This window comes from Luteococcus sediminum (assembly GCF_054783495.1).
Genome location: NZ_BAAGQL010000018.1, coordinates 55,459 through 111,377, shown reverse-complemented (window position 1 = coordinate 111,377; position 55,919 = coordinate 55,459). Strand labels below are relative to the sequence as shown.

At 68.4% G+C, this 55,919-nt stretch carries 52 protein-coding genes, 1 tRNA gene, 1 pseudogene and 1 riboswitch (2 of these 55 only partly in view); of the genes and pseudogenes, 19 read left to right on the top strand and 35 right to left on the bottom strand.

Annotated features, from left to right (window positions below; translation table 11 throughout):
* Positions 1-374, top strand: the 3' portion of a protein-coding gene (msrB, locus tag ACYVKA_RS10200; protein WP_460705142.1) for a peptide-methionine (R)-S-oxide reductase MsrB. It extends 73 nt beyond the left edge of the window; the window shows 374 of its 447 coding nt (coding positions 74-447); the start codon falls outside the window, past its left edge; it ends in the stop codon at positions 372-374.
* Positions 375-402: 28 nt separating this feature from the next.
* Here the strand turns inward: msrB and ACYVKA_RS10195 are convergent, their stop codons facing one another.
* From ACYVKA_RS10195 to hemE, 4 genes are all read right to left on the bottom strand, one after another.
* Positions 403-1,458, bottom strand: coding sequence for an ABC transporter substrate-binding protein (locus tag ACYVKA_RS10195; RefSeq protein ID WP_460705140.1), 1,056 nt, complete (start codon positions 1,456-1,458; stop codon positions 403-405).
* Positions 1,455-2,243 carry an ABC transporter permease gene (locus ACYVKA_RS10190; protein ID WP_460705138.1) on the bottom strand — a complete coding sequence of 263 codons (789 nt, stop codon included), beginning with the start codon at positions 2,241-2,243 and terminating at the stop codon, positions 1,455-1,457. Before ACYVKA_RS10190 ends, ACYVKA_RS10195 begins: the two co-directional genes overlap by 4 nt.
* 89 nt (positions 2,244-2,332) lie before the next feature.
* Positions 2,333-2,455, bottom strand: a riboswitch (FMN riboswitch).
* Positions 2,456-2,495: 40 nt separating this feature from the next.
* Entirely contained in the window at positions 2,496-3,203 is a 708-nt protein-coding gene (gene hemQ / locus ACYVKA_RS10185) for a hydrogen peroxide-dependent heme synthase (protein WP_394277436.1), read from the bottom strand.
* Complete coding sequence (hemE, locus tag ACYVKA_RS10180; RefSeq protein ID WP_460705136.1) at positions 3,200-4,246, bottom strand: uroporphyrinogen decarboxylase; 1,047 nt, start codon at positions 4,244-4,246, stop codon at positions 3,200-3,202. The genes hemQ and hemE overlap by 4 nt, the downstream gene beginning before the upstream one ends.
* 123 nt (positions 4,247-4,369) lie before the next feature.
* On the opposite strand from hemE, the gene ACYVKA_RS10175 reads away from it, so the two are divergent.
* Positions 4,370-4,960 (top strand): DUF3000 family protein, encoded by a 591-nt coding sequence (locus ACYVKA_RS10175; protein ID WP_394277438.1) that lies wholly within the window; start codon positions 4,370-4,372, stop codon positions 4,958-4,960.
* Positions 4,957-6,267, top strand: coding sequence for an HRDC domain-containing protein (locus tag ACYVKA_RS10170; protein WP_460705134.1), 1,311 nt, complete (start codon positions 4,957-4,959; stop codon positions 6,265-6,267). The genes ACYVKA_RS10175 and ACYVKA_RS10170 overlap by 4 nt, the downstream gene beginning before the upstream one ends.
* Positions 6,268-6,284: 17 nt before the next feature.
* Here the strand turns inward: ACYVKA_RS10170 and dxs are convergent, their stop codons facing one another.
* The 6 genes from dxs to ACYVKA_RS10140 form a co-directional block, all read right to left on the bottom strand.
* On the bottom strand, positions 6,285-8,198 hold the full coding sequence (gene dxs, locus ACYVKA_RS10165; protein ID WP_460705132.1) for a 1-deoxy-D-xylulose-5-phosphate synthase: 1,914 nt from the start codon (positions 8,196-8,198) through the stop codon (positions 6,285-6,287).
* A gap of 51 nt (positions 8,199-8,249) precedes the next feature.
* Positions 8,250-8,744 (bottom strand): hypothetical protein, encoded by a 495-nt coding sequence (locus ACYVKA_RS10160; protein WP_460705130.1) that lies wholly within the window; start codon positions 8,742-8,744, stop codon positions 8,250-8,252.
* Between the two features lie 196 nt (positions 8,745-8,940).
* Complete coding sequence (acnA, locus tag ACYVKA_RS10155) at positions 8,941-11,754, bottom strand: aconitate hydratase AcnA (RefSeq protein ID WP_460705128.1); 2,814 nt, start codon at positions 11,752-11,754, stop codon at positions 8,941-8,943.
* A gap of 207 nt (positions 11,755-11,961) precedes the next feature.
* Positions 11,962-12,150 (bottom strand): DUF6767 domain-containing protein, encoded by a 189-nt coding sequence (locus ACYVKA_RS10150; protein WP_460705126.1) that lies wholly within the window; start codon positions 12,148-12,150, stop codon positions 11,962-11,964.
* A 63-nt stretch (positions 12,151-12,213) separates the two neighbouring features.
* A complete protein-coding gene (locus ACYVKA_RS10145) occupies positions 12,214-12,513 on the bottom strand; it encodes a hypothetical protein (protein WP_460705124.1) in 300 nt (99 codons plus the stop codon).
* Between the two features lie 39 nt (positions 12,514-12,552).
* Positions 12,553-13,725 carry a class I SAM-dependent RNA methyltransferase gene (locus tag ACYVKA_RS10140; RefSeq protein WP_460705122.1) on the bottom strand — a complete coding sequence of 391 codons (1,173 nt, stop codon included), beginning with the start codon at positions 13,723-13,725 and terminating at the stop codon, positions 12,553-12,555.
* A gap of 163 nt (positions 13,726-13,888) precedes the next feature.
* Between ACYVKA_RS10140 and ACYVKA_RS10135 the strand changes: the two genes are divergently transcribed.
* Positions 13,889-14,551, top strand: a complete 663-nt coding sequence (locus ACYVKA_RS10135) for a potassium channel family protein (RefSeq protein ID WP_394276543.1) — start codon at positions 13,889-13,891, stop codon at positions 14,549-14,551.
* Positions 14,552-14,577: 26 nt separating this feature from the next.
* Positions 14,578-15,240 carry a potassium channel family protein gene (locus ACYVKA_RS10130; protein WP_460705120.1) on the top strand — a complete coding sequence of 221 codons (663 nt, stop codon included), beginning with the start codon at positions 14,578-14,580 and terminating at the stop codon, positions 15,238-15,240.
* A gap of 32 nt (positions 15,241-15,272) precedes the next feature.
* Here the strand turns inward: ACYVKA_RS10130 and ACYVKA_RS10125 are convergent, their stop codons facing one another.
* The 4 genes from ACYVKA_RS10125 to ACYVKA_RS10110 all read right to left on the bottom strand — a co-directional run bounded on the left by ACYVKA_RS10125 (position 15,273) and on the right by ACYVKA_RS10110 (position 17,494).
* Entirely contained in the window at positions 15,273-15,629 is a 357-nt protein-coding gene (locus ACYVKA_RS10125) for an OB-fold nucleic acid binding domain-containing protein (protein WP_460705118.1), read from the bottom strand.
* Positions 15,626-16,378, bottom strand: coding sequence for a DUF3710 domain-containing protein (locus tag ACYVKA_RS10120; RefSeq protein WP_460705234.1), 753 nt, complete (start codon positions 16,376-16,378; stop codon positions 15,626-15,628). The genes ACYVKA_RS10125 and ACYVKA_RS10120 overlap by 4 nt, the downstream gene beginning before the upstream one ends.
* 185 nt (positions 16,379-16,563) lie before the next feature.
* Entirely contained in the window at positions 16,564-17,031 is a 468-nt protein-coding gene (gene dut / locus ACYVKA_RS10115; protein ID WP_394276539.1) for a dUTP diphosphatase, read from the bottom strand.
* Entirely contained in the window at positions 17,024-17,494 is a 471-nt protein-coding gene (locus ACYVKA_RS10110) for a DUF3093 domain-containing protein (RefSeq protein ID WP_460705116.1), read from the bottom strand. The genes dut and ACYVKA_RS10110 overlap by 8 nt, the downstream gene beginning before the upstream one ends.
* A 135-nt stretch (positions 17,495-17,629) precedes the next feature.
* On the opposite strand from ACYVKA_RS10110, the gene ACYVKA_RS10105 reads away from it, so the two are divergent.
* A complete protein-coding gene (locus ACYVKA_RS10105) occupies positions 17,630-17,926 on the top strand; it encodes a DUF4235 domain-containing protein (protein ID WP_394276537.1) in 297 nt (98 codons plus the stop codon).
* Positions 17,927-18,019: 93 nt separating this feature from the next.
* On the opposite strand, the gene ACYVKA_RS10100 is transcribed toward ACYVKA_RS10105, so the two are convergent.
* From ACYVKA_RS10100 to hemH, 3 genes are all read right to left on the bottom strand, one after another.
* Entirely contained in the window at positions 18,020-18,316 is a 297-nt protein-coding gene (locus tag ACYVKA_RS10100; protein ID WP_394277195.1) for a DUF4193 domain-containing protein, read from the bottom strand.
* 220 nt (positions 18,317-18,536) lie between these two features.
* Entirely contained in the window at positions 18,537-20,576 is a 2,040-nt protein-coding gene (locus tag ACYVKA_RS10095) for a S9 family peptidase (RefSeq protein ID WP_460705114.1), read from the bottom strand.
* Between the two features lie 52 nt (positions 20,577-20,628).
* Positions 20,629-21,678, bottom strand: coding sequence for a ferrochelatase (gene hemH / locus ACYVKA_RS10090; RefSeq protein WP_460705112.1), 1,050 nt, complete (start codon positions 21,676-21,678; stop codon positions 20,629-20,631).
* A 128-nt stretch (positions 21,679-21,806) separates the two neighbouring features.
* Between hemH and sepH the strand changes: the two genes are divergently transcribed.
* The 8 genes from sepH to ACYVKA_RS10050 all read left to right on the top strand — a co-directional run bounded on the left by sepH (position 21,807) and on the right by ACYVKA_RS10050 (position 32,457).
* Positions 21,807-23,414: a septation protein SepH gene (sepH, locus tag ACYVKA_RS10085; protein ID WP_460705110.1), complete on the top strand. Its 1,608-nt coding sequence runs from the start codon at positions 21,807-21,809 to the stop codon at positions 23,412-23,414.
* Between the two features lie 130 nt (positions 23,415-23,544).
* Complete coding sequence (locus ACYVKA_RS10080) at positions 23,545-24,660, top strand: PucR family transcriptional regulator (protein WP_460705232.1); 1,116 nt, start codon at positions 23,545-23,547, stop codon at positions 24,658-24,660.
* Positions 24,661-24,838: 178 nt separating this feature from the next.
* The gene (locus tag ACYVKA_RS10075) at positions 24,839-26,059 is read left to right on the top strand and encodes an acyltransferase domain-containing protein (protein WP_460705108.1); all 1,221 of its coding nucleotides are present in this window, start codon (positions 24,839-24,841) and stop codon (positions 26,057-26,059) included.
* Position 26,060: 1 nt separating this feature from the next.
* On the top strand, positions 26,061-27,053 hold the full coding sequence (locus ACYVKA_RS10070) for a beta-ketoacyl-ACP synthase III (protein ID WP_460705106.1): 993 nt from the start codon (positions 26,061-26,063) through the stop codon (positions 27,051-27,053).
* 87 nt (positions 27,054-27,140) lie between these two features.
* Positions 27,141-27,386, top strand: a complete 246-nt coding sequence (locus ACYVKA_RS10065; RefSeq protein ID WP_394277188.1) for an acyl carrier protein — start codon at positions 27,141-27,143, stop codon at positions 27,384-27,386.
* A 110-nt stretch (positions 27,387-27,496) separates the two neighbouring features.
* Positions 27,497-28,753 carry a beta-ketoacyl-[acyl-carrier-protein] synthase family protein gene (locus tag ACYVKA_RS10060; RefSeq protein ID WP_460705104.1) on the top strand — a complete coding sequence of 419 codons (1,257 nt, stop codon included), beginning with the start codon at positions 27,497-27,499 and terminating at the stop codon, positions 28,751-28,753.
* A gap of 169 nt (positions 28,754-28,922) precedes the next feature.
* Positions 28,923-30,341, top strand: a complete 1,419-nt coding sequence (locus ACYVKA_RS10055) for an acyl-CoA carboxylase subunit beta (RefSeq protein ID WP_460705102.1) — start codon at positions 28,923-28,925, stop codon at positions 30,339-30,341.
* A gap of 190 nt (positions 30,342-30,531) precedes the next feature.
* Complete coding sequence (locus ACYVKA_RS10050) at positions 30,532-32,457, top strand: S9 family peptidase (protein WP_460705100.1); 1,926 nt, start codon at positions 30,532-30,534, stop codon at positions 32,455-32,457.
* Positions 32,458-32,533: 76 nt separating this feature from the next.
* Here ACYVKA_RS10050 and ACYVKA_RS10045 read toward each other — a convergent pair whose 3' ends face one another.
* From ACYVKA_RS10045 to ACYVKA_RS10025, 5 genes and pseudogenes are all read right to left on the bottom strand, one after another.
* Positions 32,534-33,238, bottom strand: coding sequence for a YggS family pyridoxal phosphate-dependent enzyme (locus ACYVKA_RS10045; protein WP_460705098.1), 705 nt, complete (start codon positions 33,236-33,238; stop codon positions 32,534-32,536).
* Positions 33,239-33,302: 64 nt separating this feature from the next.
* Positions 33,303-34,271, bottom strand: a complete 969-nt coding sequence (locus ACYVKA_RS10040; RefSeq protein WP_394277002.1) for a VWA domain-containing protein — start codon at positions 34,269-34,271, stop codon at positions 33,303-33,305.
* Positions 34,272-34,285: 14 nt separating this feature from the next.
* Positions 34,286-35,263, bottom strand: coding sequence for a VWA domain-containing protein (locus ACYVKA_RS10035; RefSeq protein WP_460705096.1), 978 nt, complete (start codon positions 35,261-35,263; stop codon positions 34,286-34,288).
* On the bottom strand, positions 35,260-36,333 hold the full coding sequence (locus ACYVKA_RS10030; protein ID WP_460705094.1) for a DUF58 domain-containing protein: 1,074 nt from the start codon (positions 36,331-36,333) through the stop codon (positions 35,260-35,262). Before ACYVKA_RS10030 ends, ACYVKA_RS10035 begins: the two co-directional genes overlap by 4 nt.
* A gap of 3 nt (positions 36,334-36,336) precedes the next feature.
* Positions 36,337-37,419: pseudogene (locus tag ACYVKA_RS10025) on the bottom strand (AAA family ATPase); the annotation flags it as partial.
* A gap of 315 nt (positions 37,420-37,734) precedes the next feature.
* Between ACYVKA_RS10025 and ACYVKA_RS10020 the strand changes: the two are divergent.
* Entirely contained in the window at positions 37,735-38,712 is a 978-nt protein-coding gene (locus ACYVKA_RS10020; protein WP_460705092.1) for a hypothetical protein, read from the top strand.
* On the top strand, positions 38,712-39,509 hold the full coding sequence (locus tag ACYVKA_RS10015; RefSeq protein ID WP_460705090.1) for an HAD family hydrolase: 798 nt from the start codon (positions 38,712-38,714) through the stop codon (positions 39,507-39,509). Before ACYVKA_RS10020 ends, ACYVKA_RS10015 begins: the two co-directional genes overlap by 1 nt.
* A gap of 37 nt (positions 39,510-39,546) precedes the next feature.
* Here ACYVKA_RS10015 and ACYVKA_RS10010 read toward each other — a convergent pair whose 3' ends face one another.
* The 10 genes from ACYVKA_RS10010 to ACYVKA_RS09965 all read right to left on the bottom strand — a co-directional run bounded on the left by ACYVKA_RS10010 (position 39,547) and on the right by ACYVKA_RS09965 (position 50,889).
* Positions 39,547-40,239, bottom strand: coding sequence for a hypothetical protein (locus tag ACYVKA_RS10010; protein WP_460705088.1), 693 nt, complete (start codon positions 40,237-40,239; stop codon positions 39,547-39,549).
* The gene (locus ACYVKA_RS10005) at positions 40,236-40,463 is read right to left on the bottom strand and encodes an amphi-Trp domain-containing protein (protein ID WP_394276996.1); all 228 of its coding nucleotides are present in this window, start codon (positions 40,461-40,463) and stop codon (positions 40,236-40,238) included. Before ACYVKA_RS10005 ends, ACYVKA_RS10010 begins: the two co-directional genes overlap by 4 nt.
* A 339-nt stretch (positions 40,464-40,802) precedes the next feature.
* Positions 40,803-41,663 carry a S1 family peptidase gene (locus ACYVKA_RS10000; protein ID WP_460705230.1) on the bottom strand — a complete coding sequence of 287 codons (861 nt, stop codon included), beginning with the start codon at positions 41,661-41,663 and terminating at the stop codon, positions 40,803-40,805.
* Positions 41,650-45,006 carry a type I restriction endonuclease subunit R gene (locus ACYVKA_RS09995; protein WP_460705086.1) on the bottom strand — a complete coding sequence of 1,119 codons (3,357 nt, stop codon included), beginning with the start codon at positions 45,004-45,006 and terminating at the stop codon, positions 41,650-41,652. Before ACYVKA_RS09995 ends, ACYVKA_RS10000 begins: the two co-directional genes overlap by 14 nt.
* The gene (locus ACYVKA_RS09990) at positions 45,003-46,274 is read right to left on the bottom strand and encodes a restriction endonuclease subunit S (protein WP_460705084.1); all 1,272 of its coding nucleotides are present in this window, start codon (positions 46,272-46,274) and stop codon (positions 45,003-45,005) included. The genes ACYVKA_RS09995 and ACYVKA_RS09990 overlap by 4 nt, the downstream gene beginning before the upstream one ends.
* Positions 46,271-47,797 (bottom strand): type I restriction-modification system subunit M, encoded by a 1,527-nt coding sequence (locus ACYVKA_RS09985; protein ID WP_460705082.1) that lies wholly within the window; start codon positions 47,795-47,797, stop codon positions 46,271-46,273. Before ACYVKA_RS09985 ends, ACYVKA_RS09990 begins: the two co-directional genes overlap by 4 nt.
* A gap of 20 nt (positions 47,798-47,817) precedes the next feature.
* Complete coding sequence (locus tag ACYVKA_RS09980; RefSeq protein ID WP_460705080.1) at positions 47,818-48,531, bottom strand: hypothetical protein; 714 nt, start codon at positions 48,529-48,531, stop codon at positions 47,818-47,820.
* Between the two features lie 2 nt (positions 48,532-48,533).
* Positions 48,534-49,193, bottom strand: a complete 660-nt coding sequence (locus tag ACYVKA_RS09975; protein WP_460705078.1) for a hypothetical protein — start codon at positions 49,191-49,193, stop codon at positions 48,534-48,536.
* Complete coding sequence (locus ACYVKA_RS09970; RefSeq protein WP_460705076.1) at positions 49,186-49,998, bottom strand: TIGR04255 family protein; 813 nt, start codon at positions 49,996-49,998, stop codon at positions 49,186-49,188. The genes ACYVKA_RS09975 and ACYVKA_RS09970 overlap by 8 nt, the downstream gene beginning before the upstream one ends.
* 66 nt (positions 49,999-50,064) lie before the next feature.
* On the bottom strand, positions 50,065-50,889 hold the full coding sequence (locus tag ACYVKA_RS09965) for a hypothetical protein (protein ID WP_460705075.1): 825 nt from the start codon (positions 50,887-50,889) through the stop codon (positions 50,065-50,067).
* A 134-nt stretch (positions 50,890-51,023) separates the two neighbouring features.
* On the opposite strand from ACYVKA_RS09965, the gene ACYVKA_RS09960 reads away from it, so the two are divergent.
* Together ACYVKA_RS09960 and ACYVKA_RS09955 are read left to right on the top strand one after the other, a co-directional pair.
* Positions 51,024-51,305 (top strand): hypothetical protein, encoded by a 282-nt coding sequence (locus tag ACYVKA_RS09960; RefSeq protein ID WP_460705073.1) that lies wholly within the window; start codon positions 51,024-51,026, stop codon positions 51,303-51,305.
* Positions 51,268-52,950 carry a recombinase family protein gene (locus ACYVKA_RS09955; RefSeq protein WP_460705228.1) on the top strand — a complete coding sequence of 561 codons (1,683 nt, stop codon included), beginning with the start codon at positions 51,268-51,270 and terminating at the stop codon, positions 52,948-52,950. Before ACYVKA_RS09960 ends, ACYVKA_RS09955 begins: the two co-directional genes overlap by 38 nt.
* On the opposite strand, the gene ACYVKA_RS09950 is transcribed toward ACYVKA_RS09955, so the two are convergent.
* Together ACYVKA_RS09950 and otsB are read right to left on the bottom strand one after the other, a co-directional pair.
* Positions 52,910-52,983, bottom strand: a tRNA-Ile gene (locus tag ACYVKA_RS09950). The genes ACYVKA_RS09955 and ACYVKA_RS09950 overlap by 41 nt on opposite strands.
* 38 nt (positions 52,984-53,021) lie before the next feature.
* Positions 53,022-53,903, bottom strand: a complete 882-nt coding sequence (gene otsB, locus ACYVKA_RS09945) for a trehalose-phosphatase (RefSeq protein ID WP_460705071.1) — start codon at positions 53,901-53,903, stop codon at positions 53,022-53,024.
* A gap of 130 nt (positions 53,904-54,033) precedes the next feature.
* Here otsB and ACYVKA_RS09940 point away from each other — a divergent pair, with 130 nt between their 5' ends.
* Positions 54,034-55,437 (top strand): alpha,alpha-trehalose-phosphate synthase (UDP-forming), encoded by a 1,404-nt coding sequence (locus tag ACYVKA_RS09940; protein WP_460705068.1) that lies wholly within the window; start codon positions 54,034-54,036, stop codon positions 55,435-55,437.
* A gap of 20 nt (positions 55,438-55,457) precedes the next feature.
* Here the strand turns inward: ACYVKA_RS09940 and ACYVKA_RS09935 are convergent, their stop codons facing one another.
* On the bottom strand, positions 55,458-55,919 hold the 3' portion of the coding sequence (locus ACYVKA_RS09935; protein ID WP_394276993.1) for an AEC family transporter. Its footprint extends 447 nt past the window's final position; 462 of the gene's 909 nt are visible here — the last part of the coding sequence; its start codon lies beyond the right edge, outside the window; its stop codon occupies positions 55,458-55,460.

Below are 55,919 nucleotides of genomic sequence, written 5' to 3'. Positions count from 1 at the left end.
GATCCCAGCTCAACGACCTGGAATACCAGGTGCTGCGCCAGTCGGGCACCGAGCGCCCCTTCACGGGTGAGTACACCGACACCACCACCGAAGGCGTCTACAGCTGCCGTGGCTGCGGCACTGAACTGTTCCGCAGCACCGAGAAGTTCGGGTCGCACTGCGGCTGGCCGAGCTTCTTCGCTCCCTTGGCCGAGGAGCGGGTCCGTTATCTGCGAGACGGGTCCATCCCCGGACGCCCGCGCGTCGAGGTGCGTTGCGCCGCGTGCGACTCCCATCTTGGCCACGTCTTCGAGGGTGAGGGCTATGACACCCCCACCGACCTGCGCTACTGCATCAACTCGGTCTGCCTGACCCTGGAACCGACCCAGTCCTGATGCTGCCCGGTCCTGAGCCGCTGTCGTTTCAGGACTGGCCCATCACGGAGGCATCGACCGTGTGACGGGCGTCCACCGGCTTGGTGAGCAGGCCCGCGGTACGCATGAACTTCTCCATCGCCACGAAGCGCGACTCGGTGAGCAGTCCGTCGGGCCGCTGCTGGTCTCCATTCCACAGCGGGATGCTGGCCTCGAGGGTGGCGGCCGCAGACTTCTGGGCGGCTGCCGCCTCGAGTCCGGGCACGTGCCGGGTGGAGACCTGGATCGCAGCCGCGGGGTCGTCGACGACGGCCTGGATGCCCTTGACGCTGGCCCGGCAGACCGCCCGCACCATGTCGGGTCGTTCGGCCAGCACGGCGCGGCTGGTGACGATGCTGGTGCTCACCAGGGGGATCTCGTCGCCCAGGCCGATGGCGCGCACCGGCACCCCGGCGCCCTCGAACTGCACCATGTCGTTGTTGGCAAAACCCATGATGGCGTCGACCTTGCCGGTGGCCAGGGCCGCCTGCTGGGTGTAGCCGATCTGCTGGATGGTGACGTCCTTCTCGGTGAGCGAGGCCTGGTGCAGGGCAAGCTGGAGGCCGTACCAGGTCTCGCCGAACTTGCCGGGAACTCCGATGGTGTGGCCCTTGAGCTGCTCGAGGGTGGTGATCGGTGAGTCCTTGGGCACGATCACCACCACCGGGTAGGCGCGGTAGAAACCGGCGACGGTCACCAGGTCCATTCCTTCGCTGTTGGCCTGGAGCACCTCATCGCCGCCGGCGATGGCGAACTGCTCCTGCCCGGAGCTGAGGGCGTTGAACAGCCCCTCGCTGGCACCGTGGTGGCGCAGGCTCGCGTCGACGCCCGCCTGGCTGTACAGCCCCTTGGTGGCTGCCCAGTAGAAGGGGGCGAACTGGATGTTGGGGATGTAGGTCAAGCCGATCACGGCCTTCCCGAGCCGCGCTGCCCCCGTGGACGGCGACCCGGACGATGAGGCCGTGGCCGAAGAGGTGGCCTTCTGCACGGCGGTGCCGTTGCAGGCAGTCGTGGCGAGGCAGGCACCGCCCAGGGTGAGCAGGGTTCGGCGGGACAGGCTGGTCATCGGGAGGCCTTTCGCAGGGGGCGGGAGTCCTCGAGGCGCAGGCTGCGCTCGAAGTGGCGGATCAGGGAATAGATCGTCGAGGCGACGGTGCACAGGGCGAACAGGGTGGAGAACATGCCGACGGTGTCCACCTGGTCGCGCTGGACGGTCAGCAGCTGGCCCATGCCGTTGCCGCCCATCACCATCTCCCCGACCACGGCGCCGGTGATGGACAGGGTGAAGCCATTGCGCAGGCCGGCCAGCGCGCTGGGCAGGGCCAGCGGCCCCTCGATGAAGGCCAGCAGGGAGGCTCGGCCTGCGCCGTCCATCCGGGCGGCGTCGACAACCTCCGGGTCGACGTGCCGCAGGCCGAGCAGGGCACTGACCAGGATCGGGAAGAAGACCATCAGGGCGCACAGCAGGACCACCGCGGGCAGGCCATAGCCGATCCAGAGCACCAGCAGCGGTGCCAGGGCAATTGCCGGGATCGCCTGAGTGGCACCCAGGAAGGGATTGACGGCGTCCGAGAACCATCGGGACTCGTGGATGGCGACGGCCAACGGAATCCCCGCCAGCAGCCCCACGGCACAGCCCCCCAATGCCTCCATCAGGGTCAGGCCCAGGGCGCGCCACAACAAGGGGCCGGAGAGGTCGTTGCCCAGCCGCACCAGCACGTCTCCCGGTGCCGGCAGCACGAAGGCGGGCCACCCGGCCCGGTTCACCAGGAGCTGCCACAGACCTACCAGGACCAGGCCCAAGACCACAGGCGCGGTGATCGTGCGCAGGGTGGTGCGGTGTGTGCCCACGTGCGCCTCCCTCGTCGATCCCGCCTGTGCAGTGGCATGACGGGAGGACGCCGAGGGGTCTCGACGGGGCATGCGGCCGCAGCCGCGAGGCGTGTCTCCTCCCATCCGGACTTTCACCGTCGGTTCCGGAATTGCACCGGACAGGCCATCACGGGGATGGTTCGCGGACTGTCACCGCCGGCTCGGACTTGCACCGATCCCGGAACACGCCGTGCGGGGCCATTATAGGACCGGCCCCGCAGGGTGCCTGCCTCAACAGCAGGCGCAGCCACCTTCGTGGGGAGTACCCCAGCTGGCCAGGATGGTCTCGAGCTCGCGACGGCGGCCGGTGAAGAAGGGCTGTTCCTCGCGCATGTGCTTGCGGGCGTCGGCCGCGCGCAGCTCGCGCATCAGGTCGACGATGCGGTGCAGCTCGGGCGCCTCGAAGGCGAGGATCCACTCGTAGTCGCCCAGGGCGAAGCTGGCGATCGTGTTGGCCCGCACGTCCTTGTACTCGCTGGCCATCATGCCGTGCTCGCGCAGCATGCCGCGACGCTGGTACTCGGGCATCAGGTACCACTCCGAGTCGCGCACGAAGGGGTAGACGCACAGGTAGTCCTCGGCCTTCTCGCCCTGGAGGAAGTTGGGGACATGCGACTTGTTGAACTCGGCCTCACGGTGGATGGCCATCTGGGACCAGACCGGCGCCAGGGTCTGGCCCAGCTCGGTGGCGCGGAAGGCGAGGTAGGCGTCCTGCAGGGTGTCGGAGCTGGGCGCCCACCACCAGACCATCAGGTCGGCCTCGGCGCGGAAACCGGCGATGTCGTAGAAGCCACGGATGGTGAACTCCTTGCCCTCACAGGCCTTCTCCACCGCCGCGATCGCCTCGGCAGCGGCCTCCGGGCGCACCGGGGTGGTGCGCTGGAAGACCGCGATGTTCATGTAGTAGGTGCCGTGGTTGATCGCGTCGAACTTGCTCATGCCTGTGCCTCCTGGCGGATGGTGGGTGCTTCCTCGTGGACCAGCTCGACGATCCGGGTCAGCACGCCCGGGTCGGTGGTGGGCGGGACTCCATGCCCCAGGTTGAAGATGTGGCCGGGGGCCTTGGCCCCGGCACGGATGACCTCGCGGACGCGCTCGGCCAGCACCTCCCAGGGGGCCAGCAGCAGGGCCGGGTCGAGGTTGCCCTGGACAGCCTTGTCCGGGCCGATGCGTCGGCTGGCGACATCCAGGGGCGTGCGCCAGTCGACGCCGACGACATCACTGCCCGCCTCGGCCATCGCGGGCAGCAGCTCGGCCGTGCCGACACCGAAGTGGATGGTGGGCACGCCACCGGTCAGCGAACCGAGGACCTGGCTGCTGTGCGGCAGGACACGTTCGCGGTAGTCGCGCTCGGCCAGGGCGCCGGCCCAGGAGTCGAAGAGCTGCACCGCGCTGGCGCCCGCATCAATCTGCACCTGCAGGAAGGTGCTGGAGATCTGCACGAGGCAACGGCACAGCTCGTCCCACAACTCTGGGTCGCCGGCCATCATCGACTTGGTGCGGGAGTGGTCCTTCGAGGGGCCGCCCTCGACGAGGTAGCTGGCCAGGGTGAAGGGTGCGCCGGCAAAGCCGATCAGCGGCGTGGCGCCGAGCTCGTCGACGATCGAGGTGATCGATTCGGTGACGAAGCCCACCTGGGCCGGATCGAGGCTGCCGATCTGGTCGAGGTCGGCGCGGGTGCGAATGGGATTGGCGACCACCGGGCCGGTGCCCGGGACGATGTCGAGGTCCACCCCCATGGCCTTGAGGGGCAGCACGATGTCGGAGAAGAAGATCGCCGCGTCAACCTGGTGACGACGGACCGGCTGCAAGGTGATCTCGTGGATCATCCCGGGCTCCATGCATGACTGGAGCATGCTGGTGCCCTTGCGCAGTTCACGGTATTCAGGGAGGGATCGGCCAGCCTGACGCATGAACCAGACGGGCAACCGTACGCCCTGTTCGCGTCGAGCGGCAGCAACGAGGTCAGATGCGTGGCTCACCTGCTCGATTCAACCACACCCATGAGTGGACGGCACATCGTCGACGGGCCACAGGCTGAAGGCCTGGTGGGGACGCGGCGAGCCTGTCAGGGCGGCTGGGCGGCAGTGCCTAGGGTCTTGGCCGTGGAACCATCCCGCCTTACCAGCCAGCCGTCCAGCACCTTCGATGCCCTGCTGCGGATCATGGACGGGCTGGACTGGGCCGGTGACATGGATGTCGAGCGCATCCCTGGACCCCGTGGGCTCGCGGCCCGCTCGGCCGCACTGGCCGCCGAGGTGAACGGACGCGACCAACTGGCCAGCGGTCGGTTGGTGCTGCTGCAGGAGGACGAGGCGGTGCCCGCCTGGGGTGCCGACCTGCGCCTGGTGAGCCTGGTCCAGTCCGAGGTGACGCCCGGGATGGCCCAGGGTTCGACGGTGCACGACGTGGGCTGGAGCTGGGTGCAGGGCTCACTGGATGCCCGCCGTGCGCACTGGGGCGCCCGGTCCGGTACAGTCTCGACGGTTTCGAGTCGCACTTTCGAGGGACTCCAGGACAACCCCGACCATGCGGAGATCGAGATCAGGGCGTCGTGGACGCCCCTGCTGGATGATCCCGGCCAGCTGGTCGACCACCTGCTGGCCTGGCAGGACCTGGTGCGTACCGCCGCTGGCCTGCCTGGATCGTCCGCAGGCGTGGTGATGCTGGGTTCCAGGCTGGGAAGGACACGATGAACGACAAGACGAGCGCACAGTCCTCGGCGAGGGAACTCGCCGGCGAAGGCGCGCCGGGGGTGGCGGACACACCGATGGCGGTGCTCGACCGGCCGCGCGACGGCGCACCGACGGTCGTGGACACCCCGGAGGCCCTGGCCGCCAGCGTGGCCGCGCTGGCCGGCGGCACCGGAGCCGTCGCCGTCGACACCGAGCGCGCCCAGGGCTTCCGGTACTCATCCAAGGCCTACCTGCTGCAATTTCGCCGCACCGGCTCCGGCACCCACATCATCGACCCCATCGCCTTCGAGGATGCCTCGGGCGTGCCGCAGCTGCAGGAGCTGCAGGAGGCGATTGTTGACGCCACCTGGATCATCCACGCCGCCAGTCAGGACCTCCCCTGCCTGGTGGAGGCCGGTCTGGTGCCCCGCACCATCTTCGACACCGAGCTCGCCGGCCGGCTCCTGGGACTCGACCGCGTCGGACTGGGTGCCATGATCGAGCGCTACTTCGGCCTGCGGCTGCTCAAGGAGCATTCGGCAGCAGACTGGTCGCGCCGTCCCCTGCCCGACGAGTGGGTCAACTATGCCGCCCTCGACGTGGAACTGCTGGTGGAGCTGTGCGAGACGATGACCGGCGAGCTGGAGACCGCCGGCAAACTCGGCTGGGCCATGCAGGAGTTCGACCACCTGGTCGAGCACTGCACCGATCCGGTGAAGCCCCGGCCCGAGCGGTGGCGCCGCACGCACGGGATGCACCAGGTGCGTACGCCGATCGGTCTGGCGGTGGTGCGTGAACTGTGGAGCGTGCGCGACGAGCTGGCCTCCCGCCTGGACAAGGCTCCGGGCCGGCTGGTGCAGGACAGTGCCGTCAGCGAGCTGGCCGCCAAGGCGGCCACCACGCGCCCGCCGCACGTGCCGAGCAAGGAGGAGCTGCGCCAGGTCAACGGCTTCAAGCGCCGCACCGCCAAGCAGTACGAGAACAACTGGGTTGCCGCCCTGGAACGGGTGTCCGCAATGAGCCGTGCCCAGCTGCCCAGCGCCCGGGTGCCCACCGATGGCCCCCCGCCGCCGCGCAGCTGGGAGCGTCGCCACCCCGAGGCCTTCGCCCGCTGGAATCGGGTGCGCCCCGCCACGCAGGAGATGGCGGAGAAGCTGTCGATGGCGCCCGAGAACCTGATCGCTCCCGATGCGCTGAAGCGCATCACCTTCGAGCCGCCCTCCCCACTGGAGTCGCAGGCGCTCGATGCCCGTCTGGCCGAGCTCCAGGTGCGGCCCTGGCAGCGGGAACTGTTGGTTCCGCTGCTCCAGGACCTGCTGGCGGACTGAGGCTGGCCCCGCTGGGGTCAGCCCTCCAGGGAGGTGGGCGCGGTGCTCTGCTCCTCGGAGGCCTGCATCAGGTGGCATCCGAGCACCTGGTGCGCGATCTCCTGACCCGTCAGGCCCAGGTCCTGCAGCAATTCCGGACGGCTGGCATGGTCCAGGAAGCGCTGCGGGATCCCGAAGCACATCAGTGGGGTGGTCACGCGCATGCGGCGCATGGCATCACCCAGTTGGGCCCCCACGCCCCCGACGACCATCGAGTCCTCGATGCTGACCACCAGCTGGTGGCGTCCCGCCTGGTCGACCAGTGCGGGGCTGACCGGCACCGACCACAGCGGGTCGACCACGGTGCTGCGCACGCCCTGGCGTGCCAGGCGCTCGGCGACGTCGAGGGCGAGGCCCACGAACTGTCCGTGGCCCACGACCAGGATCTCGGCCTCCTCGTCCAGGCGCAACAGGTCGAGTCCGTCCTGGTGGCGCACCGCCTCGATCGGGTCGGGCAGCTTCTCCTTGGACCAGCGCACCACGGTGGGGCCGTCGTCGATCCCCACAGCAGTCTCCAGCGCCTGGGCCATCCGTACGCCGTCGCGCGGCGAGCTGAGGCGAAGACCCGGCACCAGCGAGCACATCGACACGTCCCACATGCCGTTGTGGCTGGCGCCGTCGCTGCCGGTGAGGCCGGCACGGTCGAGGCAGAAGGTGACCCCCTCGCGGTGCAGGGCCACATCCATCAACAGCTGGTCGAAGGCGCGATTGAGGAAGGTCGAGTAGACCGCGACGACCGGGTGCAGGCCGCCAGCGGCCAGGCCTGCGGCGGAGGCCACCGCGTGCTGTTCGGCGATGCCCACGTCGAAGGTGCGCTCGGGGAAGACCTGCGAGAAGCGGGCGAGCCCCACGGGGTGCAGCATCGCTGCGGTGATCGCCACCACCTCGGGATGGCGGTCGCCGATGCGCACCATGGCCTCACTGAAGGCATCGGTCCACGTGGCCTGCACCGTGGCGGACAGTGGCTCGCCGGTCAGCTCGTTGATCTTGCCGACGGCGTGGAAGCGGTCCTCCTCGTGGTCCTCGGCGAACTTGAAACCGCGCCCCTTCTGGGTGATGCAGTGCACGATCACCGGACCGCCGAAACCCCTGGCCTGCTCCAGTGCCTGTTCCACGGCCTCCAGGTCGTGGCCGTCGATCGGGCCCAGGTACTTCAGGCCCAGGTCACTGAACAGCCCCTGCGGCGCCAGGACATCCTTCAGGCCGGCCTTCATGCCGTGCAGCAGGTCATAGGCGGGCCGACCGAAGATGGGGGCCTTGTTGATGCTGCGCTTGGCGACGTCGAGCACCTGTTCGTAGCGGCGGTCGGTGCGCATCCCCGCCAGGTGGGTGGCCAGGCCTCCCACGGTGGGCGTGTAGGAACGACCGTTGTCGTTGACGATGATGACCAGCCGCAGGCCCTCCTGGACGGCGATGTTGTTCAGCGCCTCCCAGGCCATGCCGCCGGTGAGGGCCCCGTCGCCGACCAGGACTGCGACGGTGCGGTCCTCGCCCTTGAGGCGGAAGGCCTTGGCCAGGCCCTCGCCCCAGCTGAGCGAGGTGGAGGCGTGCGAGTTCTCCACCCAGTCGTGCTTGCTCTCCGTGCGGGAGGGATAGCCTGACAGCCCGCCCTTCTGGCGCAGGCTCTCGAACTGTCCGGCGCGGCCGGTGAGGATCTTGTGCACATAGGCCTGGTGCCCGGTGTCGAAGACCAGCGGGTCATTGGGCGAGTCGAAGACGCGATGTATCGCCATGGTCAGCTCGACCGCGCCCAGGTTCGGGCCCAGGTGCCCACCGGTGCGGCTCACGTTGGTCACGAGGAAGGCCCGGATCTCGCGAGCGAGCTCTGCGAGCTCGGCGTAGTCCAGCGCGCGCAGGTCGCTCGCTGATGAGATGTGGTCCAGCAAAGACATGGGTGACATCCTAGTCCTGTCTGGCTTGGCAGGGGGCATTCGTCGGGTGGCTCACAGCTTTTCCACGAAGTCCTCACCCCTCAGTGCCGTCTCCACCAGAGCCACGGCACGGCGTACCCGCACCAGGCGGGCCCCCTCGCTCTGGATGGTACTGGCCGCCTGGTCGAGGACGTCGTCACCCACCAGGCCACCGAGTTCCGCCCGTGCGGTGCCCAGCATCCGTCGTGAGCTCTCGATCTGGCCATCGACGAACTGGGCCGCCATCCGGGCCAGCACGACCGGATGGCGGCGCAGCACCTGGTGAGCGCGATAGTCAGCCGGGCACTGGTCGAGCAGCCAGCCGACGGCCGCCTGCTCCCAGTCGTGGCTCCCCCGCGGCGGCACCTCCACAGGCCAGCCGGGTGGCAGGAAGACCTGGCGTCGGGGCTCCTGGACCGAAGGGCGGCGTACGCGCACCGCACCCCCGGCGTGGTAGCCAGTGGTCTGGCCGCGTCCTGCCGGCCTCCTCGTGCCCGCGTCGGGGTACTGCGTGAAGGCCATGCCCATGGGTCCACCTCTTCCCTGTCGTGGCGCCACCCGGATGGTGGCGCGCCGTGCCTGGGGAAGAGACTGCACGTCGCCTCTGACATTTTGTCGAACTGGTTTTCGGTGACGCATGCTGGGCTCCGGAAATGCACGAGGGCCGTGCCAGTGGGTCACTGGCACGGCCCTGTTCGACCTGTCCCGCCTCAGCGGGAGCCGGTCACTTCATCAGCTGACGCAGCACGTACTGCAGGATGCCGCCGTTGAGGTAGTAGGCGCGCTCCCCGGGGGTGTCGATGCGCAGGATCGCATCGAACTCGACCTTGCTGCCGTCGGCCTTGGTGGCCACGACGTGCAGGGTCTTGGGGGTCTTGCCCTCGTTCAGCTCGGTGACACCGGTGACGTCGAAGGTCTCGGTGCCGTCGAGGCCGAGCGACTCGGCATTCTGGCCCTCGGGGTACTGCAGCGGGATGACGCCCATGCCGATGAGGTTCGAGCGGTGGATGCGCTCGTAGCTCTCGGCGATGACGACCTTGATGCCCAGCAGCGTGGTGCCCTTGGCGGCCCAGTCACGCGAGGAACCCGAACCGTACTCCTTGCCGGCCAGGACGACCAGCGGGGTGCCGGCCTTCGCGTAGGCCTCCGCGGCCTCGAAGACCGTGGTCACGGGGGCGTCGTCCTGGGTGAAGTCACGCGTGAAGCCACCCTCGGTGCCGGGGGCCACCTGGTTGCGCAGGCGGATGTTGGCGAAGGTGCCACGGATCATCACCTCGTGGTTGCCACGACGCGAGCCCAGGGAGTTGAAGTCCTGGCGCTCGACACCGTGGTCGATCAGGTACTTGCCCGCGGGCGAGTCCGCCTTGATGGCGCCAGCCGGCGAGATGTGGTCGGTGGTCACCGAGTCACCCAGCTTCAGCAGGACGCGGGCGCCCGTGACGTCCTCGACCGGGGTCGGCTCGGCCGGCATGCCGTCGAAGTAGGGCGCACGACGGATGTAGGTGGAGGCCTCGTCCCACTCGAACAGGTTGCCCTCGGGGGTCTCGAGGTTCTGCCAGCGCTCGTCACCGGCGAAGACGTCGGCATAGCGCGCCTTGTACATCTCGGCGCTGATCGAGCTGCCGATGACCTCCTCGATCTCCTCGGTGGAGGGCCAGATGTCCTTGAGGAAGACGTCCTGGCCATCGGCACCCTGGCCCAGCGGCTCCTTGGCGAGGTCGATGTCCATCGTGCCGGCCAGCGCGTAGGCGATGACCAGCGGCGGGCTGGCGAGGTAGTTCATCTTCACGTCGGGGCTGATGCGGCCCTCGAAGTTGCGGTTGCCCGACAGCACGGCAGTGACGGCAAGGTCATTGTCGTTGATGGCCTGACTGACCTCGGGGATCAGGGGGCCGGTGTTGCCGATGCAGGTGACACAGCCGTAGCCCACGGTGTTGAAGCCCAGGTCGTCCAGCGACTTCTGCAGACCGGACTTCTCGTAGTAGTCGGTGACGACCTGCGAGCCGGGGGCCACGGTGGTCTTGACCCACGGCTTGGGCTTGAGGCCCAGTTCGCCGGCCTTCTTGGCCACCAGAGCTGCACCGATCATCACGCTCGGGTTCGAGGTGTTGGTGCAGGAGGTGATCGAGGCCACGGTCACGGCGCCGTGGTCCAGCTCGAACTCGGCGCCGTTTTCCAGCTTGACGTGCACCTTCTTGCTCGGGCGTCCCTCGACATCACCGTTGCCGGCCCGCTGCGGGGCCTCGGAGGTGTCGACGTCACCGGGGGTGGGCTGCAGTGGGTCGGACCCGGCCATGGTCGACTCGACGGCCTTGTCCAGGCTGCCCTTGACGGGCTGCTCGGCGTCGCCGGCGTAGGACGGCAGCACCTCACGGAAGGCGTTCTTCGACTTCGACAGCTCGATGCGGTCCTGGGGACGCTTCGGGCCGGCGATCGAGGGGACGACGGTGGACAGGTCCAGCTCGATGTACTCGGAGTAGACCGGCTCCTTGTCGGCCTCGTGCCACAGGCCCTGCTCCTTGGAGTAGGCCTCGACCAGGGCAATCTGCTCCTCGTCGCGTCCGGTCAGGCGTAGGTAGTCGGTGGTGTTGGAGTCGATCGGCCACACGGCGATGGTGGAGCCGTACTCGGGGCTCATGTTGCCGATGGTGGCGCGGTTGGCCAGCGGCACCTCGGAGACGCCGGGGCCGTAGAACTCGACGAACTTGCCGACGACCTTGTGCTCGCGCAGCATCTCGGTGATGGTGAGCACCATGTCGGTGGCGGTGACACCCTCGGGGAGCTTGCCCGAGAGCTTGAAGCCGACGACCTTCGGGATCAGCATGCTGATCGGCTGGCCGAGCATGGCAGCCTCGGCCTCGATGCCGCCGACGCCCCAGCCCACGACGCCCAGGCCGTTGACCATGGTGGTGTGCGAGTCGGTGCCCACGCAGCTGTCGGGGTAGGCCTGCAGCACGCCGTCGACGGTGCGGGGGAAGATCACGCGGGCCAGGTTCTCGATGTTGACCTGGTGGACGATGCCGGTGCCCGGGGGGACGACCTTGAACTCGTCGAAGGCACCCTGCGCCCAGCGCAGCAGCTTGTAGCGCTCCAGGTTGCGCTGGTACTCGATGTCGGTGTTGAGCTGGAGGGCATCCTTGGTGCCGAAGTACTCGGCGATGACCGAGTGGTCGATGACCAGCTCGGCCGGGGCCAGCGGGTTGACCTTGTCGGCATCGCCGCCGAGGTCGGCGACGGCCTGGCGCATTGTGGCCAGGTCGACGACGCAGGCGACGCCGGTGAAGTCCTGCATGATCACGCGGGCCGGGGTGAACTGGATCTCCTTGTCGGGCTCACCCGTCGGGGCACCAGCAGCGAGCGCCTTGATGTCTTCGGCGGTGATGTTGGCACCGTCCTCGGTGCGCAGCAGGTTCTCCAGGAGCACCTTGAGGCTGTAGGGAAGCTTGTCGTGACCCTCGACGGCGTCGACGCGGAAGATCTCATAGGACTGGCCGTTCACCTCGAGGGTGGACTTGGCTCCGAAACTGTTGACGCTCATGCATCACTCCCTGGTTGGACTGCTCTGGCGACTGCGCCAAAGTCTCTTGATGTCAAGATACCACCTTGTCCCACAGGCCTTGGGATGGCGGTGGCCCCGGGGCCAGTCTGCTACACCCGAGCGGCCGCGGGCCAGCCGTTCAGCCGTCGAATAACGTGCGAAAAGCCTTGCCAATTTGGGGTCTGGGGCATCTCGAGGTGCCAGGGCTCAGGCGCGCCGACGTGCTGCCTGCTTGTGTTGCAGCTCGCGTCGATTCCGGTTCCAGGCCTCGCGAAGCTCCGGATCGTCCATCACCAGGTAGACCAGCCCACAGTTCTGCGGGCCATCGGCACCCGGCTGGCACAGGCTGCACGGGTCACCGGGGCGGATCGGGCACTTGGCGTTCACGGCAGGCATTGCCCCATTCTGCGCTTCGGGGCCGATGGTCCTGGCCGGGGGGTCAGGCCAGGTGTCGCACCGTCAGTGGGTGATGAGCGTCCACCCGGCCTCGACGATCCGGTCCCACTGGGCCGTGGTCACCGGGGACGTGAGGGCCAGGTTCACCACGACCACCGTGCGCGCGGTGTGGTGGCCGCCGTCGTCGAAGGGCAGCCGGGGTGCATGCTCGACCCGGTCGATCGTCGGCAGCCCCATCAGGGAGCCCATCACCGCGCCGAGACTGCCGGACCGAAGCCGGTCGCCCCAGGCGGGGATGGCCGCGAAGTCCACCTCCTGGGCGCTGGCCTCGGCCTGCAGGCGCGCGGGCACACCCTCTCCCACCTGCCAGATGTTGACCAGCAAAGTGCACCGTGGGATCGCTCAGTCCCGCGTCAGGAGGGCCACGCACTCCACGTGGTGCGTCATCGGGAACAGGTCGAAGGCTCGGATCTCACGATGGGCGTAGCCGTGCTCGGCGAAGGTCTTCAGGTCGCGGGCCAGGGCTGCCGGGTCGCAGGCCACATAGGCGATGGCGCGGGCCCCGAGACCCGCCACATGGGCGACCACCCGGGCCCCAGCCCCGGTGCGTGGCGGGTCGAGGACCACCAGGTCGACCCTGCCAGGCAGTCGCGTGAGGGCCTTGTCGAGCGGGGAGGCGATGAAACGGGCTCCAGGAACATTCTGCCGGGCCAGTTGCACGGCGCGGTTGGCCTGCTCCACGCCCACGACCCGCACGCCTCGCTCCACCAGGGCACCGGCGAACAGGCCGACGCCGCAGTAGAGGTCCAGTGCGCTCTCCCCCTGCTGCGGCTGCACCATCTCCAGCACGGTGCGGGTCAGGGTCTCGGCCGCGCGGGGATGCACCTGCCAGAAGCCGTCGGCGCGAACCCGGAAGTGGTGTCCGTCGACCTGTTCCGCCACCAGCTCGGACCCCTCTTCGCGGGTGGTGACGACATGGGCGCTGCCCGTCGAGGGCACGACGACACGGATCTCCTCAGGTGCCCCTTCACGGGCGATCTCGTCGAGTCGATCCGGTCCGGGGACCCCGGGGTGGGCAATGAGGCAGCCCTGCTCGGGCAGGGGCACGAGCCGGTGGGACCGGTGGGCGCGCATGCCGACCACACCGTCCTCGACGGCGAAGCGGGTCCGGGTGCGCCAGCCGACCACGGGCTCCACCTCCCCGACCGTGCCCTGCCAGCTGATCCCGGCCAGGCGCTCCAGCTGCTCCGCGACGACCCGCCGCTTGAGCTCGCGCTGGCCCTCGGGCGTGACGTGCTGGAAGTCGCAGCCACCGCACCCGCCCGGGACGGCCACGGGACACGGCGGCTCCACGCGCTCGGGGGCGGCCCGCACGACCTCCACGGCATCACCACGCCAGAAGCTCTTCTTGCGGGCATCGGTCACGTGCACCATCACCTGCTCGCCCGGGATCGCATGCCGCACGAAGATGACCCGCCCGTCGTGGCGCGCGACGCAGTGCCCGCCGTGTGCCACCGGCCCCACCTCGACGGGGCCGATGATGGTGCCGGTCGGGTTCACGAAGTCACTGCTCACCACTGCATTGTCCCGCACACGCGGGGCCCGGCACACCACGGCGCGACAGTGGGGGCTGGCGATGACCTGGACGGCATGTGCTGTAGCGTCAACCCGTCGTCCACTCGCCGCACGGACCGCCGCGCGACGGTATCCAAGGAGCATCGAAGTGCACATCGTCATCATGGGTTGTGGCCGCGTCGGAGCAAGCCTCGCCCGCAGCCTGCAGAAGCGCGGCCACGACGTGTCGATGATCGACACCACCGAGGACGCCTTCGGCCGCCTGGGTCCGGACTTCACCGGCACCACCGTCAAGGGCGTCGGCTTCGACCGCGAGGTGCTGGAGAAGGCAGGCATCCGCACCGCCGACGGTTTCGCCGCCGTCTCCAGCGGTGACAACTCCAACATTCTCGCGGCCCGCGTCGTGCGCGAGGAGTTCGGCATCCAGAACGTCGTCGCCCGCATCTACGACCAGGGACGCGCCGAAGTCTACGAACGCCTGGGAATCCCCACCGTCGCCACCGTCCGCTGGGCCGCCAACCAGGTGCTGCGCGGTCTGCTGCCCGAGGGCTCCGAGCCGGTCTGGCGCGACCCGTCGGGCAATGCCCGCCTGGTGCAGGTGCAGGTGCACCAGGGGTGGATCGGGCACCGCATCCACGAGATCCAGCAGGTGCTGGCCACCCCCCTGCCCTTCGTGGCGCGTTATGGCAGCGGCCTGGTGCCCGATGCCGAGACGGTGCTGCAGGAGGGCGACCTGCTCTATGCGGCCATCGAACTGGACCGCACCGACGAGATCGAGGAGCTGCTGGGCAACCCGCCCGCCGGCCCCGCCACCCGCACCCACTGAGACCACCGCCACACAGGAGGACTGCCATGCGCATCGTGATCGCCGGGGCCGGCCAGGTGGGCCGTTCCATCGCCCGCGAACTCATCTCCAACGGCCACCAGGTGCTCCTGGTGGACCGTGACACCACCATCCACGCCGACTCGGTGCCCCAGGCCGAGTGGCTCTTCGCCGACGCCTGCGAACTGGACACCCTCACCGAGGCGCGCCTGGACACCTGCGATGTCAGCATCGCCGCCACCGGCGACGACAAGGCCAACCTGGTCCACCTGCTGCTGGCACGCACCGAGTTCGGCGTTCCCCGCACGGTCGGCCGCGTGAACCACCCCCGCAATGAGTGGATGTTCGACGAGGTGTGGGGCGTCGACGTGGCCGTCTCCACGCCGCGACTGATGTCGGCGCTGGTGGAAGAAGCGGTCAGCATCGGCGACCTGGTGCGCATCTTCACCTTCAAGGGTGGCAGCGCCAACCTGGTGGAGATCACCCTGCCCGGGGAGAGCCGTCAGGTGGGGGCCTCGCTGGCCGAACTCGACCTGCCCGGAGATGCCGTCATCGTGGCGATCGTGCGTGATGGCCGGGCCATGGCGCCGCGACCCCAGACCACCCTCGAGACCGGTGACGAGATGCTCTTCGTCATCTCCCCCGACCACGAGCCCGACCTGGCACGGCTCTTCGCGCCCCGCGACCACTGAGACGACGTGACGAGGCCCGACGTCCAGGGCCTTCAGACCCGCCCCGGGATGATGCGGTACTTGGGGTTGTAGATGGCCGGGCGGCCGCCGAAGAGGGTCACGAAGCCCTCGACTGCCACCTCTTGGCCCGTCTCGAGGCCGGTGATCGAGCGCCGACCCATCCACACCAGCCCCATCTCGCCGGTGCCGTCGTAGAGGACGGCCTCCAGCCAGCGGCTCGAATCCGAGGCTTGCTCCCCCACCGCCATCAGGTGCCCGCGCAGCCGCGCGTACTGGCGCAGGGGGACATCGGCCACGGTCACCGTCCGGTCGTCCTGCTCCTGCTCGGTGACCGGGTGGGTGGCCGTGCGCTGTGGGCGCCACAGGCGCGCCAGCAGGCCTCCACTCACTGCTGCTCAGCCTCCTGCTCCTGGGCTGCCTGCTGCTGGGCGAGCAGCTCGGCGGGGATCTCCATCGGGATGAGGTCGCCGGGCACGCGGGGCTGGTCGTCGCGGCGCACCACGATGTTGCGGAAGAACTCCAGCAACACCTCGGTGGGGCCGTCGACGCCCTCGTTCATGCCCGCCTCACCCATCAGCACACCGCGCAGCAGCCAGCGCGGACCCTGGGCGAACCAGGTGCGCGAGACGTGGTACATCGTCTCACCCTCCTCGTTCTGCAGCGGGATGACGCGGCGAATCTCGGTTCCGAAGGGGCCCTCGGCCAGCTGGACGTCGCCGCCCTGCTGCTGGGTGACCTCGACCATCTCGCGACGGATGTCGCCGGCCATCGGGCTGCTGGACGGGGCACCGAAGACGGCCACCTCCAGTGCCGAGTTGCCGTGCATCACCAGGGCGGCCTGTACCTGCTGGGTCTGCTCATCGACCTGGAGCTGCAGCTGCATGCCGTCGAAGGGGGTCATCACCAGGGCACCGAAGTCGAGACGGTCCACCTCGTCGGCGTCCAGGTCCACCTCGTCGAAGTCGAAGGGGCCGTCCTCGCGCCAGTCCTGCTCGTCCAGTGCGACCCAGCGCTCGTCGTCGGGGTCGACGACGGGCAGCTCGGGAGCCACCTGCTCGGCCTGCTGGGCCTGGATGGGCTCTTCGTCCTCCAGGGCCCCGCGGCTGGCACGCACCGATGCCGCCTCGGCGTCGACCATCGGGCGCTCCTCGCGGACCTCGACCTCCTCGGGTGGCTGCTGCGCCACCTGCTCCTCGACGGCGGGCTGCTGGTCCCCGGTGGGCTGCTCGAGCCCGGGATCGTCATTCTTCTTGCGACCAAAGATCACGACTGGCTTCCCTCCACTGGCCTGGACGGCTCTCGCCCGGGCGAACGTCGCCGATCCTACCGCGGCTGCCAGCCAGCGATCCCGCCGCTGGAGCCATGCCCACCCGCACCCCGGGCGCTCTGGTCGAGAGAATCGACCTCCACCAGGTGCACCAGTTCCACGCGCTGGACGACCAGCTGGGCGATCCGGTCGCCGCGATGCAGCGTGACCGAGTGCTGACTGTCGGTGTTGATCAGGCAGACCTTCACCTCACCGCGGTAGCCGGCGTCCACGGTGCCCGGGGCATTGACCACCGTGACGCCGTGCCTGGCAGCCAGGCCGGAGCGCGGATGCACGAAACCGGCGAAGCCCGAGGGGATCTCCACGGCGAGCCCGGTCGGCACCAGCCGGCGTTGCCCGGGGGCCAGCACGAGGTCGACGGTGGTCATCAGGTCCAGGCCCGCGTCGCCGGGATGGGCACGTTCGGGAAGCGGCAGGCCGGGATCGAGCCGGCGCACCCGCAGGGCCCAGGCGTCCTCAGCCATGCCCGGAGGACAGGTGCGAGTTGGCAGCGCTCACGAAGGCCTCGGGATGACGGCTGCTGACCAACCAGTAGGGGTGGGGGTCGGCCGGATCGTCCAGAAAGACACGCACCGACTGCTTCACATAGGGCCGGGTCAGCATCCACGCGCGCGCATTGCCGCCGGGGCCCAGAGCCTGCTGGGTCTGGGCCTGGTCGAGGGCCTCGACGCTTGCCACCCAGGGCCACTCCACCGTGGCGCCACCGGCCCTGATGCCGTGCTCGTCGACCTGCAGGCGGGGACGGCCATAGGCGAACAGCACCCCGCCGACCCCCACGAAAGTCACCAGGGCCGTCGCCCAGCCCAGCCAGATGTTGGTGTAGGCCGCCACCGCCACAACGAGACTGAGTGCGAAACCGATGGCCAGCAGCCACCAGGCCGCGGGAAGGTGCAGGTCTTCGCGGTGCCGTCGTGCCTGTGTCGCCATGGCCCCCAACCTATCGGGTGCGGTGCGCCGAGGGCGAAAGCCCCCAGTGGCAGTCGTCTGCACTGCCTAGGATGGAGCGCGCAAGGTGCCACGGCCAGCGGCCGCGGCACGCTCCACACACAGCGAGGAGAGACGATGGCCAGCCTCAGCCAGAACCTCAGTTTCAAGATCTATGCCGGAGTCCTGGGTGCGGTGACCACCATCGCCACCCAGCAGGCCCTCAAGATGGCCTGGAAGGCCGTCACCGGCGACACCCCGCCCGATCCCAACGACCCCGACACTCCCCCCACCTATGCCGCCATCTGGGCCGTCGCCAGCGCGGCGGGGCTCGGTGTGAGCCAGATCGTGCTCAACCGCTACGTGAGTCGTCGCTACGAGGCGACGACCGGCGAGCACCTGGACACCTCGTCGAAGAGCAAGATCAAGATCTGACGCACCTCCGAGGGCGCCCGGCGCGCTGGACGGACACGAGGGGCGGGGGCCGCATCATGCGGCCCCCGCCCCTCGCCGTGTTCGCCGGACTGGTCAGACGCAGTCGACGCAGTAGCTCTGGCCCTTGCGGGTCTCGGCCATCTGGCTGGTGGACTTCACCAGGAAGCAGCTCGCGCAGGTGAACTCATTGGACTGGCGCGGCAGGACGCGAACCGTCAGCTCCTCATGGGAGAGGTCCGCACCCGGCAGCTCGAAGGACTCGGCCGCCTCGACCTCGTCCTCGTCGACCTTGCCGGAGTTCTTGTCATTGCGACGAGTCTTGAGCTCCTCGATGGAGTCTTCCTTCATCTCCTCGTCGGTCTTGCGAGGGGCATCGTAGTCAGTCGCCATGTCTTCCTTCCATGTGGTGCCCAGCCGTGACGGGTAGGGCTCTTCTGAGTTGGGGCCGTGTTCCCGTGGCGCCCAGCCCTCGGTGCTGCTGGGCAACGCGCGCCCGACCCCACTCATTCCCGACCTCGGAAAAGTCCGCGGTGGCCGACGGCAGGCACATGCATATCACACGCCTGACGAGCGAGGGCACCCCGCCCGTCCACAATCCTGCCGATGGACCTCAGACCCAGTCAGGGGCTTGCTCGATGCCGTCGAGCCCCAGGTGCTGCCCCAGGAAGCAGAGCACCATCTGGTACCAGACGATGGCGTGCTGGGGCTTGAGCACCCAGTGGTTCTCGTCGGGGAAGTACAGGAAGCGGTGCGGCATCTGTTCGGGACTGCCCCCGTGGGCCCGGTTCAGGGCCCACCACAATGACAGGCCCTCCCCGACCGGCACCCGGTAGTCCTTGTCACCGTGCACCACCAGCATCGGCGTGCTGATGCGGTCGACGAAGTGGTGCGGGGAGTTCTCGGCGCGCATCCGCTCCGACATCTCCAGGCCCCAGAACCATGGCACGTCGGTGCTGGCGACGAAACTGTCCAGGTTCCACAGGCTCGCGTGGCTGACGATGCACCGGAAGCGGTCGGTGTGCCCGGCCACCCAGTTTGCCATCCAGCCGCCGAAGGAGCCGCCCATCATGGCGGTCCGGTCGGAGTCGATGTCGGGGCGCTGGACCACAGCATCGGTGGCCGCCATCAAGTCGGTGTAGGCGCAGTTCCAGTCGCCCCAGCCGCGTTGGATGAAGTCTCGGCCGTAGCCGGTGCTCAGGGCGGGGTCGGGCAGCAGGACCGCCAGGCCGTGGGCGGCCAGCAGCCAGGGGCACCAGCGCCAGCTCCACGCATTCCACGAGTTCAACGGACCGCCGTGGGCCCACAACACCAGGGGGGCCGGGTGCTCGGCGTCGGCACCCTCGGGCAGCACCAGCCAGCCGGGAATGCGCACGCCGTCCGAGGCAGTCGCCTCGACGCGTTCGAGGCGGCCCGGCAGTACCGGGCCGTCGAGGGACCACAGAACGGTGCTGCGTCCCGACGCGGCGTCGATCCGGACCACGGATCCTGGCTCGTCCCAGGCCTGGCGCAGGGCGAACAGCGCGTCCCCGCACACCTGCACCTGCTGGTGGGCACCGGCCCCGGTGAGGCGCCGCACCTGCTGGCTGACGATGTCGATGGCGAAGACCGGTGCTGCCCCGTCCTCGTCGGCGGTGACATAGAGGGTGCCGCCGTCGGGGCTGAAGCCCGCCGGGCTGCCCCAGCGGGGCCAGTCGGCCGCCAGGTCGTGGTGTTCGCCGCTGGACAGGTCCACCAGGTGGAGCACCTGACGCACGGCTGTGCGGTCGTCACCGTCCACCGAGCGCACACAGGTCACCAGGCGGTCGTCGGGGCTCAGCACGGGCGCGGAGAAATGGTGACCGGGCTCGTCCAGGAGGACGGTGCAGTCACCCTCGTCCAGATCGATGCGTACCAGCCGCTCGCGGCGTGTGCCGTGCGGAGCGGCCACCGTCTGGGTCGTCACCAGGAAGGACCCGTCGTGCGAGAGGGCGGCTTCCGGGCCCAGACCGCGCCCGAGGTCGAGGCCCACGGCCTCGCTGGGCTCTGGCTGCTCCTGGGACAGGTCAAGAGCGGTGAAGACCGTCGCCGGTGAGTCCAGGTCGTGGTCCCAGAAACGCACTCCGGCCCCGTCGTGAAGGATCGCCTGCACCTTGTGCCGGCGGCGCTCCCGACGCTTGGCGTCATCCTGCTCCGGGGTGGTGCAGCCACGTAGCAGTCCCAGGCCGGTCACCAGCCGCGAACTTCCCCGGGCGGCCAGCAGCGCGTCCCAGCCGCCGGGACGTCGGCCCATCAGACGGGCCTCGCCGGGACCGTCGGGCAGCAGCCACAGGCTCTGGTCCTCCTTCTCGCCGCTGCCCTCAGGGGCCGGGCGTCCGGAGGTGAAGACGAGGCTGCCGTCCTGTGCGATGGCGAAGGACCCCTCCCCCTCGCTGCTGCGGGTCAGCCGCACCGGAGCCGTCGAGCCGTCGGCCGGCAGCCGCCACAGCGAGGTGACGTGCGCGGTGTCATCCTTGTTCGTCTCCTGCAGCGCCAGGACCAGGAAGCGCGCAGCGGGGGCAACCTTCACGCCGACGATGCGCTGCGTGCGGACATAACGCTGCAGGTCCTGCCACGGCGAGCCGGTGCCCACCGTCTCGTCCTGCTGACCGGTGGTCGTGCGGTGCTCTTGCATGGTGCTCCTCATCGATGAGGGGACATGTGTGGGGGCCCTTACCGGGGCCTGGTCAGTCGACCGCCGCGGTTTCGGGCCGACGGGCATTGGGGCAACAGCCGGCGCCACCGCAGCCGTCGGGCGCGCCCAGCACGTCGCCCTGGCGCACCTGCTGGGCGCGCGCCACCATCCGGTCGACCAGGGCGGTGACGAAGGATGGGTCGATACCGGCGGTCGCCGCACGCACCATGGCGATCCCCAGCCGCTCACAGGTCTCACGGGCCTGTGTGTCGAGGTCGTAGATCACTTCCATGTGGTCGGAGACGAAACCGATCGGGGACAGCACCACACGGTCCACCCCCTGGCTGGCCAAGGATTCCAGGTGGTCGTTCACGTCGGGTTCCAGCCACGGCTGGCCCGGGCGGCCCGACCGCGAGCAGAAGACAAGGTCGAAGTCCTCGGCCCCCACCCGCCCGGCGACTCGCGCAGCCACCTCCTGGTGCCAGCGCGTGTAGGCACCCCTGGCATCGACCGGGCCGGACCTCTCGTCCATGTCGGTGGGGATCGAGTGCGTCACGAAGACCAGTCGGGAGCCGGGCTGCTGCACCAGGGATTGCTGGACGGCCTGGGCGTTGGCCTCGACGAAGCCCTCGTCCAGTCCGTAGTTGCCGATCCGCACCAGCTCGAGCTCCACCCCGGTGCTCTCCAGGCCCTCGGCCAGGGACTCACGGTAGCTGCGGCAGCCCGAGTAGGAGGGGTACGCACTGGTGGTGAGGACCAGGATGCGACGGTGCCCGCCAGAGGCCAGGTCCTGTAGGGCCTCGTCGATGAAGGGGTACCAGTTGCGATTGCCCCAGGCGATGGGCAGCTCGGCGCCGCGGGTGGCCAGCTCTCCTTCCAGTGCCGCCATCAGCGCCTTGTTCTGGTCGTTGATGGGGCTGCGACCACCAAAGAGGTAGTAGTGCTCGCCCACCTGTGCCAGTCGTTCACGCGGGATCCCCGAGCCCTTGGTCACATTGACCAGGAAGTCGACCACCTCGTCGGGCTTCTCCGGCCCGCCGAAGGAGACGAGCAGGATTGCGTCGAAGGGGTGCAGGGGATGGGTCTGGTCCGTGGTGCTCATGCCCTGAATCCTCTCAGACGCCACCGACAGTTCTCCCGGACCGGGCGCGGTGCCTCACACAGCGGGGCGCTTGCGCGATAGGTTGGGGGGTGCACGAGTCCGCCCCGACCAGCCGCATGGAGTAACAGATGAGCAGCCTCAGCCCTCGCGAGATCCAGACCCGCATCCGGTCAGGAGCCTCGCTCGAGGACGTGGCGCGCGAGGCGGAGCTGCCGGTGGAGAAGGTGGAACCCTTCGCCGCCCCGGTTCTGGCCGAGCGGGAGCACGTCGCGGGCACCGCCCTGCAGTGCCCGGTGCGGCGCCGCGGCGAGACCGGTTCGGTGCGGGCGATGCGGGCGGTGCTCGGCGAGAAGCTGCACGGCACCGGCCTGTCGGTGGACGACCTGGACTGGGACGCGTGGCGCAACGAGGATCGTCGCTGGACGGTCGTGGGGCGCTACCAGAACGACGGAATCCGGCACGAGGCACTGTTCGTCTTCGACCAGCGTGCCCGCTTCAGCGTCGCCGTCAACGACCGGGCCCGCGAGCTGATCGGTGAGGCCGTGCCGGAGCAGTCACGCACCCTGTCCGCCCCGGAGGCTGCCGGCAGCGATGCCGAACCCACCGTCAACCTCGATGACGAGCTGGCGATCGTGCGCGCCCTGCAGGACCGCCGCACCCGCCAGGCTGCCTCCGAGGTGCAGGCCCTGACCCAGCTCCAGCCCGAGGCACCTCGCCCGGCCGAGCCCACCCCGCAGCACACCGGGAGTGAAGCCGTCACGCCCGAAGCCGTCACTCCCGAAGCCGTCACTCCCGATGCCATCGAGGACGAGGAGCCGGAGGACTACTCCCCCGCGGAGTTCCAGGAGGTCGACGGCCTCTACGACTTCGTGCCGAAGAACACCTCCGACATGGACGTGCTCTACGAGATGCTCAGCTCATTCGCCGAGGACTCGGTGAACATCTACGCGGGCCTGGCCAACCCGGTCACCCAGGAGCCTGCCGGGGACGAGGGTCTGGACGAGGATCTCGAGGAGGAGCAGCCTTCCGTGGTGCGGCAGCTGCACCCCGAGCCGGCCCCGGCGGTGGTGGAGCGTGAGGAGCCGATCTCGCTGGAGGAGGCGCCCCAGTTCCGCACCGAGGACCAGCCGCACCTCGACGCCCCCGTGCGTGCCGTCGACCTAGACCAGCGCGAGGAGACCCTTGCCGAGAGCCAGTCCAGCACCGTCTCGCTCGACCAGGCGAGGACCCTGGCCTACCAGCAGCGGTCCCGCGAGCAGGCCGAGGCCGCCCAGGCCCGAGCTGCCCAGGCCGAGCCCGCCACCACGCAGCCTGCCGCGGCCCTGGCCGAGCAGATGCAACAGGACGAGCACTCCGTGGAGACCGCCCCAGCCGCGGGCGAGGCGACGCCCGCGGAGCAGCCCACCACCGGTCCGGTGGTGACCACCGAGGGGACCGTCACTTCGCCCGAAGCCATGGCCCCCAGGGCGCAGGTGCCCGAGCCGGTGCAGCCCTCGCAGGAGGCAGAGCAGCTCGCCGACGAGGCCGCGTCGCAACGGGTCAGCGTCACGGTGGTGGAGTCGCGTGCGGTCACCGTGACCACCCAGGAGACCGTCGAGGTCCCCACGGATGGCACCCAGGAGAACGCGCAGCCCAAGGCCCCGACCCCGCGCAAGCCGCGACCCGGCAAGAAGCGCGCCTCGGTGCCCAGCTGGGACGAGATCATGTTCGGTGGACCCACGAAGAAGACCGACTGAGGCGCCAATGGCACCGCGTTCGCGCAACTCCGCCCTGCCGCCGCCCGCTCCCGGCACGGGGCGGGCCCTGGTCCCCTCCGACCGCGCCCGGCGCGCGCTGGTGTCCAGGCTCGAGGCGACCACCTCGAAGATGACCACTGCAACCCTGGAGGCGATGGACCAGCGTCATCCCTGGTTCGGTGAGCTGGACGCCGAGCATCGTTCCTGGATCACGATCGTCGCCCGGCAGGGCATCGACGGCTTCGTGCGCTGGGTGGCCGATGATCCCGACGTGCCCTTCGAGCCGGCGACCGTCTTCGCCTCCGCACCCCGGGCCCTGGCCCGGCAGATCAGCCTGCACCAGACCGTGGACCTGATGCGAACCACCATCAGCGTCGTCGAGGAGCAGGTCCAGCTGCTCGCCCCGCGCGGTGACCGGGCCGTGCTGCAGAATGCCATCGTCCACTACTCGCGGGAGGTCGCTTTCGGCGCGGCGGAGGTCTATGCCCGTGCGGCCGAGGTGCGTGGCGCCTGGGATGCCCGGATGGAGGCCCTGGTGGTCGATGCCGTGGTGCGGGCCGAGGCCGACGAGTCGATGGTCTCGCGGGCCTCCACCCTGGGCTGGACTTCGGGGCACAAGGTCTTCGTCGTGGTCGGGCGCACCCACGAGAGTGATGCAGACGCCATCGAGCACCTGCGACGCCAGGCCCGCAGGCTGGGCGTTGACGTGCTCGCCTCGGTGCAGGGGGAACGCACCGTGGTGGTGGCCAGCAGTTCCCAGGTGAACGAGGAGTCCGAGGCCATAGACCTGGTCGACCAGCTCGCCGGCTACTTCGGCGCGGGGCACGTGGTGGTCGGCCCCCTCGTGGAGGACCTGGTGGAGGCTCCTCGTTCCGCGCGTGCCGCCACCAGCGGATGGCGCGCCGCCGATGCCTGGCCGGAGGGTGCCCGGGCACTGCCCGCCGCGGAGCTGCTGCCCGAGCGGGTGCTGGCCGGCGACGGTCATGCCCGACGCGAGCTGGCCCGTGAGGTCTACCTGCCGCTGGCCGAGGCGGGGGGCGACCTGCTGGAGACCTGCGTCGGATTCCTCGACCACGGGTGTTCCGTGGAGGCAACCGCCCGCCACCTGTTCGTCCACGCCAACACGGTGCGCTACCGGATCAAACGGATCCAGGACGTCACCGGCTACTCCCCCAGCGACTCCCGCGACGCCTATGTGCTTCGGCTTGCCATCACCTTGGGCCGGCTCTCCGGACAGGTTTCCTGAGCCCGCTCGTGTGAGGGCCCACAAAGCACACGGTTGTGGTTCAGCGCCCTCCACAAGCCCGGCACGGATCCCGCGGAGAACGTGATCACTGACTTTGTGGAGTTCCCACAACAATGGTCCGCCGCTTTTCGTCGAAACGAGCCGGGCGAATCTTTCAGCGAAGCGTCACAGTGGACTTGTGCTTGCAATCGTCGCCCCGGGCCAAGGTGCCCAGACCCCCGGATTCCTCGCTCCCTGGCTTGAGCTGGACAGCTTCGCGGCTCGCCTGGGCTGGCTGAGCGCCGTCAGCGGCCTCGACCTGGCCCAGTACGGCACCACGTCGGATGCCGAGACCATCCGGGACACGGCCGTCGCCCAGCCGCTGCTGGTCGCCGCGGGCCTGGTGACGGCGCTGGAGCTGTTCGCCAAGCCGTCGGAGGCCTATGGCCGGATCGGCGTCGTCGCCGGCCACAGCGTCGGCGAGATCACCGCTGCCGCCGCCGTCGGAGTGATGAGCGCAGAGTCCGCCATGGTGCTGGTGCGCGAGCGGGGCAAGGCGATGGCCGAGGCCTCTGCCGTGCGCCCCACCTCGATGAGCGCCGTCATCGGCGGTGACCGCGAGGCAGTGCTTGCCGCCATCGACAGCTGTGAACTCACCCCCGCCAACAACAACGGCTCCGGCCAGATCGTCGCCGCCGGCACCGTCGAGCAGCTCGACCAGCTCAAGGACGCCCTGCCGCCCCGCACCCGCCTGATCCCGCTGTCCGTGGCCGGCGCTTTCCACACCGTGCACATGGAGCCCGCCGTCGACCACCTGCGCCGCCTCTCGGCCGCCGTCTACACCCGCGACCCCCGCGTGCGGCTGCTCAGCAACCGCGACGGCCAGGTGGTGCCCAGCGGCCGCGAGTACCTCAACCGCCTGGTCGACCAGGTCGCCAGCCCGGTGCGCTGGGACCTGTGCATGCAGACCATGGCCGACCTCGGCGTCACCGGCCTGCTCGAACTGCAGCCCGCCGGCACCCTGACCGGCATCGCCAAGCGCAACCTCAAGGGCGTCGAACTGTTCAACCTGAACACCCCCGGCCAGCTCGACGAGGCCCGCACCTTCATCGCCAACCACTCCGACGGCGAGACGCCGGCCGACCTGACCACCACGCCCACCTGGCGCTTGGTCGTCTCCCCCGGCAAGGGCTCCTTCGTCCGCGCGGAGGGCCTCGACGAGGGCCATCGCCTCGAGCGCGGCCAGATCATCGGCAGCGTGAGCAACCTGCGCGGCAGCGTCACCGTCCCCGCCGAGCACGGCGGCCAGGTCGTCGAGTGGCTCGTCGAGCAGGGTGACCCCGTCTCGCCCGGCCAGCCCCTGCTGCGCCTGCACCCCACCCCCGAGCGCGGTTCCCGCACCGCACTGGACGCCAACTGACATGGCCATGCTCACCAGCGCCGCCGGGGCACCACACGCCCGCATCCTGTCGGTGGGCTCCTGCCGCGGCGAGCGGGTCGTCGACAATGCCGAGATGTGCACCATGATCGACTCCTCCGACGAGTGGATCCAGCAGCGCACCGGCATCGTCGAGCGTCGCTGGGCCTCCCAGGACCAGACGGTGGTTGGCATGGCCGCGGACGCCTCCCGGGTGGCCGTCGAGCGTGCCGGGCTCTCCCTGGACCAGGTGGACGCCATCATCGTGGCGACCATCAGCGGCACCCGCTCCATGCCGTCGGTGGCCTGTGAGGTCGCCGCCGAGCTTGGCATCCAGGGGGCCGCAGCCTTCGACGTGACCGCAGCCTGTGCCGGCTTCTGCAAGGGGCTGTCGCTGGCCGACAGCCTGGTGCGCACCGGTGGAGCCACCCACGTTCTCGTGGTGGGGGTCGAGATCCTCAGCCGCCTGCTGGACAGCTCAGACCGCGGCACTGCCTTCCTCTTCGGCGATGGTGCCGGCGCCTGCGTCGTCGGCCCCTCCGAGGTGCCGGCGATGAGCCCGGTCGTGTGGGGATCGGACGCCAGCCAGGCCGACGTGCTGACCATCGACGACTCCCGGTCCCTGGCCGAAGGCCAGCCCCACCCGTACATCCGGATGGAGGGCACCAAGGTCTTCCGCTGGGCCACCACCTTCATCAGCGACCGCGCGCGCGAGGTGCTGGAGGCCTCCGGCCTGGCGCCCGAGGAGCTCGACGTCTTCATCCCGCACCAGGCCAACAACCGCATCACCGACTCGATCCTGCGCCACCTCAAGCTCCCCGAGGACGTCGTCGTGGCGCGCGACATCCGCAACTCCGGCAACACCTCGGCCGCCAGCATCCCGCTGGCCATGGATGAGCTGCTGTCCAGCGGCAAGGCCACCAGCGGCCAGCAGGCGCTGCTCATCGGCTTCGGCGGAGGCCTCGCCTATGCCGGACAGGTCGTCACGCTTCCCTGACGGCCACCCCCCCAAGAACCCGGGTCTGGCACCAGTGCCAGAGCCGTGAACCCCATCAGCAGGACAACACAGAAACAGGAGGCCACCATGGCCAGCACCGAAGAGATCCGCTCCGACCTCGCCGAGATCGTCAACGACGTCGCCGGCGTCGCAGTCGAGGACGTCCAGCTCGACAAGTCCTTCACCGACGACCTCGACGTCGACTCCCTGAGCATGGTCGAGATCATCTACGCCTGCGAGGAGAAGTTCGGCGTCTCCATCCCCGACGAGGACGCCAAGAACCTCAAGACCGTGGGCGACGCCGTCGCCTTCGTCGAGCGCGCCCAGGCCTGACCCGGGCACCTGGCAACCGCCAAGTACCACCCGGACGCGCCCGGCGGGGTTGAGGCAAAGCCTCCCCCCGCCGGGTGCCTCCCCCGACACACCACCCTCTTGGAGACCACATGACCACCGTTGTCATCACCGGATTCGGCGCCTTCACCCCGCTGGGCGCCGATGCTGCGGCCACCTGGGGCGCGATGCTCGACGGGGTCAGCGGCGCCCGCACCCTGGAGCAGGACTGGGCCGCCGAGCTGCCCGTCACCTTCGCCGCCCAGGCCATCAGCGACCCGGCAGACAAGCTGCCCCGCGTGCAGGCCCGCCGTCTCGACCGCTCCACCCAGCTGGCCCTGGCCTCCGCCGAGGAGGCCTGGACCGATGCCGGCTTCACCTTCGGCGAGCCCGACGACTCCCTCGACGAGAACCGTATCGGCGTCAGCGTCGCCAGCGGCATCGGCGGTCTGAACTCGCTGCTCGACCAGTGGGACGTGCAGAAGGACAAGGGCCTTCGCCGCGTCAGCCCGTTCACCATCCCGATGCTGATCAGCAACGCCCCGGCCGCCAACATCGGCCTCAGGATCGGCGCCCGCGCCGGCATCCACACCCCCGTCAGCGCCTGCGCCTCGTCCAACGAAGCGATCAGCCTGGCAATCGACATGATCCGCCTGGGCCGCGCCGACATCGTCCTGGCCGGCGGCACCGAGGCCGTCATCCACCCCCTGCCCATCAACGCCTTCGCCCAGATGCAGGCGCTCAGCCGCCGCAATGACGACCCCGCAGCCGCCAGCCGCCCCTGGGACACCGGCCGTGACGGCTTCGTGATGGGCGAAGGCTCGGTCAGCATGGTCATCGAGAGCCTCGAGCACGCCCAGGCCCGCGGCGCGAAGATCTACGGCACCCTGGCCGGGGCCGGCATCAGCGCCGACAACCACGACATCGTCGAGCCCGACCCGTCGGGCCGCGGCCAGTCCTCAGCCATGCTGCGCGCCCTCAAGGAGGCCGGCCTCCAGACCAGCGACATCAAGCACGTCAATGCCCACGGAACCTCCACCCCCAAGGGCGACGTCACCGAGGCCAACTCGATCCGCACCGCGCTGGGCGAGGCCACCGACGACGTCGTGGTCACCTCCACCAAGTCGATGACCGGGCACCTGCTCGGCGGCGCCGGCGCCATCGAGACCTTCGCCACCGTCATGGCGCTCAACACCCGCATCGTGCCCGGCACGATCAACATCGATGAGCTGGAACCCGGGCTGCCCATCGACGTGGCCACCAGCAACCGCCAGCTGCCCGAGGGCGACCTGGCAGCGCTGAACAACTCCTTCGGCTTCGGTGGCCACAACGTCGCCATCGCCGTCACCAACCAGCACCAGTCCCGCTGATGCCCACAGTCTCGTAGGGCTGTCCTGCCCCTACGAGGATCCCCGACGGGCCGGGAAGCTCTCCCCCGAGAGCCCCGGCCCGTCGGCCCCACCCACCGTGCACGCCCCCAGGGCCGGCCCCGCCGTGCCGTGACACCGCAGTACCACCACCCCGACGAAGGAGCCAGTCATGGCTGAGACCGCCCAGAAGAAGCAGAAGCTGCCCCGCGTACTCGACCCCCGCAATCCCAACACCCGGCTCGCCGCCCTCTTCGACGAGGGCAGCCTGGAGCTGCTCGGCCCCGACGACGACTCGGGCATGCTCGCCGGCATCGGCACCATCGACGGCAACCGCACCGTCGCCTTCTGCAGCGACGCCACCGTGATGGGCGGCGCCATGGGCGTCGACGGCTGCGAGGTGGCCGTCAAGGCCCATGAGCGCGCCATGAACGACCGCATCCCGATCCTGGGCATCTGGCACTCTGGCGGCGCCCGCCTCGCCGAGGGCGTCCTCTCCCTGCACGCCGTGGGTCGCATCTTCAATGCGATGACCGCCGCCAGCGGCAAGATCCCGCAGATCTCCATCGTCCTCGGCCCGGCCGCCGGCGGCGCCGCCTACGGCCCCGCCCTCACCGACATCGTCATCCTCGCTCCCGAGGGCCGCATCTTCGTCACTGGCCCCGAGGTGGTGCGCTCGGTCACGGGCGAGAACGTGGACATGGCCCGACTGGGCGGACCCGACGTCCACGGCCGCCGCTCCGGCGTGGTGCACGTCGCCGCCGACGACGAGGCCGACGCCCTGCAGCGCGCCCGCGACCTGGTGGCGCTGCTGGCCAACCAGGGGGTCGTGGCCGAGGAGGTCGCCGACACCGACCTGTCCACCCTGCTGCCCGAGAGCAAGAAGCGCGCCTATGACGTGCACCCGCTGGTGGAAGGCATCCTTGACGAGGGCACCGTGGTGGAGCTGCACGCCAAGTGGGCCCCGAATGTGGTCGTCGCGCTGGGCCGCATGGCCGGGCGCACCGTCGGCGTCGTGGCCAACAACCCGATGCGGCTGGGCGGCTGCCTCGACTCCTTCAGCGCCGAGAAGGCGGCCCGCTTCGTGCGGATGTGCGACGCCTTCGGCGTGCCGATCGTCGTCCTGGTGGACGTTCCCGGCTACCTGCCCGGCGTCGGCCAGGAATGGGACGGTGTGGTGCGCCGCGGCGCCAAGCTGCTGCACGCCTTCAGTGAGGCCGTCGTGCCCTGCGTCACCCTGGTGACCCGTAAGACCTACGGCGGCGCCTACATCGCCATGAACTCCCGCTCGCTGGGCGCCACCAAGGTCTTCGCCTGGCCCGGTGCCGAGGTGGCCGTCATGGGGGCCGTCGCCGCGATCCGCATCCTGCACCGCCGCAAGCTGGCCGAGGTGCCCACCGACTCCCGCGCTCAGGTGGAGCTGGAACTGGCCGCTGAGCACGAGAAGATCGCCGGCGGCGTCGACAAGGCCGTCGAGATCGGCGTCGTGGACGAGGTCATCGAGCCCTCGGCCACCCGCTCCGAGCTGGCGGCCGCCATCCGCGAGGCGGACAAGGGAGAGCGCGGGCAGCACACGAATATCCCGCTGTGACCCTGCAAGCAGGTCCCAGGAGCATCCCGCTGTGACCCTGCAAGCAGGTCCCAGGAGCATCCCGCTGTGACCCTGCAAGCAGGTCCCAGGAGCATGACGACGGGTTCCCGGCGCTCTGTCCAAGGATCCGCCGTCATCTCTGTGCCCCTGTTGTCCAGCGGTCGTCCCGCGAGCCGCTAGGCTCACGCGCATGACCCATGCGCGCACGCCCCTGCCCAGCGGTAGCTGGACGTCTCCGGTGACCATTGACGCCATGCTTGCCTCCGGCGTCTCCCTTGCCGCGGTCGAGGTCGACCATGACCAGGTGGGATGGCTCGAGTCCAGGCCCGAGGAGGACGGCCGCCAGACGCTCGTGCTCGATGGCGTCGAGGTGACCCCTGCCCCGGCCGCCCTGCGCTCCCGTGCGCAGGAGTACGGCGGCGGCGTCTGGCACGCCCAGGACGGGATCGTCGCCTGGTGTGATGACACCGACGGCGCAGTGCACGCCCGCATCGACGGCCGGCCCCGCCGCATCTCTCCTGCCAATCGGGACCTGCGCTTCGGCGGGCTGCGCGTGGACGCGGCGCGTCGCCAGGTCGTAGCGGTGCGCGAGGACCACCGCGGTGAGGGCGAGGCCGTCACCACGATCGTCGCCCTGTCGGTCGATGACGAGAACGCTGACGGCGGCAGGGTGCTCTGCCAGGGCGCCGACTTCTACGCCCACCCAGAGGTCTCCCCCTTCGGTCGCCTGGCCTGGGTCGAATGGAACCACCCGGACATGCCGTGGGATGGCACCCTGCTCAAGATCGGCCAGCTCAGCGACGACGGGATCGAAGCAGTCACCGTCATCGCCGGCGGCCACGACGTCTCTGCGGTGCACCCCAAGTGGGGGCCGGACGGCTCGCTGTACTTCCTGAGTGACGAGTCCGGCTACTGGAACCCGTGGGTCTTCGACGGACCCACCACCCGCTCGATCCTCGATGAACCGCACGACTTCTGCCGTCCGCTGTGGGTGCTGGGAAATGCCGAGTACGCGGTGCTCGACGAACGCACTCTGGTGATGCGCTGGTATGCCGATGCCGGCGCGCGCGTGGGGCTGGTCGACGTGCCCAGCGGGGACATCACCGAGATCATTGACCCGGTCGCCGACGTGGACGCCATCGCCGCCGGAGAGGCCGGGATCTTCCTGGTGGCCGCGCATGCCGACCGGCCGGACGAGATCGCCCGCCTCGAGGTGGGCGCTGCCCGCCTGGCCCAGCCGGCGCTGACCACCGTGCGTCCCGGCGGGGAGCAGCCCGACCCCGCGTGGGTCTCGGTGCCCGAGTCGATCTGGTTCGAGGGCCGTCACGGACGCAGCCAGGCCTTCTACTACCCGCCCACCAGCCCCGATGCCGAGTTGCGCGAGGGTGAGGCGCCGATCACGATCGTCAACACCCACGGCGGGCCGACGGCCATGGCGCCAGGCACCTTCCGCACCGACTTCCAGTTCTGGACCAGTCGCGGCATCGCGGTGCTGGACGTCAACTACTCCGGCTCGTCCGGCTTCGGCCGCGACTATCGCAACCGCCTCCACGGCAACTGGGGCATCGCCGATGTCGACGACTGCGTCGACGCGGTCAAGGAGGTGGCCGGGCATGGGCTGGCCGATCCCGAGCGCGTCGTGATCCAGGGTGGCTCGGCCGGCGGCTACACCACCCTGCAGGCGCTGGTCAGCTCCGATGTCTTCGCCGCCGGGATGAGCCGCTACGGCATCGGCGACCTGGAGACCCTGGTGGGTGACACCCACAAGTTCGAGTCCCGCTACCCGTACAAGCTGGTCGGCCCCTATCCCGAGGCGAAGGCCGTCTACGAGGAGCGTTCCCCCATCCACCACGTCGAGCAGCTGTCCAGCCCGATGCTGATCCTGCAGGGGCTCGACGACAAGGTGGTGCCTCCGAGCCAGGCCGAGTCGATGGCCGAGGCCGTGCGGGCCAAGAAGCTCCCGGTGGCGATCAAGATGTTCGAGTCAGAGGGCCACGGCTTCCGCAGGCAGGAGACCCGACGGGCCGTGGTCGAGGCCCAGCTGAGCTTCCTCAGCCAGCTCTTCGACTTCGAGCCGGCAGACCAGGTGCCGGTGCTGGAGGTCGAAAACCTCTGAGGTCCACCCGCCTCACGCGCCGGGGGCGCCCATGCCAGTGCATGGGCGCCCCCGGCGCGTAGGGACGGAAGCCGGCTCAGGCCCGGGAGTAGTCGCGGGCGCCGAAGATGTCGGTGCCCACGCGCACACAGGTCGAGCCGTGGGCAATCGCCAGGGCGAGGTCCCCCGACATGCCCATGCTCAGTTCGTCCCAGGACGAGCCCAGTGCCTGGTCCTGGCGCAGGCGCTCCTGCAGGGCGGTCATCCGCTCGAAGCAGGCGGCCACCTGGTCGTCGGGGCCCTTGACCGCGACGGTCATCAGGCCGCGGACATCAAGGCCATCACAGGCCTCGAGCTCGGCGACCAGGGCATCGACCTCCTCGGGCGCGATGCCCGACTTCTGCGGCTCGCCCGACGAGTTCACCTGGATCAGCACCGGCAGGCGACGTCCCAGAGCCCGCATGCGACGGTCGAGTGCTATCGCGATCTTGGCCGAGTCGAGGCACTGGAACTCACTGGCCAGCTCGGCGACCTGCTTGGCCTTGTTGGTCTGCAGGTGCCCGATCATGCTGAAGCGCACCTGCTCCCCCTCGGCCACCTCGGATGCCTTGGCGACGAACTCCTGCACCTTGTTCTCGCCGAAGAGCGTGTAGCCGTGGCTGGCGACCTCGCGGATCGCCGCCATCGGGTGGGTCTTGCTCACCGGGAGCAGGCGCACGCTGGCCGCGTCACGTCCGGCGGCGGCGCAGGCCTCGGCGATGCGGGCTTCGACGGCGGCAAGGTTCTGGCTGATGCTGGACATGGCATCCAATCAACCACTGCGGAGCCGTGCCCGCCACCCAGGACCGGGACACGGGCCGGCGGCCTCAGGGCCAGCGTGCTCCCAGCGAGATGACCCCCAGGGAGGCCAGCACCGCCAGCAGCAGCGCCAGGCCCGCGTACTTGTCGGTGACCTCGGTGTACACCTTCTCGTAGCCGACCGACCGCGCGATGGTCTGGTAGACGGCCTCCAGCTCGTCGCGGCTGGCGGCCGCGAACTTCTTGCCGTCCGAGGCCTTGGCCACGGCCGACAGCTCGGCATGGTTCACCGGCACCGGCTGGCGCTGCCCGCCCTCCACCACGTAGCCGTGCGCGGTGCCGTAGGCGATCGTGTAGACCGGCACCGACTGCTTGCGGGCCTGTTGGGCAGCCACCAGCGAGGGTCGGCCGATGTTCGTCGCGCCGTCGGAGAGCAGCACGATGGCGGCTGGTGCGGTCTCCTTGGGCGCCTTCGGGTCCGGCGGCACCAGCTTGAGGGCGTCCAGCGAGGTGTAGATGCTCTCGCCGATGGCCGTCGACGGGGCCACCTCCAGGTTCTGGATGGCCCGGTCCACCGCTCCGCGGTCGGTGGTGGGCGGCACGACGATTTGGGCGGTGGCGGCGAAACTGACCAGGGAGACGTTGAAGCGCTCGGGCAGCTGCCGGGTGAAGGCCTGGGCCGCGGCCTGGGCCGCCTCGAGTCGGTTGGGCTGCACGTCGGTGGCGACCATGGAACGCGAGACGTCGATGGCGATCACGACGGTGGCGCGGTCGCGCGGCACGTCGGTGTAGGCCTTCGGCATCGCCCAGGCCACCACCAGCGAGGCCAGCGAGGCCAGGGCCAGGATGACGGCGCCGTGGCGCTTCCAGGCCGAGTCCTTGGGGATGACCAGGTCCAGGCGGGTGCGCCGCAGCCCCGGCGTGGGGCGAAAGCGCGAGTTCAGCGCGACGTAGAGCAGGCCGATCACGGGCACCATGAGCAGGAACCACAGGCGTTCGGGGCGCATGAACTCCAGCAGCAGCGGGGTGGGGGTCATCAACAGGGTCCTCATCACGGCCACCGTGCAGCCATCGAGACGGCGCCCAGCGCGGCGATGGTGGCGAAGGCCAGCGCGTACAGGGCGTACTGGGCAGTGCGCTCCTTGCGGACCTCCTCGTGGCCGACCTGGGTCTTGACGTCCTTGTAGACATCCTTCAGCTGGTCGGCAGAGTCGGCACTCCAAGACTTGCCGCCAGTGATGCGGCTGATCTCCTTCAGCGCGGCCGGGTCCGGTGGCACGCGCTCGCGTTTGCCGTCCAGGTCGACGTAGCCGGTGGACTTGCCGTAGCTGATGGTGTGCACCGGCACCTTGGCGGTGCGGGCCTTGGCCGCGGCGGTGCGCGGGTCGGCGCCGTCGGTGCTGGCACCGTCGGAGAGCATCACGACCATGCCGGGGGCGGGCTTGTCACCGTCACCGGGTGGGGCCTGCTTGATGGCATTGAGGCTGACGTCGATGGCGGTACCGATGGCGGTACCGTCGGCCAGCTCGATGCCGTCGATCGCGCGCTGGGTGGCGGCGCGGTCGACGCTGGGTGGCATCCGCACCGAGGGGTTGCCGTTGAGGGCCACGACCGAGACGTTGAAGCCTTCGGGAAGGGTGGCGATGAAGTCGCTCGCGGCCTTCTTCGCTGCATCCAGCCGGTTGGGCTTCACGTCGGCGGCCATCATCGACTGTGAGGAATCGATCACCACCACGACCGTCGCGCGTTCCCGAGGGACCTTCTCCAGGCCCATCGGACGTGCCCAGGCCATGGCCAGCGCCACCAGCGAGCACAGGCTCATGGCGACAGCCAGGTGGCGGCGCCACTGGGACTGACGCGGGAGCACGCGGGAGAGCACCGCCGTGTTCGTGTAGCGGATGCCGGTGCGGCCCTTGCGGCGCAGCAGGTAGAGGTAGGCGATCACCATCAGTGGTAGCACCACCAGCGACCACAGCCTCTCGGGCTGCTTGAAGTCGGGCCAGGACAGCAGCGAGACCAGCAGCATCATCGCGTGGCCCCCTGGGGTGGCTGGTGCAGGATCGCGGCGGTGCGCCGGTAGCTCAGCACGAAGCGGGCGATGTCGGCGACCCAGTCGCGGTCGGTGCGCAGCTGGATGTGGCCGACCCCGGCACGGCGCATCGCGATCCGGGTCCGCTCGCGCTGGGCGGCCGCTGCGGCGTCCATCCTGGCGCGGGCGGCCGGATCGGAGGTGTTGACGTAGCGGGCGAAGTCGCTCTCCGGGTCGCGGATCAGCAGTTCGCCTACGTCGGGAAAGGTGATCTCGTGGGAGTCGACCACCTCGATGCACAGCACCTGGTTGCGCACCGCGAGGCGTCGCAGGGCGCGTTCCCACTCCGGCTCGACCTCAGGATCGAGTTCGGCGTCGCCGGGAGTGAGGAAGTCGCTGACGACCACGCGCATGCCGCGACGGCGCTGGGTGCGGGCGAGCTGTTCGATGCCGGCCGCCAGGGTCATGCCACCGGGGGCACGGTCGGGCACGATCGGTTCGTCGAGCATCTTGCGCAGCAGCCCGTAGAGGGCGGTGCGCCCGCTGCTGGCCGGCAGCCGCTTGACCTGGTCCTGGCGCATGATCATGCCGCCGAAACGGTCACCCATGCGCTGGCTCAGGAAGCCGATCGTGGCGATCGCGGCGATGCCCAGGTCACGCTTGGTGACCCCCTCGGTGCCCCAGTTCATCGACGGGGTGACGTCGAGCAGCGCCCACACCTCCAGTTCCCGATCGGCGATGGTGTCGCGCACGTGCGGGATGGTCGTGCGGGCGGTGACGGCCCAGTCCATCTTGCGCACGTCGTCCTGGCCGGGCTGGTACTGCCGGGCGTCGTGGGCGTCGGCACCCGGTCCCGGCAGCAGGCCGAGGTGGTCGCCGTGCAGGAAGCCCTCGAGGCGACGCACGATGGTCAGTTCGAGACGTCGCAGGGCCGCTTCGGGGGCCAGTTTGCCCAGCGGCAGGGTGGCACCGGAGGGCGGGGCGAGCACGCTGCCGGCCGCCCCGATGTCGGGACGGTCACGGCCGGGCTGGGCGGGTCCCGGCGCCTGGAAGGTGGGCGTCGAGGTCATGGGTCAGCGGGGGTCATAGGGATTGGCGGGAGGCTGCGGGGCCTGCTGCTGGGGCGGCGGGAACTGGCCCAGATCCTGCGGCTGCGACGGCTGTACGGGCGCGGCTGGCTGCTGGGCCGGGGTCCGCTCGTTCCACACCGGAGTGGGCGGCGGCACCATCGCCAGGATGCGCTCGACGACCTGGGCGGGCTCGATGTTGTCGGCCACGGCGTCGAATCCCAGCACCAGGCGGTGCGCCATCACGTCGCGGGCCACGGCCTGCACGTCGGTGGGGAGCACGTAGTCGCGGCCGTGGATCAGGGCAAGCGCTCGGGCGGCGGAGACCAGGCCGAGGGTGGCACGCGGGGAGCAGCCGATCTCGATCACGCTGGCGAGGTCGGGCATGCCGAAGTCTGCAGGGGTGCGCGTGGCCAGCACCAACCGGACGATGTACTCCGCCACGAGGTTGTGCACGAAGACATTGCTGGCCAGGTCCTGCAGCTCGAGCACGGTCTGCGGGTCGAGCACCTGCACCGGCTCGGGCGGGGTCACCGACATGCGACGCAGGATCTCCAGCTCCTCGTCGCCCTTCGGGTAGGGCACGTCCACCTTGAGCAGGAAGCGGTCACGCTGGGCCTCGGGCAGCGGGTAGACGCCCTCTGACTCCACCGGGTTCTGGGTGGCGATCACGTTGAAGGGCTTCTTGGCCGGGTAGGTGACGCCACCGATGGAGACCTGCTTCTCGGCCATCAGCTCGAGCATCGCGGACTGCACCTTGGCGGGGGCGCGGTTGATCTCATCGGCGAGCACGAAGTTGACGAAGACGGGGCCGAGCTCGATGTCGAAGCTCTCCTTGGACGCCGAGTAGATGCGGGTGCCGACGATGTCGGAGGGCACCAGGTCCGGTGTGAACTGCACGCGGGCGAACTCACCGCCCACGACGGTGGCGAAGGAGCGCACCGCGAGGGTCTTGGCGACGCCGGGGACGCCCTCGAGCAGGATGTGGCCCTTGGCGAGCAGGCCCACCATCAGCTGTTCGACCATGTGCTCCTGGCCGACGATCACGCGTTGCACCTGGGCGATGGCCTCGCCGAGCACCTGCGCGGCCCGGGCGACCTCCTCGGTCGTGCCGGCCCGCTGGGCCGCTGCCTGCGCGGGGGCGGCCTCGGGCTGGCCAGCCTCGACGGCAGGGGTCTGGGGCTCGCCGGCGGCGTACTCGGGGGTGCTGCTCACGTAACTGTCTCCTGGGCTGGTCGGCCTGTCCACACGACGGGGTCGGCGGTGGTGTGCGTCGGGGTGCGAACACACGCGGATTTCACGATACCTCCCCCCACCCAGCGCTGCGTCCCCGCCACGACGCGCGTGGGCGCGCCCGGCCCAGCGGCCCGCCGATGCTTGTCCGCGTGTGGTGAGATGGACCCGATGACCATCCAGCCCCCAGACCAGCACCCGTCGGACCCGGTTCCCACCGGGCGCTTCGCGGCACCACTGCTGCCCACCGATCCGCCCCGGATCGGCGACTTCTGGCTCGACGCGCGGCTGGTGGCCGGCCCTCCCGGCGTGGCCTACCAGGCCCACGGTCCCGACTCGCGTGGCGTTCAGCGCCAGGTGATGCTGGTGGTGCTCTCTGACGGCGCCGGCCACGACGCCGCCTGCCGCGACCGGCTCGCCGGTGAGGTGAACAAGCTGCACATCGACACCGTCGTGGCCCGCGGCGGGCGGGGGCAGGACGAGGGACGCCTGGGCCATCGCTTCGTCAGCGACACCAGTGCTCCTGCAGCTCCGGACGGCTCGATCCAGACCCCCTGGGTGGCCCTGGCCCATGACGCCAGCGATGCCGCCGTTGAGGAGGGTGTGCGGCTCTTGCGCTGTGTCGACCTGTCCTCCACCGCGCCGCTGGGAACCCCTTCGGGCCCCGACTACCGGCTGCACTGGATCGACGAGCCACGTCCCGGGCCTTGGCGGGCCTGGCCGCTTCCGTGGCCGGGGCGCCATGACCGCGCCGGATGGATGTCGATCGCGGTCAGCTGGCTGCTGATGGTGCTGCTGGCCGCCCTGGCGCTGCTGATCGCCGTGTTGCTCTTCCAGAACAAGCCGCCGGCTCCCCCACCGCCGCCGATCCCGACCTCGCCGCCGCCGAGCCAGAGCCAGTCGCAGTCGCCGCCCCCGAGCCAGTCGCCCACGTCGGCCCCGCCCAGTTCTGCCTCGCCGAGCCAGGGCAGCGGCTCTCCGTCACCGAGCTCGGCCTCGCCCAGCCCGGCCAGTGGATCGCCCGATCCGAGCCGGTCGGCCAGTGCCCAGCCGACCACTCCCTCGGACCGCCCGTCCATGGAGTCCCCGATGCCCTCGGGCAGCGCCTCGGGCGATGCCGGGACACCGACACCGAACCGGAGGCTGTGATGATTCCCTCGCTGGTGGCCAGTGACCTGGACGGCACCTTCCTCGACTCTGCCAAGCAGGTGAGCCCGGCCAATGCGGCTGCGGTGCTGCGCCTGGCCGAGCTGGGGGTGCCCTTCGTCGTGGCGACGGGTCGCCCGGCGCGCTGGTTGCAGTGCCTGGATCCGATCCGTTCCGCCCACCCCTATGTGATCAGCAGCAATGGCGCCGTGGTCTATGACCTTGCCGAGGAGACCATCCTGGAGTCCTTCCCGGTGCCTGCCGAGGTCTGTCTGGAGGTGGCCCAGGAGATGCGCCGTCGCTGCGATCACATCAGCTTCGGTGTGGAATATGGCATCGGGTGGGGCCGTGAGCCGGAGTGCCCTTTGCGCGGCGACCTGGTGGAGGCCGAGCTGGTGGGAAGCCTGGAGGAGATCATCACCGCCAAGCCCTTCGTGAAGCTGCTGGTCAGCTCCACCGTGCACTCCAGCGACGAACTGGCCGAGGTGCTGATGCAGGTCTGCGAGGAACGGCTCACCTGCACCTGGTCGATCGGCGGGCCCATCGGGCTGCTGGAGGTCTCGGCCCTGGGCGTCACCAAGGCACACACACTGCAAATCCTGGCCACCGAGCTGGGCGTCGACCTGCAGCACGCCCTGGCCTTCGGCGACATGCCCAATGACCTGGCGATGCTGCACGCGGTCGGTCACGGCTATGCGATGGCCGACGCGCACCCCCTGCTGGTGGATGCCGGTTTCCCGCGGGCCGGGCACCACGACGACTCGGGTGTGGGCCGGGAGATCGAGCGCTTCCTGTCCTGACGGCCGGTCTGTCCTGATTGCCAGTACGGCCGGACAATCAGTGCGGCGCGACCGACTCGATCCGAATGTCCCAGCCCTCTCCGGCGGTCTTCCCGTCGAGGTGGCGCAGGTGGCTCACGACACCCGTCTGCCGGTCGAGGCCGACGGCGAAGCGCGTCGAAGCCCCACGAGCACGGTGCTCCCAGTCACCAATCTGGTCAATGGCGAGGCTCACCGTGCCCGTCATCAAGGCGCAGCAGGAGCAGCGTGGGTCGTAGTCCTGGGCGGGAGTGACCGTGGCGCACCAGGTCTCCCGCCCATCGATGACCTCGACACGCAGGTCTTCGATGAGGGCGTCGCTCGCTTCGCCGGACCACGCGCTCTCAACGAGCTCCCGGGGGTCGGTGATGGCCACCCATTGGTAGGACTGGATCAGGACGCAGTCCAGGTCGGGTGGGCTGTCGACGCGGTGGGTGACCAGGCCGTCGGGCCGACGGGTCGCCTCGGCCAGCAGGGCGTCACGATCTGGCCACTCCCCCGGCGTGGCGCGCTCGCTCTTCAGTACCTCCCCGTCAAGACGCGTGGCCTCGAGGGCACCGTCACGGTTGGTGGTGACGCGGATTGGCTCGCGCCCGAAATCGACGGGGTCGCCGCCAGCGGCAGTGACCACGGCCGTGAAGGAACGCCACAGCCACGGGGCGCTGCGGGCCAGGGCGCGGAAGTCGTCGAGGCCAATCGCGATAGTGCTCACCAGCTGATAGAGATCTCGAGCTCGGACTCCTTGCCGGGTTCCACCTCCACCTCGACCTCGAGCTGGACCGTCGACGGGACGGCCAAGACCATGTCCCGGTCGCCGTGGCGCACCCGGACCTCGTTGTGGCGGGACAGCCCGTCGGCAATCTCGCGCAGGCGCTCGGCGGCCTGCTCACGGGTCATCGTCTGCTTGGTCTCGTGTTCGTAGAGTTCGTCTCCCATGGCACCATCCAATCCGGCGATGGCCTGCATGTCGAGGGGTCGCGCGACTGGCGATGGTGGACGCAATGGAACGCTGCGGGAACAGGCGACCACGGGTGGAGAGGCTTGTTTCCGCGTGGAATCAAGGGATTCGCGAGGGGGCTGAGGCCGAGGGAGAGGCCGACGACCCGCTCATCGCGGCGTCGGCGGAGCCAAGGAGACTCACTCGAACACGGCTGACGGAGGCGGAAGTGGACGCTATGCGAACAGCCCGCGCCAACGGTGTCAGCGTAAGCGCGCTAGCGAAACGCTTCGGCATCCACCGGGGAACCGTCTGGAGGAAGACTCGATAGACGAACGTCACGCAAGTGTTTCCGCTGACGGCGGAGACTCAAGCTGGATGCCTTTGCTTTGTACAAGTACGTCGACCGCTTCTTGGATGGCTCCGGCCTTGTACACGATTCCGAGGTCGATCATGTCGCTGAATGTCGCGGCCGGTGTGCTCTGGGTAAGAATGATCTGGCCAAGCACCTGACGGGTGTGCACAGCAGCGACGACGCCCGCGAGATAGAACCTTGAACCAATGTTCGTCGCCCCAGTACGGGTCACATACATCCCCCTGTCGTAGATCACCACTGGGCTCCCGCTGGATCCCGGAAACACAGATGCGTCGATAAGGAACGACGGTTGACCCCGATAATCGTTGTAGATTGGGGTCGCAGTCTGCCCTCGCCGGACGATTGGCATCCAGGACGCAGTATCGAACAGGCCGTTGGGGTATCCCACAAAAAGGACTTGCTCGATACCGTCAAGCTCGTCGGCTTGCTCCTGGGTCAAGAAGTTCTCGGGACCGAACGCCCGAAAATAAGGCGGCGCACCGTTGTTCGCCATGGCCGTCATGACTTCTCCGAACGGCATAACCGCGATGTCCACATTGGGATCAGGGTGCCCGACCCAAGTTTGCCCAGGGACGACACCGGACACTGTGATCTGGGTAGCGTGTTTGCTGGGCGCGCCGGTCTCTGCCGCCACCATCCTGAAGGTGATCTCGGAGAAGTCCCCGAGCACGTGCTTGTTCGTGATAAGGATCGGAAGGATGCCCTCGGGGGTGTGGTAGCTGACCACGAATCCTGTACCTGTTGAGACGCCTCCTGGCGCGGCAGCCTCAATATAGACCGTCGTGAAGAACAGCTGATCTGCAACCGTTTCAACGGTACGCATGGCCACCCTCTCTACCTGGCATGGGACGCTCCGGCTGCAATTGCGCCGCAACCTGGGCCGCAAACGCTGGATCGGCGTGGATGCGGGCAACGACATCGTCAGCGACCTTGTTCACGTCGATCGGGCCGCCGTGCTCGATCTGCACGTGTTCGCCTGGGTAGCTGAAGTCGATGCGGGGCGAATAGGCGCTCTCACCGTTGTCGCCATAGGCGGTGAGGACGTGGTCGAAGACCAACTGCACCTTGGTGTGGAAGATGTCGACGGTGTACGGCACCTCGGGCAGGCTCTGATCGAGGACGCGACGGATCGTACTGTTGACGTCGTTCGTAGTGGCAACTTTGCGCCGCCAGTCCTGCACGAGCTTCTCATTGAGGTGCTCCAGCAGCTGCTTGGCGCTGGTCTTGACGGTCTCCCGCTCTGCGGCGGTCAGGACGGGGTCCGGCTGAGTCAGCAGGTCAAAGATCGCGAGCTCTTCCTCAGTCATGCCCTCTCGAACGGCCCGTTCTTCCTCGGTGGTCAGTGTCTGGGACAGTTCGATGAGACGACGCAGGTACTCGTCGATGTTCACGCTGCCTGCGTTGTAGTCCTCGATGAGCTGTTCAATGCGTTCGACAAGCTCGTAGCGCGTGGGGTTCCGCAGAGCGGCCCCGATCGCCTGCTGCCGGAGCACCTGCGCGAGGCGATCGGTTTCGGCGCGCCGCCGGCCTGCGAACTTGGCGGCGAGTCCGTCGAAGTCGATGAGCGACAGGTCAATCAGCGGGTCGGGGTTGGTGCCTTCGGCTGCGGCCCGGATGACGTACTCCTCCGCGCCGACCGAACGGTCGAGTAGCGCGTCAACCGCGTCGGATACTGCCGAGATGTCAGCCTCGGGCGGGCGTGTGACTTCGACGATGCGCTCGTGGAGCACCCGGATCGCGGCGACGGTGCGCTGCTGGGCTCCGGCCTTCGGGTTCGGCAGGAGCGCTTTGAAGACCTTGCGCACTTGCCGCGCCTTACCGGTGAAGTCGTTGCGGGTCTCCTCATCGACCAGCAGCGCCTCGACCGCAGCGTCGCGCTTGGCGATGTGGTCGAAGCCTTCCGCGTCGCGCATCGCCAGGAGGTCAACACCGGCATTCGCACAGAACGAGGTCAGCTCGGCCACCGCAGCGTCCAACTCGCCCGCGAGTGCGTCGATGATCTCGATGGGCGACTCACCCGCACTTGCGGCCCCGTAGATTGCGAGCGCCTTCTCCAGGTTCCTGAAGACGCCGACATAGTCAACGATGAGGCCGTTGTCCTTCTCAGGGAAGACGCGGTTGGCGCGGGCAATGGTCTGCATCAGGGTGTGGTTCTTCATCGGACGGTCGAGATAGACCGTCGAGACGCTCGGGGCATCAAAGCCGGTCATCCACATGGCGCAGACGAAGACGAGCCGCAAAGGGTCGGCGGCGTCTTTGAACTTCTCGGCGAGGTCTTCGCGGTTCATACGCTCGCGATGGGGGCGGATGTCGAGGCCCTGGTCGTCGAGCGTCTTCAGCTCGTTCTGGCTCTGCGAGACGACCACCGCCATATCGGTGGTATCCATCAACTCGATGCGTGAGGCGAGCCAGGGGCGCTCCAGCTCAGGTAGCGCGTCGTGCTCGGCGCGCAGTTCGGCCAGGTGCTCCGCCCACGCCTCCTGCACCAGGGCAAACATGCGCACGGCGGCGGCCTTGTCGAGGCCGACGTACATCGCCTTGCCAGCGAACCCTCGCCCGACGAAGTGCCGCACCAGATCAGATGCGATGGTCTTCAGTCGCTCTGGGCGGGTCAACAGGGTGTACTGCGTGCTGAACTCGCGCGCCAACGCGCCCTCGGCGTCTTCATCCAACTCGGCTGCTTCGAGGAGTGAGTCAAGTTCGTCGGAGAAGTTCTCGTTAACCAGTTGCAGCTCAGGGATGCGGTTCTCGTAATAGAGCGGCACGGTCGCGCCGTCTTCGATGGCATCGCGGAAGTTGTAGATGCTGACGTACTCGCCGAACTGCTCCCGGGTCGCCTGCTCTTCACCCGCGATCAGCGGCGTGCCGGTGAAGCCCATCATCGACGCGTTCGGCAGTGCCCGGCGCATGTTCAACGCCAGGGTGTCGTATTGACTGCGGTGCGCCTCGTCGGTGATGACGATGATGTCCGAGCGCTCCGAGAGCACAGGCATCTCCCGCTCGCCCGCAGCCTTGGACGGCTGGAACTTCTGGATCAGCGTGAACACGTAGCGGTGATCGGCGGCCAGCAGCTCGCGAAGATGAGCGATGGATGCCGCGTGAACCCGCGCCTCAGGCGGAACTGCCCCGGCATCAGCGAACTCACCGTGAAGCTGGGTATCGAGCTCGGTGCGGTCGGTGACCATCACGAACGTCCACTTGCCAGCGATCTGACGCAGCACCTTCTGCGTGAACCACAGCATCGACAGCGACTTGCCCGAACCCTGGGTGTGCCAAAACACACCGAGTCGCTTGTCCTGCTCGGCACGAGCCCGGCGCAGGTTCTCGATGGCTGCGTTCACACCGAGGTACTGGTGCGAGCGGGCGACGTTCTTGATGAGACCGCCCGGACGCTCCAGGTACGCGACGAAGTTCTCAAACAGGTCGAGCAGGATCGCAGGGTCACATGTACCCCGGAGTGCGGTCTCCAAAGCGACCGCGCCACGAGTACCCGCGGCGTCGATAACCTTCCAGTCGCCGAAGAACTCCCACGGCGAGTACGTCGCCCCGACCTTCGCCTCACTGCCGTTGGAGAGCAGCACAAAGCAGTTCGGGATGAACAACTGCGGAATGGTGTCGCGGTAGTCGGTCACGTTGTCGTCGTACGCCGACTTCAACGCGACGCCCGGCTCCTTGAACTCCATCAACACCAAAGGCACACCGTTGACGAACAGAGCGGCATCGAGACGGCGGGAGTGCAAGTGGCCCTTGACCCACATCTGCTGTACCGCCAACAGATCGTTATCGGAGGGGTTCTTCAGGTCGAGGTAGCGCAGCGTCTCGGTGCGCTTCTCACCGTGATCATCTGTCCACTCTGCACGGTAGCCGTCACGCAGCAGGTCGTAGACCTCACGGTTCGCACGCACCTGATTCATGACGGAGCGATCCTTGGTGAGCACCTCAATGGCCTCGTTGATCGACGTGTCGGGAACCTGGGCGTCGTTGAGCTTGCGCATCGCGAACCGCAGACGGTGGGTGAGCACCACGTCGTGCTGGGAGTCACGCCCGAGCGTGCCCTGGGGGCCCAGCGTCTCCTGGAACGCGTCGATCTGCGCCCAGCCGAGTTGCCCCAACAACTCCATGCTGGGCTTCTCAACGTAGGAATACTCAGGGCCGATCGGTGTCATGACGCCACCCGCTCCTCCATCAGTACGTCAAGGTTGAGCGACGATATGTCGATCTGACCGGTGACGAGCTTCGGCAGGAGTAGGTCGCGCAGGCCAGCCAACGCGGAGCATTCAGCGCGCAACTTCCAGCTCAGCTCGTGCATCGGAGCCACCTTCTCGGCGAAGGCTGCGTCAATCGAGGCATTCGGCACGGCGACTGTCGCTTCCTCGAAGTCGACAGCACGAACCGCTGGGTACGCCGAGCCAGTGGCGCGCCCAATGAGCCAGTCAGAGAAGGTCGTCGTCGAGGTTGCCTCGAACAAGAATGCCGAGGAAACAGTCGTCGGGGATAGGACAGCCAGGCCTGTAGAGGCGATCCAGTCCTCTCCCGGGGCAACGACCAAGGCATGGGCTCTGCGATTCGGTCGTACCGTCGCCCAAACGGTGTCACCAGGCTTGATGACTCGCCGCGCTCGACCGGGCGCATCCGCGCCTTCGACCGCGTCCAACTCACCAACCTCGCGTTCCGCGAGCGCCGCGATGTCGAGGTACCGGAACACTTCATCTGGTCTGGGCTTGCGCGACGTCTGATTGACCTTCGCGATCGCAGCGAGGGGCCGCACCTCCCACCCCTCGGGGATCGGGCCAAGGGCGGAGTCGACCAGGGGGACGTCCTCGTGACCGGGGTAGCGGTACTTCACGAACCACTCGCGGTAGATGGTCCTCGCCATCTCCTCGAGCACCGCCACCCGCCGCCGGTTGTTCTCGATCAGGTCATCGATCCCGTCGAGTAGCTCAGCGATTACCCGCTGGGTCAGTATGTCGGGAACCTCGACCTGTACGGACTGGATACGTTCCGGGGCAGTGTGTCGTACCTTCGCGCCCGTTGCCGTCGCATAAAGCTGCCGACGCACGACGGCTGCGTTCATTAGGTGATAGACGTACCGGAGGTCGAGCACCTCCGGGTCAGTGATCTCAATCAGCCCAATTCGCTGATTGTGCAGGTAGGTGTCGTCCTTCGGAATGGTTGCCGTGCTCCCCAGGAGGCCCTGCGCCTGCTCAGTCATCGCAGTCACGACATCGCCTCGTTTGAGTAGAAACTGCTCGGGGTAGGTGCCGTCGTAGAACTTCTCAGTGCCGTTCTTCGGCTTGAAGCCACCCCCGTCATGGAAGTTGCCCGGAGTCAGGACGATCTGCTCCCCGGCGTCCCGGAAGTACTCACCCTTGAAGGCCCATCCGTGCTTCACGCGCAGCCCGCGGCCGAGTTCAACTTCTCGCCAGCCGCTCATACGTCGAGAATCCCTTTGACGGCGGCGTCGACCTTGACCCGGAGGTTATCGGCCTCATTGCTCAGGAGCGTGAACTCCTCATACAACTCTTCGAGCTTGGCCACAAAGTCCTCGTCATCCTCCTCGACCGCGGCTGAGCCGGTGTAGCGGCCGGGGTTGAGGCTCCAGCCCTGGGCTTCGATCTCAGCGCGAGTGGTGACTTTGCAGAGCCCCGCGACATCCACGTACCGCCCGGTGGGGAAGTTCTCGGCCAGCAGCGCCTCGCTACCCGCTACGGTCTCGACCTCTTCGCCCCGGTAGAGGCGGACGACGTTGGCGAGGAACTCGATCTGTTCGGGTGTGAAGTCCCGGTGAGCGCGGTCGATCTGGTTGTGGATATGCCGGGCGTCGATGAACAGCACCGTGTCTTCGCGTGGGGTGCCGAGCTTGGCCTTGTCGAGGAACCACAACGTCACCGGCAGGGTGACGGTGTAGAAGAAGTTGGAGCCGATGGCGATCATCACATCGACCGCGCCCGACTCGACGAGCTGCTTGCGCAGGTCCTTCTCGGAGTGTCCGGCATCGCCCGCGCTGTTCGCCATGACGAACCCGGCGCGACCCGTCGGTGCGAGGGCTGCGTAGAACTGCTGAATCCAGAGGTAGTTGCCGTTGTCAGCCTTGGGCAGGCCGAAGGGAAAGCGTCTGTCGCCGGTGAGCTGTTCCTTCTTGATCTTGTCGACGTTGAACGGCGGGTTGGCCATCACGTAGTCGAACGCGCCGACCGCGCGATGGGGGTCTTCGTAGTAGCTGTTTGCCTGGCGGATGTCGCCAGAGAGCCCGTGGAGGGCGAGGTTCATCTTGGCCAGTGGCACGGTGTCTTCGGTCTTCTCGGTTCCGAAGACCGAGAGCTTGCGGGTCGCAGATTCGTGGTGGCGTTCGACGAATTTCGCGCATTGCACGAACATGCCGCCCGAGCCACAGGCCGGGTCGAACACGCGGCCTTGGAAGGGTTCCAGAATCTCGACGATCAGCCGAACGATCGAGTAGGGGGTGAAGTACTCGCCGCCGCCCTTGCCCTCCTGGGCGGCGAAGTTGGAGAGGAAGTCCTCGTAGATGAACCCGAACGCGTCGCCTTCGAGCTGCATCGGCAGTGGTGCAAAAAGGCGGAGCAGCTCGATCAGCGTCGGGCGTTCCAGCTTCTGGTAGCCGCGGGGCAGGATGTCTTTCAGTTCGGGATTGGTGGCCTCGATGGCCTTGATTGCGTTATCCACGGCCTTGCCGATGTCATCGCCCTCAGGAAGCCCGACCAGGTATGACAGCCTCGACTCGTCTGGAACGTAGAGTACGGACTTTGCCTTGTAGTCGGCGACGGTCGCGGGGTTCCGTGCGGATGCCCGCGACTCGACATCTGCTCGGATCGCTTCGAAGCGGTTCTCGGCGTAGGCGAGAAAGACCAGCCCGAGCACCGGGTCGCGGTACTGCACCGGTGTCAGCTTCGAGTTCGCGCGTAGCTCGTCGGCCGCGGCCCACAGGGTGGCGCGCACCTTGGCGAGGTCTGTCGTTCTCAAACGCGGTTCCGTTCTCTCAGTTCCTGGCGCATCGCGCGGCGGATCATGCTGTGGGACTGCGGGTTCTTCAGCAGCTCCTGATGGGTGGAGCCATCCCGATCGGCGCGCAGCCAATCCATGCAAGCCTGAGTCGCCGCCCGAAGATCGGCGCCGATCGCCTCGTCGCACCACTCCTCAATCAGATCCGCTTCCTCATAGAAAGCAGCGGTCTGCTCGTGGAACGTGTGCGTGGGAACCACGACACGCGAGCTGTAGTGCACCCAACGCTGAAGAAGGAGATTCACTCCGAACGGCGACAGAGAGGCGACTCGCGAGGCCAGCAGGTCAGGCGCCACCGTATAGAGGTTGTCGAAGTTCGCCGCCTGGTGCTGGCTCTGGCTCACTACGTCGGGACGGATGTCAGGCAGCGGCATCAGGTTGTAGTTGCCGCCCACCCAACCCGGCTCGTCGATCTCCTTGCGATTTGTCACCTCGGCAACAAGGACCTGCCAGGCAAGGTCGACGCCGTTCGTCCGCATGGAGCAGGGATGTTGGAGGACGACAACGGAACGCGCTTTCGTCCTACCTGTTGACCCCGGGAGTTGCACGCCGGTGAACACGTCACCGGTGAAGATGGGTCGGGTCGTCGAGACCTCGTCGCCACGCGCACGGTAGAGGGCATCCCAGTCCGGGACACCCTCTACGTACGGGGATTCGAGGTCGTGGCTCAAGATCAGCCCTTCATGCGGATCGATCGGTTGCCGTCGCCCGCTTCGAAGACCTCGAAGTCTGATCGGTACCGTTCGCGCCAGTCGGGATCGAACTCCGACAGCAATGCTTCGGGGTCCACGTGACCGGTCGCGAACTCGAACACGAGGTCAGCGCGATTGGCGGCGTAGAGCACGATGGGCGTGACAGGGGCAGACGAGGAGAGCGGTATCTCGAACCAGGAGGCGATCTCGTCGACCATGTAGTGACTTGTGATCAAGTCGCACGCGGCAAGCAGGCTCGCAATCCGAATGCGGCTGTCACCCGACGCCTTCTCTCCCTTTCGCCACTTCTGCACGGCGGGCACGCTCACGCCGACCATCCGTGCGATGTCACGCCACGCGAACCCGAGATCAGCAAGCTCCGTGAGCATCGACATCACACTGGCCCGGCCGCGCTCAGCTGCCGCCGTCCGCCACTCATCCTCGTGAGTACGCTTGTGGAGGTCGTCAACATCATTGTGGAGGGCGCGAGCCACGCTCCGAATCCCACCGACTTCCGTCGTCAGACGGGGAGGCGTGAGTCGAGTCTCCGTCAGATTCCGAGTGAAGGTGGAGTCGCCCGCGGTGGCACGCGTGCCCAGCGCCGACTCGACAGCGGCGTTCCGCACCAAGGTGTCAGTCATTTCGCAACACTTCCACTCGTAGTCGATCTGTGATCACGCTCTCAAAGACTCCACGCACGGGTTCGTGCAGTGCGTCTGCCTGGCGCAGGATGACTTCTGCGTCGAACTCGGGCACCTCGTCGGCTGCCTGCCAAAAACTGTCGATGTCCAGCTTGAACAGTGGCCCAGGAGGAGGCAACGGACGGCGCAACTCGGGAGTCGATTGCACGGCGTAGTCGCTCTGCGCCCCGTACCTCAGCACCAGCGCATGATCACTGCCACCGGAAAACACGAAGACACCTTCGTTCACCACCGGCGCAAGCCCCAACTCCGCACCGACATGCGCGGGGCCGAGCAGCGAAGCATCCACCCACTGATCCCAGTCTGGCGCGCTGCCACCGTTCTCGGCGGGAACCCTGATCTCGTCGATGTACCGGAGACCGATCCGTTCGACTCCGACCGGGGCCGCAACGGCCAGGCGGGTCTGGAGCACGACATCGAGCAATTCACGCATCCTGTCGTAGCTGCCGTAGTCGGTGGTCTCGATCACGAGGCTGTCCGCGCGGACCGACAATGCAGTCCGTTTGTCGCGGCTCGTCCACCTCGGGAAGCTGCTGACGACCTGCTGCTGCGTGGGCGGACCGTCCGGCCCTGCCTGCACGGTGACGGAGACCTCGTTCATCTCACTCGGCAGGGGAAGCAGCTGCTTGATCCGCGCGGACACCTCCGTGACCTGTTTGCGGTCAAGTGGCTCGCACAGCGGGTGCCGCACCTCGATCGCCATCAGAACGATAGGTGCGCTCGGGTAAATCTCTCGCTCCCTCACACCAACGATCCTACCAGTGCTGAAACCGGAACAGCAACCAAACATGATCGGTTGTCACGCGCAAGACTACGGCACACGAGGAGGTTCCTCCGGGTCCCGTCGGGTGAAGCGTTGCATGTTGCGTCGGACGTTGGTCGCCAACCAGGGTTCCTCATTAGCTGGCTCGGCAGGGTCGGGTGGCTCGTAGCTTGCAGCACGCTTGACCAGGGCCTCGTAGAGCACTTCGACGTTGTTGTAGAGGTCCCAGAACCTCGGCTGGTCTGGGCTGAAGGCCGGGTCGTCGCCGCCTCGGACAGCTTCGATGAGTGCCCAGATCACGTTCACAAGCGCGTCGTCGTTGGCGAAGACCTCGCGGATGCACTCACTTCGCGGGTGGGGCACATCGATGCGGCGCTCTCTGACCTCAGTGACGACGCGCTCCACGACCTGAACCTGCACTGCACCGTCGCGATGGGCTCGGCGGTCTTCATACGCAGCCTTGCGGCAAGCCGGGGAGCAGTAGATGCGCGGCCTGCCCGTCGGCTTCACATCCTTGAGCTTGCCGCCGCAGCGGGCGCACTTCGTCGGCAGCTCCACGGAGCGGCCGATTCGGGTCGTGCGGTCAAGACGCCGTTGTCTGGCCTTGTGCAGTTCACGGAGCCGGGCCGCTTCGTGTGGGCGAAGCTCGCTTAGGAGCACGATCAGGCGTTGCTCCATCGCCCGCTGCCCAGGCCTTCCAAGTTCGTCGCTCGGCGCGGCGAAGAACCTGTCGAGTACCTGGCCGTTCAGGGTGGGGATCGCCGCGGTGGCTTCGAGGAGTTCGTCTTCGTCGCCGGATTCGAGGGCGGCGAGCCATCGCTGGTAGCGGGCGTCGAACTCCGCCTCGTCGGGGTCGTAGCGTTTGAGGGCCATGCTCTACGGTACGTCGGTTTCGTCACCGACGTAAGTGGCGAATCCTCGATGTGCAAGACGCGTGTCGTCTCTGTGAGGAACGATCGTGGAGCGAGTTTTCGTGCATCGTGCGGGCGGGCGTGCACCTGTCTTTCATGGTTGACGAGGCGAGGAATCGGCGGCTGCGGGCGACGCGGCGGGATGATCCTGACCTGGGCAAGCTCATCGAGTGGGTACTCGGCATCGCCGACGCTCGACATCGAGCCTGGGTCGCTGGCGAAGCCGATCCCTTCGGCCTCCCACCGCCTGACGGTCTCGCGGAGTCACCTTCGGCCTTCGGTTTGTCAGGGGTGCGCGAGAGAATCGAGACCAAGCACCACTCCGGCAAGGAGGCCAACCATGAGCATCGTCACCAGCGTCGCATCCGGGTCGCGTGACGCCACAGCTGAGGCCCCTGCGCTGCTCGCGGTGTCCTACCTGCGTGTCTCGACGCGGGAGCAGGCCAAGCGCGGCGGCACCGACGAGGGCTTTTCGATCCCCGCGCAGCGCGAGGCCAACGCTCGGAAGGCCGCAGAACTGGGTGCGCGGGTCGTGCGGGAGTTCGTGGACGCTGGGGAGTCGGCGCGGTCGGCGGATCGCGACGGGTTGCAGGAGATGCTCGCGTTCATCACCGCAACCCGGGTGACCTTCTGTATCGTGCACAAGCTTGATCGGCTCGCCCGCAACCGCGCGGATGACGTGAAGATTCACGAAGCTCTCCTCGCCGCAGGCGTCACCTTGGTGTCGGCGACGGAGTCCATCGACCAGACGCCGTCGGGGATGCTGGTGCACGGCATCATGTCGTCCATTGCGGAGTTCTACAGCCGCAACCTCGCCACCGAGGTCACCAAAGGACTGACACAGAAGCTCGCACAAGGCGGCACGCCGATGCGCGCCCCGGTCGGGTACCTCAACGTGCGCCGTACCGACGATCAAGGCCGCGAGATTCGCACCGTCGAGGTCGATCCCGAACGCGCACCGCTGATTCGGTGGGCGTTCGAGACCTACGCCAAGGGAGAGACCTCCGTCACCGGGCTGTTGCGTGACCTCACTGCGCGCGGCCTGACGACCGTGCCGACGCCGAAACGACCGCCAAAGCCGTTGGGTAAGAACACGCTCTACAAGCTGCTCACAAACCCGTACTACGTCGGGGTGATCCGCTACAAGGGGGCACTGCATCCCGGCGCGCATGGGCCGTTGATCGAGCCCGCGCTGTTCGATCAGGTGCAATCGCTGCTGAAGGCGCGCAACGCGAGGATGACGCGGCACGTCCAGCACGCGCACCATCTGAAGGGGTTGCTGCACTGCGGCAGTTGCGGGTCGCGGATGCTGCTCGACTTCGCGACGAACCCGCGCGGCACCACATACGCCTACTTCATCTGCTCGGGCCGTGCAGCGAAGAAGACGAACTGCACCCGCCGCGCTGTGCCCGTCCAGGTTGCCGAGCGGCTGGTTGAGGACTCCTACCGCGATATCACGATCAGCGAGGCCGACTACCGACACCTCGCCGCCGAAGTCGATGCCGCGTTCGATGAGCAGAGCGCCGGTCGGGATCAGGAGTTCGCCGACCTCACCGCCAACCGGGCACGCCTCGAAGCAGAGAGCGACAAGCTTCTCGCGGCGCACTTCGCCGATGCGATCGACTTACCGACGTTGAAGCGCCACCAGGACCGTATCCGTGTGGGCCTCGCTGACATCGAGCAGCGCCTCGCCCAGCATGACGAACACCACTCCGGGGCACGGGCGTTCCTCCAGGACTCCCTCCGGCTGCTGACGGACGCTCACCGCGCCTACGCGTATTCGGATGACGGGAACCGGAGACTCGCGAACCAGGCGTTCTACACGCGACTGGAGATCACCGACGACGAGCAGCTACGCCCACGCCTCGCCGAACCGTTCGCCACCATCGTCAACGAGGCGGACACCGCCACGGACAGCAAGAAGTCCAAACGGGAACACTCAACATCTTCCGATGTCGCGTGTTCCCGTAAGACACTTTGGGTGGGGCGTGCGGGGCTCGAACCCGCGACCGAGGTGTTATGAGCACCCTGCGCTAACCGGCTGCGCCAACGCCCCCCAGGCCGGGGGTACTCCCCCGTGCCGGTGCGTCAACACTAGCCCTGCTTGCGCACCCGCTCCACCCGGGCCAGCAGGTCCTGGAGCCAGGCGGCGATGCCGGAGGGCCCGTCGCACAATACGTCGGCCTGGGCCGCGACGTCGGGCTGCTCGGCCGAGCCGGCGACGACCCTGATGCCAACGATCCCCTGTTCGCGCAGATCGACGACGCGGGCGAAGGCGGCCAGGTCGCCCAGGTCGTCGCCCATCATCACCACCACGCCAGGGCTGAAGCGGTCGACCAGGCTCTGGATGGCGTCCCCCTTGGTGATGGCGGAGCTGCGCACCTCGATCACGTGGCGACCGGGTTCCAGCAGCAGGCCGTGGGCCTGGGCGACTCTGGCCACCGGGGCCTGGAGTGCGACGAAGGCGCCCTCGGGATCCGCGGCGCGACGGGTGTGCACGCCGATGGCGCGGCCCTTGTCCTCCAGCACGACACCGTCCAGTTCGGGCCCAGCCGAGGCGACCAGGGCTTCGAGCTCCTGATGGGCCGCGGTCACCTGTTCCGGTACCGGCGGCAGGGCCACCTCACCGGTGGCGGCATCCCACGACTCCTGCCCATACTGGCCCAGGACGACGAGCTGCTCGAAGCCGGGCACTCGTTCGAAGCCGCCGAGCTGGCGGCAGACCTGCACCTCGCGGCCGGTGACCACGGCCAGCTGGGCCACGTGCCGGCCCAAGCCCGCGAAGGCCTCCAGCGCTGCCGGGTGCGGCCGTGACTGGGTGGGGTCGTCGACGATCGGGGCCAGGGTGCCGTCGAAGTCGCTGACCAGCAGCACCTGGGCTGCCATGGCCGCGACCTGCTCGATGGCCTGTGCTCCCTCGGGGGTGACGGCGCGCCATGTGCCGTCGGTGGGCATCTGTGCTGTCTCCAGGCTCATGGCCCCAGCCTGCCACGAGCGGGGCTGCACCCACGTCACCACGACCGGGCGGAGACCGTGGGCCGGCGGTGCAGCTCCGACGCTGGGTAGGATGGAAGGTGAACCGACCAGTGCGAAGGACTTGAGATCCATGCCCCAGACCCAGAACGCTGAACTCTCCGACTTCCTCGTGGTGGCCAACCGCCTTCCGGTGGACCGCAAGACCGATGCCGACGGACAGCCCGTCTGGCGAACCTCCCCCGGCGGCCTGGTGACGGCCCTCGAGCCCGTGATGAAGCGCAAGGGCGGTGCCTGGATCGGCTGGCACGGCGCCCCCGACGAAACCATTGACGGCTTCGAGCACGAGGGCTACTCGATCGTGCCGGTGCCGCTGAACAGCCAGGACGTCGAGGACTTCTACGAGGGCTTCTCCAACGCGACTCTCTGGCCGCTCTACCACGACGTCGTGGCGCCGCCGGAGTTCCACCGCGAGTGGTGGGACACCTACAAGCAGGTGAACCAGCGCTTCGCCGAGGCCGCGGCCGCCAACGCCGCCGAGGGCGCGACGGTGTGGGTGCAGGACTACCAGCTGCACCTGGTGCCCTCGATGCTGCGCGAGCTGCGCCCCGACCTGCGCATCGGCTTCTTCCTGCACATCCCCTTCCCGCCCCAGGAGCTCTTCCAGCAGCTGCCGTGGCGCAAGGAGCTCGTCGAGGGACTCCTGGGCGCAGACCTGATCGGCTTCCAGCTGCCCGGCGGGGCGCACAACTTCGTGCGTCTGGCCAAGCAGCTCTCGGGCGTGCAGGCCACGCGCGACACGATCACCATGCCCGACGGCCGCACCGTCAAGGCCCGCGCCTACCCGATCTCGATCGATGCCGACGGTTTCAAGGCATTGGCCGAGGACCCGGCGGTGCAGGAGGAGGCCCAGCAGCTGCGCGAGAACCTGGGCAATCCGAGCACGATCTTCCTGGGCATCGACCGGCTGGACTACACCAAGGGCCTGCGCCAGCGGATCCGCGCCTTCGGCGAGCTCTTCCGCGACGACGAGCTCGACCCGGCAGAGACCGTCTTCCTGCAGGTGGCCACCCCCTCGCGCGAGCGCGTCGAGGAGTACAAGAAGCTGCGCGACGACATCGACCTGCTGGTGGGCCGGATCAACTCCCAGGAGGGCGACATCGGCCGTCCGGTGATCGCCTACCGCCACGACTCCTTCCCGCGCACCACGATGGCGGCGATGTACTCGATCGCCGACGTGATGGTGGTCACCCCGCTGCGCGACGGCATGAACCTGGTGGCCAAGGAGTACGTCGCCTGCCACCAGGACGACGATGCCGCGCTGGTGCTCAGCGAGTTCGCCGGCGCCGCGAAGGAGATGAAGCAGGCCTACCAGTGCAACCCGCACGACCTGAACGGCATGAAACAGACGATCCTGAAGGCTGCGACCGACTCGAAGGCGGAGCGTGGCCGGCGGATGCGGGCGCTGCGCAAGCAGGTCTTCAGCCACCAGATCGACGACTGGGCCAAGGACTTCCTGCGCGACCTGGGCGCCTGAGCCCGGTCAGCCCAACACCGTCAGCCCAACACCGTCAGCAGGGTGGGCATCGCAATGATGCCCACCACGATGCTGACGCTGGTCATGAAGGTGCTCAGCGTGACATCGCCACGGATGATTGAGGTGAATCCGGGCGCCATGGCGGCAATGGGGGCGAAGAGCACCATCACCAGCAGTAGCCGGAAGTCTTGCGGCAGGGGCAGTTGCCACACACCCAGAGCGAGCACGATGCAGATGGCGTAGCGCACGAGCAGGTAGCGGGCGGCTTGACCATAGCGTCTGCGGTCCAGCTTCACCTCCAGGCCGATGCCGATCATCAGCATGGCCAGGAAGGTGTTGGCCGATCCGACGGTGGTGGTGAAGGTGATCACCGGCGCGGGGAAGCGCAGGTCCAGCAGCTGCATCGCCACCAGCACCAGGTAGACGTCGAAGACCACCGAGCTGAGCATGGAGTGCACGAAGCCCCGCACGCTCGTCCGGCG

Bases quoted from the DNA above. Each gene is read 5' to 3' on its own strand.
- acnA (WP_460705128.1), bottom strand. From the start codon at position 11,754: ATGAGCGTCAACAGTTTCGGAGCCAAGTCCACCCTCGAGGTGAACGGC.
- ACYVKA_RS10045 (WP_460705098.1), bottom strand. From the start codon at position 33,238: ATGTCCAGCATCAGCCAGAACCTTGCCGCCGTCGAAGCCCGCATCGCC.
- ACYVKA_RS10020 (WP_460705092.1), top strand. From the start codon at position 37,735: ATGACCATCCAGCCCCCAGACCAGCACCCGTCGGACCCGGTTCCCACC.
- ACYVKA_RS10195 (WP_460705140.1), bottom strand. From the start codon at position 1,458: ATGACCAGCCTGTCCCGCCGAACCCTGCTCACCCTGGGCGGTGCCTGC.
- ACYVKA_RS10015 (WP_460705090.1), top strand. From the start codon at position 38,712: ATGATTCCCTCGCTGGTGGCCAGTGACCTGGACGGCACCTTCCTCGAC.
- ACYVKA_RS09990 (WP_460705084.1), bottom strand. From the start codon at position 46,274: ATGAGCGGCTGGCGAGAAGTTGAACTCGGCCGCGGGCTGCGCGTGAAG.
- ACYVKA_RS10135 (WP_394276543.1), top strand. From the start codon at position 13,889: ATGGGTTGTGGCCGCGTCGGAGCAAGCCTCGCCCGCAGCCTGCAGAAG.
- ACYVKA_RS09965 (WP_460705075.1), bottom strand. From the start codon at position 50,889: ATGGCCCTCAAACGCTACGACCCCGACGAGGCGGAGTTCGACGCCCGC.
- ACYVKA_RS09955 (WP_460705228.1), top strand. From the start codon at position 51,268: ATGAGCATCGTCACCAGCGTCGCATCCGGGTCGCGTGACGCCACAGCT.
- ACYVKA_RS10030 (WP_460705094.1), bottom strand. From the start codon at position 36,333: ATGACCTCGACGCCCACCTTCCAGGCGCCGGGACCCGCCCAGCCCGGC.
- ACYVKA_RS10005 (WP_394276996.1), bottom strand. From the start codon at position 40,463: ATGGGAGACGAACTCTACGAACACGAGACCAAGCAGACGATGACCCGT.
- ACYVKA_RS10120 (WP_460705234.1), bottom strand. From the start codon at position 16,378: ATGGTCGACGCCGAGGCGGCATCGGTGCGTGCCAGCCGCGGGGCCCTG.
- ACYVKA_RS10160 (WP_460705130.1), bottom strand. From the start codon at position 8,744: ATGGGCATGGCCTTCACGCAGTACCCCGACGCGGGCACGAGGAGGCCG.
- otsB (WP_460705071.1), bottom strand. From the start codon at position 53,903: ATGAGCCTGGAGACAGCACAGATGCCCACCGACGGCACATGGCGCGCC.
- ACYVKA_RS09995 (WP_460705086.1), bottom strand. From the start codon at position 45,006: ATGACACCGATCGGCCCTGAGTATTCCTACGTTGAGAAGCCCAGCATG.
- ACYVKA_RS09960 (WP_460705073.1), top strand. From the start codon at position 51,024: ATGGTTGACGAGGCGAGGAATCGGCGGCTGCGGGCGACGCGGCGGGAT.
- ACYVKA_RS10110 (WP_460705116.1), bottom strand. From the start codon at position 17,494: ATGGCGACACAGGCACGACGGCACCGCGAAGACCTGCACCTTCCCGCG.
- ACYVKA_RS10070 (WP_460705106.1), top strand. From the start codon at position 26,061: ATGGCCATGCTCACCAGCGCCGCCGGGGCACCACACGCCCGCATCCTG.
- ACYVKA_RS10060 (WP_460705104.1), top strand. From the start codon at position 27,497: ATGACCACCGTTGTCATCACCGGATTCGGCGCCTTCACCCCGCTGGGC.
- ACYVKA_RS10095 (WP_460705114.1), bottom strand. From the start codon at position 20,576: ATGCAAGAGCACCGCACGACCACCGGTCAGCAGGACGAGACGGTGGGC.
- ACYVKA_RS10170 (WP_460705134.1), top strand. From the start codon at position 4,957: ATGAACGACAAGACGAGCGCACAGTCCTCGGCGAGGGAACTCGCCGGC.
- ACYVKA_RS10105 (WP_394276537.1), top strand. From the start codon at position 17,630: ATGGCCAGCCTCAGCCAGAACCTCAGTTTCAAGATCTATGCCGGAGTC.
- dut (WP_394276539.1), bottom strand. From the start codon at position 17,031: ATGGCTGAGGACGCCTGGGCCCTGCGGGTGCGCCGGCTCGATCCCGGC.
- ACYVKA_RS10040 (WP_394277002.1), bottom strand. From the start codon at position 34,271: ATGACCCCCACCCCGCTGCTGCTGGAGTTCATGCGCCCCGAACGCCTG.
- hemQ (WP_394277436.1), bottom strand. From the start codon at position 3,203: ATGAGCAAGTTCGACGCGATCAACCACGGCACCTACTACATGAACATC.
- sepH (WP_460705110.1), top strand. From the start codon at position 21,807: ATGAGCAGCCTCAGCCCTCGCGAGATCCAGACCCGCATCCGGTCAGGA.
- ACYVKA_RS10100 (WP_394277195.1), bottom strand. From the start codon at position 18,316: ATGGCGACTGACTACGATGCCCCTCGCAAGACCGACGAGGAGATGAAG.
- ACYVKA_RS10065 (WP_394277188.1), top strand. From the start codon at position 27,141: ATGGCCAGCACCGAAGAGATCCGCTCCGACCTCGCCGAGATCGTCAAC.
- ACYVKA_RS10130 (WP_460705120.1), top strand. From the start codon at position 14,578: ATGCGCATCGTGATCGCCGGGGCCGGCCAGGTGGGCCGTTCCATCGCC.
- ACYVKA_RS10000 (WP_460705230.1), bottom strand. From the start codon at position 41,663: ATGCGTACCGTTGAAACGGTTGCAGATCAGCTGTTCTTCACGACGGTC.
- ACYVKA_RS10055 (WP_460705102.1), top strand. From the start codon at position 28,923: ATGGCTGAGACCGCCCAGAAGAAGCAGAAGCTGCCCCGCGTACTCGAC.
- ACYVKA_RS09940 (WP_460705068.1), top strand. From the start codon at position 54,034: ATGCCCCAGACCCAGAACGCTGAACTCTCCGACTTCCTCGTGGTGGCC.
- ACYVKA_RS10150 (WP_460705126.1), bottom strand. From the start codon at position 12,150: ATGCCTGCCGTGAACGCCAAGTGCCCGATCCGCCCCGGTGACCCGTGC.
- ACYVKA_RS10035 (WP_460705096.1), bottom strand. From the start codon at position 35,263: ATGATGCTGCTGGTCTCGCTGCTGTCCTGGCCCGACTTCAAGCAGCCC.
- ACYVKA_RS10050 (WP_460705100.1), top strand. From the start codon at position 30,532: ATGACCCATGCGCGCACGCCCCTGCCCAGCGGTAGCTGGACGTCTCCG.
- ACYVKA_RS10080 (WP_460705232.1), top strand. From the start codon at position 23,545: ATGACCACTGCAACCCTGGAGGCGATGGACCAGCGTCATCCCTGGTTC.
- ACYVKA_RS09975 (WP_460705078.1), bottom strand. From the start codon at position 49,193: ATGACTGACACCTTGGTGCGGAACGCCGCTGTCGAGTCGGCGCTGGGC.
- dxs (WP_460705132.1), bottom strand. From the start codon at position 8,198: ATGTCTTTGCTGGACCACATCTCATCAGCGAGCGACCTGCGCGCGCTG.
- hemH (WP_460705112.1), bottom strand. From the start codon at position 21,678: ATGAGCACCACGGACCAGACCCATCCCCTGCACCCCTTCGACGCAATC.